At 70.5% G+C, this 55,877-nt stretch carries 60 protein-coding genes (1 of these 60 running past the window's edge); 34 read left to right on the forward strand and 26 right to left on the reverse strand.

The features are described 5' to 3' along the window. Positions 1-124: 124 nt before the first annotated feature. Entirely contained in the window at positions 125-1,000 is an 876-nt protein-coding gene (locus tag BI06_RS18640; RefSeq protein WP_043469224.1) for a helix-turn-helix transcriptional regulator, read from the reverse strand. Between the two features lie 621 nt (positions 1,001-1,621). Here BI06_RS18640 and BI06_RS18645 point away from each other — a divergent pair. The 20 genes from BI06_RS18645 to BI06_RS18745 all read left to right on the forward strand — a co-directional run bounded on the left by BI06_RS18645 (position 1,622) and on the right by BI06_RS18745 (position 18,895). Beyond that, entirely contained in the window at positions 1,622-1,822 is a 201-nt protein-coding gene (locus BI06_RS18645) for a hypothetical protein (RefSeq protein ID WP_043469226.1), read from the forward strand. Positions 1,823-1,922: 100 nt separating this feature from the next. Next, complete coding sequence (locus tag BI06_RS18650) at positions 1,923-2,510, forward strand: WhiB family transcriptional regulator (protein WP_043469228.1); 588 nt, start codon at positions 1,923-1,925, stop codon at positions 2,508-2,510. A gap of 58 nt (positions 2,511-2,568) precedes the next feature. Further along, complete coding sequence (locus BI06_RS18655; protein ID WP_149030398.1) at positions 2,569-2,931, forward strand: hypothetical protein; 363 nt, start codon at positions 2,569-2,571, stop codon at positions 2,929-2,931. 560 nt (positions 2,932-3,491) lie between these two features. Next, positions 3,492-3,788, forward strand: coding sequence for a hypothetical protein (locus BI06_RS18660; RefSeq protein WP_043469232.1), 297 nt, complete (start codon positions 3,492-3,494; stop codon positions 3,786-3,788). A gap of 2 nt (positions 3,789-3,790) precedes the next feature. Then, positions 3,791-4,516 (forward strand): ATP-binding protein, encoded by a 726-nt coding sequence (locus tag BI06_RS18665; protein ID WP_043469234.1) that lies wholly within the window; start codon positions 3,791-3,793, stop codon positions 4,514-4,516. Positions 4,517-4,578: 62 nt separating this feature from the next. Further along, entirely contained in the window at positions 4,579-5,289 is a 711-nt protein-coding gene (locus tag BI06_RS53645) for a DUF6195 family protein (RefSeq protein ID WP_233290185.1), read from the forward strand. Continuing rightward, positions 5,289-6,512: a DUF2637 domain-containing protein gene (locus tag BI06_RS49530; protein ID WP_043469236.1), complete on the forward strand. Its 1,224-nt coding sequence runs from the start codon at positions 5,289-5,291 to the stop codon at positions 6,510-6,512. The genes BI06_RS53645 and BI06_RS49530 overlap by 1 nt, the downstream gene beginning before the upstream one ends. Before the next feature lie 82 nt (positions 6,513-6,594). Next, positions 6,595-7,140: a hypothetical protein gene (locus tag BI06_RS18685; RefSeq protein ID WP_043469238.1), complete on the forward strand. Its 546-nt coding sequence runs from the start codon at positions 6,595-6,597 to the stop codon at positions 7,138-7,140. Positions 7,141-7,617: 477 nt separating this feature from the next. Further along, the gene (locus BI06_RS18690) at positions 7,618-8,220 is read left to right on the forward strand and encodes a hypothetical protein (RefSeq protein ID WP_233290186.1); all 603 of its coding nucleotides are present in this window, start codon (positions 7,618-7,620) and stop codon (positions 8,218-8,220) included. 10 nt (positions 8,221-8,230) lie between these two features. Continuing rightward, the gene (locus BI06_RS18695) at positions 8,231-9,208 is read left to right on the forward strand and encodes a bifunctional lytic transglycosylase/C40 family peptidase (protein ID WP_043469240.1); all 978 of its coding nucleotides are present in this window, start codon (positions 8,231-8,233) and stop codon (positions 9,206-9,208) included. Positions 9,209-9,257: 49 nt separating this feature from the next. Next, the gene (locus BI06_RS18700) at positions 9,258-9,596 is read left to right on the forward strand and encodes a hypothetical protein (protein ID WP_051741238.1); all 339 of its coding nucleotides are present in this window, start codon (positions 9,258-9,260) and stop codon (positions 9,594-9,596) included. A 120-nt stretch (positions 9,597-9,716) separates the two neighbouring features. Then, positions 9,717-10,910: a hypothetical protein gene (locus BI06_RS18705; protein ID WP_233290187.1), complete on the forward strand. Its 1,194-nt coding sequence runs from the start codon at positions 9,717-9,719 to the stop codon at positions 10,908-10,910. After that, positions 10,891-12,924 (forward strand): hypothetical protein, encoded by a 2,034-nt coding sequence (locus BI06_RS18710; RefSeq protein WP_199523304.1) that lies wholly within the window; start codon positions 10,891-10,893, stop codon positions 12,922-12,924. The genes BI06_RS18705 and BI06_RS18710 overlap by 20 nt, the downstream gene beginning before the upstream one ends. Positions 12,925-12,927: 3 nt before the next feature. Next, positions 12,928-14,454: an SCO6880 family protein gene (locus BI06_RS18715; RefSeq protein WP_043469242.1), complete on the forward strand. Its 1,527-nt coding sequence runs from the start codon at positions 12,928-12,930 to the stop codon at positions 14,452-14,454. After that, positions 14,451-15,887, forward strand: coding sequence for an ATP/GTP-binding protein (locus BI06_RS18720; protein WP_043469244.1), 1,437 nt, complete (start codon positions 14,451-14,453; stop codon positions 15,885-15,887). Before BI06_RS18715 ends, BI06_RS18720 begins: the two co-directional genes overlap by 4 nt. A 62-nt stretch (positions 15,888-15,949) precedes the next feature. Then, complete coding sequence (locus BI06_RS18725; RefSeq protein ID WP_233290188.1) at positions 15,950-16,270, forward strand: DUF6238 family protein; 321 nt, start codon at positions 15,950-15,952, stop codon at positions 16,268-16,270. 8 nt (positions 16,271-16,278) lie between these two features. Then, positions 16,279-16,530 (forward strand): hypothetical protein, encoded by a 252-nt coding sequence (locus BI06_RS18730; protein WP_149030399.1) that lies wholly within the window; start codon positions 16,279-16,281, stop codon positions 16,528-16,530. Between the two features lie 30 nt (positions 16,531-16,560). After that, positions 16,561-18,003, forward strand: coding sequence for a type IV secretory system conjugative DNA transfer family protein (locus tag BI06_RS18735; RefSeq protein ID WP_043469250.1), 1,443 nt, complete (start codon positions 16,561-16,563; stop codon positions 18,001-18,003). Further along, positions 18,000-18,473, forward strand: coding sequence for a hypothetical protein (locus tag BI06_RS18740; protein WP_043469252.1), 474 nt, complete (start codon positions 18,000-18,002; stop codon positions 18,471-18,473). The genes BI06_RS18735 and BI06_RS18740 overlap by 4 nt, the downstream gene beginning before the upstream one ends. Beyond that, the gene (locus BI06_RS18745) at positions 18,467-18,895 is read left to right on the forward strand and encodes a hypothetical protein (RefSeq protein WP_051741239.1); all 429 of its coding nucleotides are present in this window, start codon (positions 18,467-18,469) and stop codon (positions 18,893-18,895) included. The genes BI06_RS18740 and BI06_RS18745 overlap by 7 nt, the downstream gene beginning before the upstream one ends. Positions 18,896-19,474: 579 nt before the next feature. Here BI06_RS18745 and BI06_RS18750 read toward each other — a convergent pair. Beyond that, positions 19,475-20,440, reverse strand: a complete 966-nt coding sequence (locus BI06_RS18750; RefSeq protein WP_255360233.1) for a beta-lactamase family protein — start codon at positions 20,438-20,440, stop codon at positions 19,475-19,477. Here BI06_RS18750 and BI06_RS18755 point away from each other — a divergent pair. Further along, the gene (locus BI06_RS18755) at positions 20,398-20,904 is read left to right on the forward strand and encodes a hypothetical protein (RefSeq protein WP_043469256.1); all 507 of its coding nucleotides are present in this window, start codon (positions 20,398-20,400) and stop codon (positions 20,902-20,904) included. The two genes, BI06_RS18750 and BI06_RS18755, sit on opposite strands and share 43 nt — an antisense overlap. On the opposite strand, the gene BI06_RS18760 is transcribed toward BI06_RS18755, so the two are convergent. The 11 genes from BI06_RS18760 to BI06_RS18805 all read right to left on the reverse strand — a co-directional run bounded on the left by BI06_RS18760 (position 20,870) and on the right by BI06_RS18805 (position 29,495). Then, entirely contained in the window at positions 20,870-21,652 is a 783-nt protein-coding gene (locus tag BI06_RS18760; RefSeq protein ID WP_043469258.1) for an IS5 family transposase, read from the reverse strand. The two genes, BI06_RS18755 and BI06_RS18760, sit on opposite strands and share 35 nt — an antisense overlap. A gap of 209 nt (positions 21,653-21,861) precedes the next feature. Further along, positions 21,862-22,425, reverse strand: coding sequence for a serine hydrolase (locus BI06_RS50895; protein ID WP_043469260.1), 564 nt, complete (start codon positions 22,423-22,425; stop codon positions 21,862-21,864). Beyond that, positions 22,422-23,330: an HEXXH motif domain-containing protein gene (locus BI06_RS50900; protein WP_051741240.1), complete on the reverse strand. Its 909-nt coding sequence runs from the start codon at positions 23,328-23,330 to the stop codon at positions 22,422-22,424. The genes BI06_RS50895 and BI06_RS50900 overlap by 4 nt, the downstream gene beginning before the upstream one ends. 113 nt (positions 23,331-23,443) lie before the next feature. Further along, on the reverse strand, positions 23,444-23,575 hold the full coding sequence (locus BI06_RS54730) for a hypothetical protein (protein WP_255360227.1): 132 nt from the start codon (positions 23,573-23,575) through the stop codon (positions 23,444-23,446). Positions 23,576-23,680: 105 nt separating this feature from the next. After that, positions 23,681-24,547, reverse strand: a complete 867-nt coding sequence (locus tag BI06_RS18775; protein WP_043469262.1) for a protein kinase — start codon at positions 24,545-24,547, stop codon at positions 23,681-23,683. After that, the gene (locus tag BI06_RS18780; protein WP_043469264.1) at positions 24,544-25,188 is read right to left on the reverse strand and encodes an AAA family ATPase; all 645 of its coding nucleotides are present in this window, start codon (positions 25,186-25,188) and stop codon (positions 24,544-24,546) included. The genes BI06_RS18775 and BI06_RS18780 overlap by 4 nt, the downstream gene beginning before the upstream one ends. 5 nt (positions 25,189-25,193) lie before the next feature. Continuing rightward, positions 25,194-25,922 carry a hypothetical protein gene (locus tag BI06_RS18785; RefSeq protein WP_043469266.1) on the reverse strand — a complete coding sequence of 243 codons (729 nt, stop codon included), beginning with the start codon at positions 25,920-25,922 and terminating at the stop codon, positions 25,194-25,196. Next, positions 25,919-26,155 carry a hypothetical protein gene (locus BI06_RS50905; RefSeq protein ID WP_158516440.1) on the reverse strand — a complete coding sequence of 79 codons (237 nt, stop codon included), beginning with the start codon at positions 26,153-26,155 and terminating at the stop codon, positions 25,919-25,921. Before BI06_RS50905 ends, BI06_RS18785 begins: the two co-directional genes overlap by 4 nt. A gap of 389 nt (positions 26,156-26,544) precedes the next feature. Next, a complete protein-coding gene (locus tag BI06_RS18795) occupies positions 26,545-28,419 on the reverse strand; it encodes a radical SAM protein (protein WP_063794987.1) in 1,875 nt (624 codons plus the stop codon). Between the two features lie 32 nt (positions 28,420-28,451). Continuing rightward, positions 28,452-28,886: an NUDIX domain-containing protein gene (locus tag BI06_RS18800; RefSeq protein WP_043469270.1), complete on the reverse strand. Its 435-nt coding sequence runs from the start codon at positions 28,884-28,886 to the stop codon at positions 28,452-28,454. Positions 28,887-29,072: 186 nt separating this feature from the next. Continuing rightward, positions 29,073-29,495 carry an ATP-binding protein gene (locus tag BI06_RS18805; protein WP_051741242.1) on the reverse strand — a complete coding sequence of 141 codons (423 nt, stop codon included), beginning with the start codon at positions 29,493-29,495 and terminating at the stop codon, positions 29,073-29,075. Positions 29,496-29,716: 221 nt separating this feature from the next. On the opposite strand from BI06_RS18805, the gene BI06_RS18810 reads away from it, so the two are divergent. The 13 genes from BI06_RS18810 to BI06_RS18865 all read left to right on the forward strand — a co-directional run bounded on the left by BI06_RS18810 (position 29,717) and on the right by BI06_RS18865 (position 42,114). Continuing rightward, complete coding sequence (locus tag BI06_RS18810) at positions 29,717-30,577, forward strand: helix-turn-helix transcriptional regulator (protein ID WP_043469272.1); 861 nt, start codon at positions 29,717-29,719, stop codon at positions 30,575-30,577. Further along, entirely contained in the window at positions 30,574-31,101 is a 528-nt protein-coding gene (locus tag BI06_RS18815) for a DUF397 domain-containing protein (RefSeq protein ID WP_043469274.1), read from the forward strand. Before BI06_RS18810 ends, BI06_RS18815 begins: the two co-directional genes overlap by 4 nt. Before the next feature lie 143 nt (positions 31,102-31,244). Beyond that, a complete protein-coding gene (locus BI06_RS18820) occupies positions 31,245-32,447 on the forward strand; it encodes a helix-turn-helix domain-containing protein (protein ID WP_043469276.1) in 1,203 nt (400 codons plus the stop codon). A 33-nt stretch (positions 32,448-32,480) separates the two neighbouring features. After that, the gene (locus BI06_RS18825; RefSeq protein ID WP_233290189.1) at positions 32,481-33,119 is read left to right on the forward strand and encodes an HAD-IA family hydrolase; all 639 of its coding nucleotides are present in this window, start codon (positions 32,481-32,483) and stop codon (positions 33,117-33,119) included. A 203-nt stretch (positions 33,120-33,322) separates the two neighbouring features. Next, positions 33,323-33,706, forward strand: coding sequence for a hypothetical protein (locus BI06_RS18830; protein ID WP_043469280.1), 384 nt, complete (start codon positions 33,323-33,325; stop codon positions 33,704-33,706). Positions 33,707-33,766: 60 nt separating this feature from the next. Continuing rightward, positions 33,767-34,159, forward strand: coding sequence for a hypothetical protein (locus BI06_RS18835; RefSeq protein WP_043469282.1), 393 nt, complete (start codon positions 33,767-33,769; stop codon positions 34,157-34,159). A 141-nt stretch (positions 34,160-34,300) separates the two neighbouring features. Then, positions 34,301-34,504, forward strand: coding sequence for a DUF5999 family protein (locus BI06_RS53650; protein WP_082558539.1), 204 nt, complete (start codon positions 34,301-34,303; stop codon positions 34,502-34,504). Between the two features lie 197 nt (positions 34,505-34,701). Beyond that, a complete protein-coding gene (gene fxlM / locus BI06_RS18840) occupies positions 34,702-35,916 on the forward strand; it encodes a methyltransferase, FxLD system (protein ID WP_043469284.1) in 1,215 nt (404 codons plus the stop codon). A 76-nt stretch (positions 35,917-35,992) separates the two neighbouring features. Then, positions 35,993-36,184 (forward strand): FxLD family lanthipeptide, encoded by a 192-nt coding sequence (locus tag BI06_RS18845; RefSeq protein WP_043469286.1) that lies wholly within the window; start codon positions 35,993-35,995, stop codon positions 36,182-36,184. Between the two features lie 79 nt (positions 36,185-36,263). Next, on the forward strand, positions 36,264-39,296 hold the full coding sequence (locus BI06_RS18850; protein WP_043469288.1) for a lantibiotic dehydratase: 3,033 nt from the start codon (positions 36,264-36,266) through the stop codon (positions 39,294-39,296). Next, complete coding sequence (locus BI06_RS18855; protein ID WP_043469290.1) at positions 39,293-40,435, forward strand: lanthionine synthetase C family protein; 1,143 nt, start codon at positions 39,293-39,295, stop codon at positions 40,433-40,435. The genes BI06_RS18850 and BI06_RS18855 overlap by 4 nt, the downstream gene beginning before the upstream one ends. Before the next feature lie 11 nt (positions 40,436-40,446). After that, entirely contained in the window at positions 40,447-41,394 is a 948-nt protein-coding gene (locus BI06_RS18860; protein ID WP_043469292.1) for a thiopeptide-type bacteriocin biosynthesis protein, read from the forward strand. A 126-nt stretch (positions 41,395-41,520) separates the two neighbouring features. Beyond that, the gene (locus BI06_RS18865) at positions 41,521-42,114 is read left to right on the forward strand and encodes an ATP-binding protein (protein ID WP_051741243.1); all 594 of its coding nucleotides are present in this window, start codon (positions 41,521-41,523) and stop codon (positions 42,112-42,114) included. 637 nt (positions 42,115-42,751) lie between these two features. On the opposite strand, the gene mobF is transcribed toward BI06_RS18865, so the two are convergent. From mobF to BI06_RS18935, 13 genes are all read right to left on the reverse strand, one after another. Beyond that, complete coding sequence (gene mobF / locus BI06_RS18875; protein WP_233290190.1) at positions 42,752-47,209, reverse strand: MobF family relaxase; 4,458 nt, start codon at positions 47,207-47,209, stop codon at positions 42,752-42,754. Between the two features lie 303 nt (positions 47,210-47,512). Next, entirely contained in the window at positions 47,513-48,514 is a 1,002-nt protein-coding gene (locus BI06_RS18880) for a hypothetical protein (RefSeq protein WP_051741244.1), read from the reverse strand. Positions 48,515-48,848: 334 nt separating this feature from the next. Next, a complete protein-coding gene (locus BI06_RS18885) occupies positions 48,849-49,547 on the reverse strand; it encodes a hypothetical protein (RefSeq protein WP_043469296.1) in 699 nt (232 codons plus the stop codon). Continuing rightward, complete coding sequence (locus tag BI06_RS18890; protein ID WP_043469298.1) at positions 49,544-49,822, reverse strand: DUF6211 family protein; 279 nt, start codon at positions 49,820-49,822, stop codon at positions 49,544-49,546. Before BI06_RS18890 ends, BI06_RS18885 begins: the two co-directional genes overlap by 4 nt. 202 nt (positions 49,823-50,024) lie before the next feature. Then, positions 50,025-50,630, reverse strand: a complete 606-nt coding sequence (locus BI06_RS18895; RefSeq protein WP_043469300.1) for a DUF6349 family protein — start codon at positions 50,628-50,630, stop codon at positions 50,025-50,027. Next, positions 50,627-51,028, reverse strand: coding sequence for a DUF6181 family protein (locus BI06_RS18900; RefSeq protein ID WP_043469302.1), 402 nt, complete (start codon positions 51,026-51,028; stop codon positions 50,627-50,629). The genes BI06_RS18895 and BI06_RS18900 overlap by 4 nt, the downstream gene beginning before the upstream one ends. Before the next feature lie 42 nt (positions 51,029-51,070). Beyond that, complete coding sequence (locus BI06_RS18905) at positions 51,071-51,499, reverse strand: DUF6197 family protein (protein ID WP_043469304.1); 429 nt, start codon at positions 51,497-51,499, stop codon at positions 51,071-51,073. A 58-nt stretch (positions 51,500-51,557) separates the two neighbouring features. After that, on the reverse strand, positions 51,558-52,154 hold the full coding sequence (locus BI06_RS18910; protein WP_051741245.1) for a hypothetical protein: 597 nt from the start codon (positions 52,152-52,154) through the stop codon (positions 51,558-51,560). 72 nt (positions 52,155-52,226) lie between these two features. After that, the gene (locus tag BI06_RS18915; protein WP_082558541.1) at positions 52,227-53,240 is read right to left on the reverse strand and encodes a DUF3560 domain-containing protein; all 1,014 of its coding nucleotides are present in this window, start codon (positions 53,238-53,240) and stop codon (positions 52,227-52,229) included. A 329-nt stretch (positions 53,241-53,569) separates the two neighbouring features. Beyond that, entirely contained in the window at positions 53,570-53,971 is a 402-nt protein-coding gene (locus BI06_RS18920) for a DUF6409 family protein (RefSeq protein WP_043469306.1), read from the reverse strand. 123 nt (positions 53,972-54,094) lie between these two features. Further along, the gene (locus BI06_RS18925; RefSeq protein ID WP_043469308.1) at positions 54,095-54,955 is read right to left on the reverse strand and encodes a hypothetical protein; all 861 of its coding nucleotides are present in this window, start codon (positions 54,953-54,955) and stop codon (positions 54,095-54,097) included. Positions 54,956-55,078: 123 nt separating this feature from the next. Next, complete coding sequence (locus tag BI06_RS18930; RefSeq protein ID WP_043469310.1) at positions 55,079-55,438, reverse strand: hypothetical protein; 360 nt, start codon at positions 55,436-55,438, stop codon at positions 55,079-55,081. 68 nt (positions 55,439-55,506) lie between these two features. Then, positions 55,507-55,877, reverse strand: partial view of a hypothetical protein gene (locus tag BI06_RS18935; protein WP_043469312.1) — the 3' portion only. 274 nt of this gene lie beyond the right edge of the window; the window shows 371 of its 645 coding nt (coding positions 275-645); its start codon lies off the right edge, out of view; its stop codon occupies positions 55,507-55,509.

Consider the following 55,877-nt stretch of genomic DNA (forward strand, 5'->3'; position numbering starts at 1 on the left):
CCCTTCGCTGTTGTCGGCAAGGTCGTGACACGGCTCGTGCTGGCATGGTCCATGCGCTGTCGACGGTCCGCGTCAGACACGATCCTCGCGGATCGAGGCCGGCGAGGACCGCGTGCTGATGGCGTCAGTCCCCGTCCTGCACCTCTGGCAGCTTGTGCTTCAGCTCTCCGACAAGATCGTTGATCTTGGCCATCATCTCGGCGGACAGGCCCCCGCCGTTGCCGCGGGCAGCCAGCCCGAGAATCTGTCCCCGTTGAATCGAACCGAGGAAGCGGACGGCCTCCAGGAACTCGCGGGCCGCAGGGTCTACCTCGGCATCGTCCTGGAAGAGGGAGACGTCGACCTGGAGCGCCTCGGCCAGGCCGGCGCGCACCACCTCGGAAGCCTCGGTTGTGAGGCCCGCGCGAAGGGCGGCGATGTCCTCGACTGCAACGACTGGCTCGCCCGCGTGATCGTTCACGACCCGCGCGATTTCCTCGTCCGAGGGCGCCTCCTGGCCCACGTACCCGTGCTCCAGGAGATAGTTGATCTTCTCGCCGACCGTACGGGGTGCTGATGCCCGCTCGTCACCCGAGGTCCCGGGGCGAAGCCCGAACGAGCAGTCCTGGGCTTCCAGCAGGGCCTCTACGGTCACCCCGTACGCCGCCGCGAGCGTCGGCACGTAGTCGTCGCCGAGCCGGCGCCGACCGGACTCGGCGTTGGCCACCGGCACGCGGCTGGTCCCAAGGACCGCAGCGGCCTGCGCCACGCTGAGGCCGGCGTCGCATCGCAGGAGCTGTAGATCCGCGGGGCCGTCGTGGGGGAAGAGATCGTCCAAGGGCTCCCCGAGTGCTGCTGCAATCGCAGGCAGCTTCTCGCCCTTGGGGAAGTCCTGGCCGCTCTCCCATTTCGCCACGGCGGGGGCGGTGACGCCCACTGCGGCGGCCAGCTCACCCTGGTTGAGGTCTTTGCCCCGCCGGACAGCGCGTACACGCTTGCCGTCGAACTGACGTGGGGGCACATGAACTCCAGAGTTGCGATCGGGCAGGTCGGGGGCGGCGGCAGGGTACCCGCAGTCCAGGGTTGATACTTCTAGGAAAATAATGTAAGTTTAGGTATCGAACCTGATGGTCGGGCCTGCCCCCTCTATGGTGCCAGCCTCCCGGGACTCCTGTGCATGCTGCACTGCCGTGCTTGCCTGCGCAACAGTCCACTGGAGGAACTCGGTGCCGCAGAGAGCGAGCCCGGCAGAAATCAGGGCGACATGAGACCGGCGCCCTGGAGCTACCAACTCCTGGACGCCGGGCTGGCGCACCCGAAGGGGCGCCGGTTCACTACTTCGCGGGCAACGGAACTTCTTTGGCGAGAGGCCGCTGCGCGCGTTCCTAGCAACCATGGAGTATCGCATGCTTGCCATGCCGAAGGGAACCCCTCCCTCAGTAGCTGGCCCCAGCCAGCTGCGGCTCGCCGCTGACATCAGCGGCGTACGCCTCTTCTCCGCTCCGAACGGCAGCCAGGCCGCAGGCCGGCCAGCCGGGCCCGAGCGGGGAGGAGAAGCCGCGCCCTGCGCGTGCACGCCCCCTCTCTTGTGCGGGTCCTCGAACCCGGCCGTGTTCCTCCGGCCGGAAGCGTGAGGGCGGCCGTGGCCGACGCTGACGACCTCGACGCCTCCATTGACGCCTGGGTGAGCGCGCAGCTCGACGCCTCGCCGGACTGGGACCAGGAGAAGTGGGAGACGCTGGGGAAGATCCTCGACGTCGAGTTCTCGGTCCCCGGCGATTCGCGCGTCTACAACTTCGCGAAGCCTGTTACCGAAATCTCGGTCGACAGCGAAGCCGCGTAGTTCACGCCTCCCCATTCATGAGGGCTGCAACAGCTCTCAATTCACTTTCTCGCACCGGGCCGGATACGGCGCCCGTGTGCCGCTAGCACCATGAGGCGAAATGCGAACCACAATATCCGACCTCTCCGAGGCGGCTTTGCGGGGCGATTGGGGCCCCCTCATAAAGGAATCCAGGAAGGCGCGGGGGAAGCACTGGGCCGAGGATGCCCGGTGTTCCGGTCGGGATACCAGCATGTTCTTCCCTCTCGGGGACGGCCCGCAGGCTGAGCCGGTGGAGACAGTGGAACGACTGGGCCTTTCTCTGGTCAGGCCGCTGAATATGTGCGCTGCCTGCCCGCTGACGACAGCTGCCCGTTGCCTTATCGAGTCCTTGAGGGACGACGAGGAATTCGGGATTCGCGGGGGCCTGATCGCCTCGGAGCGATCCGCTCTGCGTGCCAGTTGGCAGCAGCGCATGGACAAGGGCGCTGTGGGGCGGGCCCTGCGGGGCTCTACCGCAGCGTTGAGCAAGGCTGAGCGCGCGGAGGTGATCGCCCGGTTCGCGGCGGACTCCACGATGGACGCCGCCGCCGTGGCGAGGGGGCTCGGGATCACACACGAGTACCTGTTGAAGCTGGCCCGGGTCCATCGGCAGAAGCAAAGGACCGAACTGGCCGCGCCGCCGGTTCGAACCGCTGACGCTGCCTGACGGCGGCGAGGAAACGATTCTTCCCGCAGGGAATTCCTTGCAGCCCTGGAGCCTCCTCATGCCTCAGAACGACCTTACAGCCCCGACGCGGACAAGCCTCGGAGATGCAATCGGTGAGATTGCGCCCACTGCGATTCTCGTCCGGATCTTCCCGCCGCGACGGGCCGCTACATACCTGTTCGAGCCGGATTTCTATCGCATATTCCTCGACCGCAAGGTGGAACAAGGCGTGGAACGGCTGGTCCGCCGGGCTTTCGACGGCGTCGCGGACTGGCGACTCGCCCACGATTTCTACCTTCCGACCGGGGAGCTTTATCTCACCCCGGAAGCGCACCAGAACGGGTACATCCCGGACGACGACCAGTCCTTCGGCCTCGTACCGGCGCGGCGCATAGCGATATTCGAAGGGAACGGCGCATGAGCGAGATAGCCACGGACCTGGTCTGGTCGGAGTCCGAGTCGCGCCGGGGGTCGCGGCTCGTCCTGCTCGCTCTCGCGCGGGAGGCGGACGATCAGTGCCGGGCAACCTTGACCCTGGAGGATATATCGCGGCTGACCGGGCTCACAGTCCGCTCGATCACGACGTGCCTCGGTGACCTCGCATCGCTCGGGGAAATCAGCCGGGAGCGCGGCGGCGGAGCGTTCAATCCCAGCAGCTACTCGATCCTCCTCGGCCAGGCCGACGGCGCTACGGCGCACTCAGGGACGGAACTTCCCACTTCGGGCCCCGGTGTGCCGCAATCAGGAGACAGGTTCCCGGAAGGAGATTCCCGGAAATCCCCTGCGACTCCCTCAAACCGGAAGTCTCTTCCCGGAGATCCGGAAGTTTCTTCCTCGCGTGCGCGTGGTGGTAATACTCCCTACGGGAGTATTACCACCACCAAAAAGCAAGCTAGCTTTCCTGATTCAAACCTCCGGGAAGTTCCAGCCGGACAGGACTCGGTCGAGGTCCCGGAGGGCTCCAAGGAGCTGGTGGCGGCGATGACCGGGGCCGGGATGGTCGTCGGCTGGCGGCTGACCGAAGCGGAGTGGGACCGGGTAACAGCTCTCTCGGCCCGCTGGGGGCACGAACGCCTGGTCGAGATGGTCGCCCGGCGCTGGAACGCCGACCGCCCGCCGCTGTCCGCCCGCTACCTGCTCCGCATCTGGGCGGATCTGCCGGACCAGGCCCCGGAACCGGCCGCACAGACCAACGTCGTCCCGCTGCGGCGGCAGCCCGGGAGCTGGGTTCCGTACCAGGACACCGCCCAGCCCAGCGCCTACCGGAACGGATTTTGATCATGGCCCACCCAGAGCGCGCGGGCAGCGCCGCATCCCTGCGGGCCATGGAACGGATACTCGCAGCGAGAGGGCTACCGGTCGTGCCGGAAGAGATCAACGACGACTCGTCAGAGGCGAACCCGGGTGACCGGCAGTGGCACCACCGGGCCCGCGCCGAGTACGCGCTGAGCCGCTGGAGCGCCGCGACACCGCCCCGGTATCGCGACGCGGAGGCCACCCTCCCGGCGGTCGCTGCCTGGGCCGATCGCGCGCTGGCCGACAACGCCGCCGCCGGTGCCCTGCTCCTGACCGGCCAGACCGGCACGGGCAAGACGCACGAGGCGTACGGGGCACTGCGGAGGGTCGCGGCCGGCGGCCCGGACCGGTTCGAGGTGCTCTGCGTGAACTCCGCCGACATGTACGGCAGGCTCCGGCCCTCCCAGGTCATGGGCGCTGCCGAGCGTGAGCTGCGACGGCTCAGCGAAGTGCAGTACCTGCTGCTGGACGACCTCGGCACGGCGAAGGTGTCGGAGTGGACCGAGGAGGTGACGTACCGGCTCATCAACTACCGGTACAACCATTGCCTCCCGACCGTCATCACGTCCAACCTGCCCGCCCGGGACGAGAGCGGGCCGGACCTGACCGACTTCGTCGGGGCCCGGGTGGCGAGCCGACTGGCCGAGATGGTGACCAGCCTCGTCCCGATGATCGGCGCGGACCGTCGGCGCGGCGGGAGGGCGGCCTGATGCCCGTTCGCCTGCGCGGAGCGGCCCCGGACGCCGCAGCCCTGTCCACAGCCTGTGCATACGTGGGGCCCCTCAGCCCGTACGCGAACCCGTTCACGGCCGGGGACCGCAGCCCTTCACCGGCCGGGACGCCGATGGACGCGGCGGAGGCGGTGGACCTGTTCGCCGCCACCCTCCGGGGCCCGGTGGGCCGCTTCTACGCCGACGAGTTCGCCCGCGAGCTCCGCGACCTCGACCTCATGTGCACCTGCCCCCTCGACGTGCCGTGCCACGCGGACGTCCTACTCCGTCTCGCCAACGCCCCCTGCGGCGGCAACACCATCTCCACCAGCAACTCCAAGGAAGGCCCTCCGATGCTCCACCCGATCATGGTCTGCGCGGCCAAACAGCTCACGGCCGGCGAGAAGCGGCGGACCGCCGCTCGGGAAGACGCCTTCCGCACCTGGGGCCCCCGGTCCGTCGAGGCTGCGGCCCGGTACGCCCACCGGCTCCTCGGCACTGAGGCGGCCACGCTGGAGTGGCAGACGCTGGGTCTCCTGTCCTTCGAAGAGCACCTCCAGGCGGTCACCTCGCTCGACACCGTCGGCGGCCAGCACCTGGAGCTGTACTTCTCCGACCAGGGCGGAACGGAGTCCATCACGCTGCGGGTGTCGTGCATGAGCTGCCCCAGCCAGCACGTGCACGAGGTGACCTCCCTCGAACAGCTCGGACGGCTGCTCTCCCAGACCCCCGTCTGGCCGCTCATCAACCCGAGCAACGGGGGCAACCTCTGATGTCCCACACCTACATAGACCCGGTGACCAGCAACTCCCAGTCCGCGGTCCCGCTGCGGAGCATGACGGCCTGGGACCGGACGGCGATCGTCCTGCTCGGCGCGGCCGGCTTCGCGTTCAGCTACGACGCGCTGCGGCAGATCGCGGTGGCGATCCACGCGCGGGAGGCGTTGAGCTACCTGTTCCCGCTGTTCGTTGACGGGTTCATTGCGTACGGGGTCAGGGCGATCATCCTCCTCCGCCACCAGCCGTTCCTGTCCCGCCTCTACACCTGGTTCCTGTTCCTCGCGGCCACGGCGGCGAGCCTGGGAGCGAACGCGCTGCACGCCATCACGCTGAACCGTGGTCCGCAGTCCGCGCAGTCCGCGCTGCACCTCACGGACGAAGTCGTCGCGGTGCTGTCGATGCTCGCGCCGTTGGCACTGGCGGGCTCGGTCCACCTGTACATCCTGATGATGCGGACCGCCGAGTTGTCCGTCCGGGACGGCGCGGACGGCGGTCCCGGACCGGTCCGCGAAGCCGTCCAGCCGCCTGCGAGCGTCACCGAGACGCCGGAGTCCCATCCTGCGGAGACCGGGCCGACGGCCCCGGTGACGGCCGTCCCGTCCGCGCCGTCCGCTGCTGTCCCCACGGTCGTTGACCTGCGGAAGTCCGGAAACGGCCACGGCCGCGCACCGGCTGCGGACGACCCGGGTGTGCGCCCGTCCGCAGCGGCGGACCCGGCGGACGAGGGTGAGGTCCTGGCGGACGAGCGGCCCGCCGGTGTCGCGGACGGCGAGGTGCTGGCCCCCGCTCCGGCTGCTGCTGAGGCTCCGGTCCCGGAGCCGGTCCGCGACCGCGCGGACGGCGGCGAGCCGTCCGTCCCGGACGACGCCGAACCCCCGCAGGACGGGGAGTCGCTGCCGTCCCCGGCTGCTGCTGAGGCCCCGGTTCCGGAGCCGGTCCGCGACCGCGCGGACGGCGAGGAGCCGTCCGTCCCGGACGACGCCGAACCCCCGCAGGACCGGGGGACCGACGACGACGAGTGGCTTGAGGACCTGCTGCCGGTGGCGATGGCCGCCTACCAGGAGAGCGGCAGGATCAGCCGTGACGCGATCAAGGAGGCCGTACGCGCACACCAGCCGATCAGCAACGATCGGATGGGGGTCCTCCTGGCCCGGTTGAAGGACCAGGTGGACCAGCGCACGGCCGCCCCCGCCGGTGCCTCCAGCGCTCTTTGGTGATCTCATCTCATTGGTGCCGCGCGGTCGCTACGGTCTCCGCCGAAGCGACCGCGCAGCCCCCGTTGACCAGGAAGGAAAGGCCATGTGGCGACGTCGGCAGAACCGCGCCGAGGAGGCCGTCCGCGCCGAAGGCGAGCAGGCGGCGTCCGCGCTCGCGGCCCATCTCCGGACCGGCGGCCGGCTGGTGCCGGTCGAGGCGGCGGGCGTACCGCTGGCCGTGGGCGAGACCGCCCTTGCGGACGTGTCGTGCTGGGCCGCCCGGTTCTACGGGACCGACGTCGTGTATCCGCGGTCGACCGGGGGGTACTACGAGAACCACCCGACGTTCGGCCAGCAGTGGGTGCCCAACCCGCTCGACGCCCGGCGGCAGCAGGAGGCCGAGGCCGCCGCCGAACAGCAGTGGCGTGACCACACCCCGGCCCGCCTCGTCCTGACCTCCGCCGGAGTGCGGCTCAGGCCGGTCGGCTCATCGACCTGGATGCCCTTCGACCACTGCCTCCTCACCGGCCTCACGGCAGGACCCGGGGAGCTCGTGCTCTCGTACAGCGTGTGCGCTCCGCTGCTGATCGGCGGGCCCGCCGCCCCCTGGCTCGGGGTGGCGATCGAGCACCTTCGCCAGGCCGGCTGAAACAGCCTCTCCACCACGAAGCCGGAACCTAATTCCTGGAATTAGGTTCCGGCTTTTTTGCTGATTCGAGTTGTCCGCAGACCTCTGTGAGGATTTAGGCACGGCCAACGCCACAAGGCGATTATCGGCCCGCCGGAGCCCGGCCAACGGGCTCCCCTTTTCCCGAGAGGGGCTGATGGCCTTGATATGAGCGACTGCTTTCGCGCACCCTCCCCTGAACTGTGCCACGGGTTGACGGGTACTGGAATCGGCATCTGACCTGGATGAAGGTCTGCCGACAAGGCCAGTTAGCACTCAGCGGACAGAGGACGGCACAGGACTGCCCCCTCGCCCGTGAATTCTACGGCGATGACCCGCCGATAAAGCCCGCAGAGGAAATCCCCCTCCCCTGCGAAGGGGTGTTGCGGCCCTCTCCCCCTGGGGCCGCAACACCCAATCTCTCGAAATCCCCCCTTGTACCGAGATTGCGGATTCCCCATGCCCCGATCCACCCGTTTCATACGCATATCCGCCGCCATGGGCATCGTCGGCACGCTGGTGGCGCTGTCGACCGGCTGCTCCAGCGGGCCCGACGCTTCCCGCCCCTCGGCCGCGCAGCCGAACACCGTCTCGGCGGGCTCCGCGGTGGCGACCTCGGTCCGGGCCGCAGAAGACCCTGCGGCACCGTCGAGCGCCGCCTTGCCGGCGGACGTCGACCAGGCCGCGCGGGCGTTCACCACCGCCTACGCCGAGCACGACGCCCGCGACGGCAAGGACAGCTCGTTCGCCGACGCCGGGGCCCGCGCCTCTCAGATCGCATCCGGCGACCTGGTGGCCATCCTCAGCCAGAAGCGCCCCGGCCAGGAAGCGGCCTGGGCCGCGCTCCGCGCCGAGCAGGCCCGGCAGACCGTCGAGATCACCTCGACCAAGGTTCCCGACGGCGCACCGGCGCCGACCCGAGCCGTCGCCCTGGTCCGGGTGAACTACACCCTCACCACCGCCCCGGCCTCCGGGCCCGCGCGGCGGAGCGGTGAACAGCTCGCCCTGCGCCTTGAGCACGTCTCCCAGGGCTGGCGGGTCACCGCCCTGCCCTGGGCGTGACGGGGCCGCGATGAACACGGGCTCGAAGTTCGGCCTGGGCCTCGCCTCCGCCATGGTGGTCACCGGCATCGCCCTGCTGACCACGTTCGGCGGGGCCGACAGTGCCTCCGCCAAGGAGGCCGGCCCGGGCGGCGGCATCTCGACGGACGCACCCGTCCCCGGCTGGGTCCGGGACCTCATCAACAAGCACGCGGGGCTGTGCCCGCAGGTGACGGCCAGCCTGCTGGCGGCCCAGCTCTACACCGAGTCGAACTTCAACCCCGACGCCGTGTCTCCGGTCGGCGCCGTCGGGATCGCGCAGTTCATGCCCGGCACCTGGGCCGAGCACGGCCAGGACGGCGACGGCGACGGGATCAAGGACATCCGCAACCCCGCCGATGCCATCGCGGCGCAGGCCAAGTACGACTGCACCCTGGCCAAGGAAGTCAAGGACGTGCCGGGGGACTCCACGGAGAACATGCTCGCGGCCTACAACGCGGGCGGCGGGGCCGTGATCAAGTACGGCGGCATCCCGCCGTACGAGGAAACCCGGAACTACGTCCGCAGCATCCGCGACCTGGCGGCCAAGTGGGCGGACGCCGTCCAGCCGAACCTCCCGGCCGGCGAGGGAGCCGCCCGCGCGATCTCCGCCGCGAAGACGGCGCTGGGGACTTGGTACCTGTGGGGCGGCCCCTGCGAGTCGCCGTACACCGGCGGGAGCGGCTGCGACTGCTCGTCGCTCACCAAGATGGCCTGGGCCTCGGCAGGAGTGAATTTGCCGAGGGTGACCTACGACCAGGTCAGGGCCGGTACGGCCGTCGCCAGCGTCTCCCAACTGGCCCCGGGCGACTTGCTGTTCAGCGTCCCCGGGGACTCCGGCCCCGAGCACGTCGGCATGTACATCGGCAACAACGAGGTGATCGACGCCCCGCACACGGGCGCTCAGGTCCGCATCCAGCCGCTCAGTGTCTGGACGCCTCAGATCATCGCCATGCGGCACGTCGGCTAATCGTCACAAACACCCTCATTTCATCCCATACTCACCAAAGGGCCTGAACATGTACAACCTCCTGTCTGCCGCTGCCGATCCCTCCCTGCACACCACCCTCGCCGCAGGTGCCGACGTCGTCTCCGGCGTCACCCCGGACTGGGGCCCCTTCGGGAAGCTGGGCGGCACGGCGAAGGTCATCCTCGGCGTCATCGCCGCCGTCACCCTCGTCATCGGCGCAGGCGCGTTCCTCGCCGGCGTCGGCAAGTCGAAGGGGTGGTTCGGCGAAGGCCACAGCACCATGGAGAGCAGCCGCGGCAAGGGGCTGATGGTCGGCGGCCTGACCGTGGTCTTCCTGGTGGCCTCGTTCGGCACGATCTTCGGCATCACCTACGGCATGGGCGTGTGACCCATGACCTCTCGACTCCGTAGGAGAAACGATTCTTCACGGTCGGCCGGACCACCCCGGCCTGCCGCCAAGCTCTCCGGCATCGCCGCAGGCGGGGTCGCGGTCGTCACGCTGGCCGGAGTGATCGTCAGCTTCGCCACCGGCTCGCCGTCCACGCCCGCCCCCTCGGCGCCCTCGCCCGCACACGCGGCCCCGCAGGTGAACGTGGAGCGCGCCCGGGCGGTCGACGGCGTCCCCGTCGGCTACCCGCACACGCAGGACGGCGCGAAGGCAGCGGCGGCCAACTACACCGTGGTCAGCGGCAGCACCGCCTTCCTCACCAACAGCGAGCGTCGGCACCGCGCAGTGGCGGCCATGTCCGCCCGGGACGCCGCCGACGCAACCGGCAAGAAGGCCGACCTGGCCGCCGCCGAGTCGGTCGCCTCCCTCCGGGGCGACAACCCGGAGGTCTCCGCCGATCAGGCCATCTCCCGTACCGGCGTCCTCTCCGCCCGCGTCCTGGGCTACGACGACCAGGGGGCCATGATCCGGCTGTGGACCACCACGGTCCGCGGCAGCGCGGCCGGGCACGCGACCCCGGTGGCGGGGTACCGGTCGGTGACGGTCACCCTGGTCTGGGAGGCCAACGACTGGAAGCTCAAGGACAGTTCGAGCACCGCCGGGCTCGTCGCGCCGATCGACGCACGGCAGGCGTCCAACGTCGCCGTCGACTTCTCCGGCTACGTGCCGGCCGCTGCGGACGATCCGGTCGCGACCGGTGCGGCCCGGCCGGACGGCCTCCCCGCACCCTACGAGCAGAACGAGCAGGGGGCCCGTGCCGCTGCGGTCAGCGCCGTCATGCTCTACGGCGACACGCGGTTCTTCACCGATGAGCAGTGGCGGCACCGGATGCTGGCCGCCACCGCAGCACCGAGCGTGCTCAAGTCGGTCACGTCCGACTCGGACGCGACGGCCCGCCTCGTCACGGAGAACCGCGGGGTCGGCACCAACGGCAAGTCGGCGGACGGCAGCGAGCTGATCACCCGGACGGCCGCCCTGGCGACCCGCACCATCTCCTCCTCCGGCCAGGCCGCGAGCATCGAGCTCTGGACCGCGTCGGCGGGCGGGATCGCGGGCGCGGAGGAGACCCGCCGCCCGCAGGTCGCCTTCCTGCGGATGACCGTGGACCTCACCTGGGCCGACGGCACGTGGAAGACGACCTCGGTCACTCCGTCCGCGCCGCTCGTGCCGTCGCCGCCCGCGATGCAGCAGGCGGACTCGGCCGACAGCTTCTCCGAGGTGGGGGGTGTCGGCAATGCGCCTGCGACTGCGTGATGACGCCCCCGGCCTGCTGCGCGTCGAACGGACCGCGCCGAGCCGCTGGGGGCGCAGGCTCCGGACCATCGCCGTGGTCAACGTCGTCCTCGGGTTCCTCTTCATCCCGTCCGCGGTGGCGAACCCGTTCTGCTACATCCCGATGGTGTGCGAGGCCAAGGCCGCGATCGACTTCGTCAAGGACCCGCTCGGCTTCCTGCTGCAGAAGCTGACGGAGGCCAACATCTGGTTCCTGCGCAAGATGCTGGAGCTGATCCAGGCCACCACCAAGATCGACCTCACGTCGCCCGGCTTCCTGAAGCAGTACGCGATCATCTTCGCGGCCAGCTGCCTGCTCACCGTGGCGCTGTGGTTCGTCGCCGTGGCCAAGCGGGCGGTCCGCGGGGTCAGCATCACCACCGCCGTGTCCGAGGCGATCGGCTTCCTTCTCCTCCAGTTCACCGTCAACGCGCTGACGCCGGGGGCCCTCGCGCTGCTGCTCAAGGCCATCGACGAGGTCACGGCGGTCTTCGAGCCCTACGCGACGGAGAACTTCAAACCGTTCCTGGAGAACATCCTCACGGTGATGGCGGCCAACCCGAGCGAGGGCGTGGGGCAGCTGCTGGTGGTCAACCTGATCATGATGGCCGGCGCGCTGCTGATGTGGATCGAGCTGCTGATCCGCAGCGCCGCGATCTACGTGGCAGTTGCCCTCGGGCCCATCGTGAACGCCGGTCTGGTCGATCGTGACCTGTGGGGCAAGAGCAAGAAGTGGTTCGGTGCGATCTTCGCTGTCGGCTTGTCCAAGCCGGTCCTCTTCGCCCTGCTGGGCCTGGGCGGCGCGGTCCTGAGCGACACCACGGGTTCCATGGCCGACGCGGTCTCCAAGACGCTGGTCGGCGCGCTGATCCTCCTGCTCGCGGTGTTCGCGTCGGCCACGCTGTACAAGTGGCTGCCGGAGTTCGGCGACCACATGGCACAGCTCCACCACGACCGGAAGGCGGCCCAGTCCTCCGGCCCGGCCGCCGCGATCGACGGCCCCGGGCAGCACGCGAACCGGGCGATCAACTCCCGGGTGCAGGACTCCCTGGTGGGCGGCGGCGGGAAGTCCGCTGGTGCCAAGGCGGCCGGGGCCAAGATGGGCGGCGGAACCGCCGCTGCGGGCGGGCCCGTCGCCGTCGGGGCGGCCGTGGCCAAGGCCGGACTCGACATGGCCAAGAACAAGGCCGCCAGTTCCCCTGGCGCGCAGGGTGCGGACGCCGCCAACGGCGGCCTCGGCTCCGACCAGGCCCAGGGCCACTCCGAGACGAGCGGCCACACCGGAGCCCCGAGCGCCCCGGCAGGCACCTCCTCCGGTCCGGTCGTCGGCTCGGCCCCGGACTGGTCCGCGGCCAGCAGCCACGCCGCTTCCGACGCTCCGGCCATCGCCAGCCCGGAGGGCCCGACGTCCGGTCCGGTCGTCGGCTCGACCCCGGACTGGTCCGCGGCCAGCAACCATGCAGCTTCCGGCGATCCGGCCGCTGCCCGTCCGGCGGGGGCAACCTCCAGCCCGGCCCCGGCCTCGCCTGGTGGCAACGCAGCCTCCGGGGCACCGGCCACCGCCGGCTCGCAGGGCACGAGTTCCGGACCGGTCGTCGGACCGGCCGCTGCCTCGCCCGGCGGCGACGCGGCCTCCGGAGCTCCGGCCAGCGCCCGCCCGCAGGGCACGAGTTCCGGTCCCGTCGTCGGACCGGCCCCCGCCCAGCCTTCGGCGCCGCAGTCCCGGATGGCGCTCAACTGGGACGGCTTCGCCGGAGCCTCCTCTGCTCCGGTCACCGCACGGCCGCTCCCGCCGCAGGCTCCGTCCCCGGCGGCACCTGCCCCGGCACCCGTGCCCCCGACGGCACTGACGCCCCGCCCGGCAGCACCGCACTCCTCTCCTTCCCCCGTTCCAGGAACCACCCCGGCCCCCGGGCCCTCCGTCCCGACCGCGCCGCCTTCGCGGCCGACTGGCGGACAGGCACCCGGCCGGCCGGACCCCAGCAAGGACCGATGACCCATGTCGACTCGTACGTACCAGTTCGGAAAGCACCGCCCCACGGGCCTGGTAGGCCGCCGCGACCTCGGCGAGCAGGTCGTTCTCGGCAGCGGCGCCGTGACCGGCCTCCTGCTCGGCTTCGCGCTCAGCGGCGCTACCGCCCTCGCGGCGACGGGCCTCGTGGTGCCGATCCTGATCGCCCTGGTGATCGTCTACGCCCCGTACCGGCCGAAGGGCACCTCACAGCGGCGATCCCTCTACCGCTGGTGGCGGATCAACCGCTACCACCGCAAGGCGCTCCGCCGTACCGGCGGTGTCTGGGTGTCGCCTGCCGTCGAGGCGGGCGTGCGCCGTGACGGCACGCCTCCGGACGCCGCGTTGACGGAGCCCGAAGGTATCGCGGGCATGACCTGGGTGCCGGTGACGGTCCGCGGGCAGCAGGCCGTCGTCGTCCTCCAGCCGGAGGCTGGCTGCGTCACCGCCACGCTGGAGGTCAGCTCTCCCGGCCTGGGCGGCAAGGACGTCGGGGAGCAGGTCGTCGCGCTGGAGCGCTGGGGGGAGCTGCTCGATGCGTTCGGCAACGTCGAGGAACACCCGGTGAAGCGGATTCAGGTCCTCGCCCGGCAGATGAAGTCCGACCCGTACGCCCACCAGCGGTTCATCGCGCAGCGCGACCAATCCGCGGCGACGGCCAACGCCCCGCAGTGGCTCAAGGACTCGTACAACGAGCTGGCCAACGCGGTGTCGACCAGCGCCGAGGAACACCGGTACTACATCACCCTCCACGCGAAGTTCACCCGGGACCTGGCGGCCGAGGGCTCCGCCCGGGGAGCCGGTGACGACGGGATCGCCGCTGCGATGGCCATCTACCTGGACGAGCTGTGGTCCCGCGCCGAGGACGCCGACCTCTCGGTGGTCGCCCCGCTGGACGAGGGCCGGATGACGGCCTTGATCCGCAACAGCTTCGACCCTGACCACGCCATCTGGGACACCGACCTCCCCCGGGCTCACGCCTTCCCGCGCAACGTCGACGTCCGCCAGGGCAGCCACGTGGCCACCCGCGCGGCGGGAAGCACCGAGAGCTGGTTCCACGCCACGGCCTACGTCGCCAGCTGGCCCACCACGCCCGTCGGCCCCGGCTTCCTGTCTCCCCTGCTGATCGGGATGCCCGACGTGATCCGCACCTTCTCCATCACGCAGCAGCTGGAGCCGAACGACAAGGCGGTGGAACGCATGTTGGCGGAGGACACGAACAACCAGGCGGAGATGCACCGCGACCGCCAGCGGGGCAGGAACATCGACCCCCGCGACCAGATCGCCGCGAGCGCCACCGGCTCCCGGGGCATGGCCCTGGCCGCCTCCGGCGCGGCCGGCTCCGCAGTCGTCGGCTACATCACCATCTCCGCCCGCAGCATCGAGGAGCTGGAGCGCACCAAGCGCACGACCGCGAGCCGTGCCCGTAACTCGAACCTGCGGATCGAGTGGCTCGACCTCGAACACGCCCGTGCCTTCGCGAACACCCTGCCCCTCGCCGGAGGCATCAAGTGAGTGACCTGCTGACCCTCGCCCCGCTGTCGCCGATGCACCAGACCGTGCGCCGCCCGCTCTACACCGAGACGACCACCAGCCAGGCCCTGTACCTGCCGGTGGCCCCGCCGACCCTGGGCAGTGCAGGCGCGATCATCGGCCGCGAATTGTATTCCGGAAAGGCATTCATCTACTGCCCTTTCGTGGCCTTCGGTGACGGATTGCCTGGCGGCAACATGATCGTCATGGGCGATACAGGGCGTGGAAAGAGTGCCCTCACCAAGACCTATGCTGCGCGGCAAATTCGCCTCGGCAGGAAGGTCGTGGTCCTGGATACTAAGGAGCAGAAGGAAAGGGAAGAGGGCGAATGGGCGGCACTCGGCCGTTCGCTCACCGGAAAGGCCCCGGTGAAGTTCGCCCCGGGCGGCGGGCCCGGTGCCTCCTGCATCAACCCGATGGACCCCGCTATCTCGGGCAAGAGGCAGACCGAGTTGGTCAGGACGATTGTTGAACTCGGCCTGGGCAAGACCCTGGACGAGTTCGCCGGCTCCGCCTTGCGGATCGCGATCCGCCGGGCCCACCAGCGGGCGGAGGCCCTCGGGCGCACGCCGCTGCTGGCGGACGTCGCCGCCGCGCTTCGGGCACCCGAGGAGTCCGACGCCGTCGCCAAGCAGCGGACCCGGGACGAACTCCTCGCCGACGGACTCGAAGCGTCCTACGTCCTCGACCGGCTGTGCGGAAGCGAGCAGGACTCGACAGGGGACCTCGTCGGCATGCTCGACGGGCCGACCAGCCTCGGGGTGGGCCTCGACAGCGACATGGTCGTCTTCGACCTCACCAAGGTCCCGTCCGGCGGCGTCGCCATGACGATCCTGGTCGCCGTCATCAGCGTGTTCCTCGAAGAGGTCTGGCTGCGACCGCTGTGCGAGTGCGGGGCGGAGCCGAGCCAGCACGAGCGCGTCGTGGTCGACTCGGACTCCGGCGCTTGGGAGGTGGGTCCGAACCCGGCGACGGGCTGCCGCCGCTACACCCAGCGCAAGCGCATTCTTATTGCTGAGGAAGCGTGGCACATTCTCGGCACCCCTCAGCTGGCCGCCCTGCTCGAAAAGTTCCTGAAATTTGCACGCGGCTTGGGATTGTCGTGCATTTTCATCGTCCACCACCTGTCAGATATTGATGACTCCCCGGAGACGCAGGCGGCGTTGAAAATGGCCGATACCGTGGTCATTTACTCGATGAAAAAGGCCGAAGCGGAAGCCACCGTGGCCAGACTGGGGCTTCCCTCCTGGACGGCGGACCACATCGTGCGTCTGCGTCGAGGAATCGCGCTGTGGGTGGTGGGAGAGGTGATCTATCCCGCCGTTCAGCACCTGCTGGTGGTGGCGGAGCAGCACCTGTGCTTCTCCTCCGGCTCGATGACCGACGTCTCCACCAGTTACCCGGAGGCGGCGTGAACGGCTCCCGTCACCTCCTCGCGGTCGGCCCCGTCCAGGCAGATCCGGAACGGACGCGCTCCATGACCATCACCACCGCCGGGACCGCGCTCCCGGGCGACCACCACGCGGTGCGCGGGGAGATCGACCAGCTGCACGCCGACGCCCTCGAACTCGCCCAGCGCACGAAGGCACTGGCCACCGTCCTCGACCACGGGGACTACTCCGCGGCCGGAGGTCGCGTCCGGGCCGCCGTCACCCACCTCTGGCGCGCGGCCGAGGACCTCCACGGCGCGTTCCACACGGCTCCTCCGCGGTGTGCCGGGCCTGATGCGGTGGTCTCCCAGCTCTGCGGCCGGCGTATGCGCTACCTCGCCGCCCGGGCCGGACAGAGGGCCGCGTAGTGGACGTCATGCCCAGTGGGATGTCCGTGGCGCTGTACGCCGTCGCCGCCGTGTGCGCGGTGGCCATGGCCACCGTGTGGCTGTTGATGAAGCGGGGAGCCCGCAACGCCGGGTTCGCGGACAAGGGCCTGCTCAAGCGGCAGCTGTCGGCCGCAGCGGTCCTCAAGGCCACGGAGATCCGGCCCTCCCTCACCAGCGGTGACGCCCGTCAGCGCCGCACGGCGGTGCCCCTGGTGAAGAAACGATCCGCCTCCCGCTGACCCACCTCCCCCACTCGTTCGGAGCACGCCATGCAACACCCCCTCACCCCCTCCGACTTCGGCTACTCGCTGGGGACCTCCCAGCGCCCGAAGGGCGTGGATCTCTGGTCCCGCGCCGACAAGGCGTGCCGGGTCATCGGCCCCATGGGCTCGGGGAAGACCCTGCGCTTCTTCGCCCCGACCATCCGCCGGTGGCCCGGGCCGGTCCTCGCCACCTCCACGAAGGCAGACCTGGTCGAACTGACCCTCGACGCCCGGCGCACCGACGGCCGTCCGGTCCTGGTCTTCGACCCGCAGGACATCGCTCCCTCCTTGCCGAAGTTCCGGTGGACGCCGATCACGGGCGCCGCCGAGACAGAGACCGCGATGATGAGGGCCAAGGCGTTCGTCGCCGGCTCGCGCACCCCGGGGGCCGCCGCGCAGTCCAGCGAGGGTGCGGCCTTCTACAAGGGCCAGGCGGCCAAGATCCTCGCGGCGTACTTCCACGCCGCCGCCCTGGACGGGGCGGGCCTGGAGTGGGTGTTGAAGTGGGCGCGCAAGCTGACCGATCCCGCGCCGGTCGGCATCCTGGACGCCCACCCCGGCGCCGGGCCCGGCTGGGCGGACATGCTCCGAACGGCCACCACCGGCGACAGCCGGACCGTCGGCAACACCGCCTCGACCCTGGACGCGGCCCTCGCACCCCTCATGCACGAGTCGGTCCTCCGGGCCCTGCTGGGGGACGGTGAGGACCCCACGGACTTCACCGAGCTCCTCGACGCGGGCGGCACCGTCTACCTGCTCGGCAAAGACAGCGAAGTGAACAGCGTTGCCCCGCTGACCACCGCGATCACGGAAGACCTGCTCGACATCGCCGAAGCTCACGCCATCGCCTCGCCCGCCGGCCGACTCGACCCGCCCCTCCTCGGCGCGCTGGACGAAGCGCCGAACATCGCTCCCATCCCCAGCCTGCGGCAGCGCGTCGCCGACGGCCGTGGTCGCGGGCTCACCGTGATCATCGGCCTCCAGGGCTGGGCATCGGCCCGCGCCCGGTTCGGCGAGGACACCGCGAACGAGCTGGCGAGCTTCACCAACAACGTCGTCGTCTTCGGCGGGGCGAAGGACCCCGGCTTCCTCAAGGACTTGTCCGACCTGTGCGGCCAGGTCGAACGCGAGCGCACCACGAAGACCAGCAGCGGCGGCGACCGCGGCAGCCACTCGACCGCCACCCACATGGCGCTGGAGCCGGTCCTGCGGAGCGACGAGATCAGGTCCCTGCCGGAAGGCCACGCGCTCGTACTCGCCGACAACCTGCCTCCCGTGATCACGCGCCTCGACGGAATGTGGACCTGGGACTCCTGGCCGGAGATCGAAGCTCACGTCCACCAGCTGCGCGAAGCGAACTCGACGGAGCGTCGGCGGCGGTCCGCGGCGAAGAAGAAGCAGGCCACGGCTCACGCCGCCGCCTGGGCCGCACGGGGAGCCGCCGCGTGACGAATCCACTCGCGCAGTTCAAGCCCTTCCCCGAGCCGCCCGCGCTGATCCTGGAGTACATCGCGGAGCGAAGCACGGAGGAGTCCGTGGTCGACGGCCCCCCGCCGTGGGACCTCGGCGCGCTGTCGGCCGAGCTGATCGAGCCGATGCCCATGTGGCTGGACGCGGTGTGCCGGTGGCTGAACGAGGCGTACGCCTGGCAGCCGCAGGACGTGATCCCGCCCTGCTGGAAGAAGCACGAGGGGCTGGGGTACGAGATCGCCGCCCTGGCCTTCGCCCGGGACGACGCCTACGCCGATGCCGGCTCCACCGTCGTCTGGCACGAGCAGTACGACCGGTTCCTCAGCCGCATGAACAAGGCCCTCGGCAAGAGCGGCGTCGAGTGCCGCCTTGGACGGCACGAGGACCGACCCGCACGATTCCAGCTCGCCGCCTGGACCGATGAGACCACTGGAGGTGCCGCATGGTGATCTTGAACCCCAACGTCGTGTTCGACGCCGACCCGAAGCACGGGCTACTCGCGCGAAGCGGCTGGGAGCAGTTGGAGGCCCGCGCCGTGCTCCGCGATCTCGGATGGAAGTGGCAGGAAGAACTGCACGCCCTTGTCCCGCCCACCGACACCCCGGATGTCGATGCCGGGGTCCAAGCGGTGGAACAACTCCACTTGCACGGGTACCGGACGGGGTTCTCGGTGGGGCGCTTCGGCGCAATCCGGCTGACCCTGGACCGCGCCGAACAGGTGCTCACGACCGTCACCGCCCAGGGAGCCGCAGAACCGCGGGCAGAGACGACGCCCACCTCCGGACCGGCAAAGCGCCCGTACTCGGCCTACGGTGAAGCCGCGCCCGCTGAACCAATCAGGCCAGAAACCCCAAGCGCACCGACGGTCTAGGTGCACGTCAGCCCGGCGGGCAGCACTCACACGAGTCCTGCCCGCCGGGCCTGTTGCTCCGCGAACTCCTCTGGCGGGAGCCAGCCACTGCCATCTGCACTTCAGACCCGGCCGCCGGGTTCAGGAGCCGTGATGCCCGGCGAAGAAGCCTAGGGCGACGGTGCCGGCCCCGAGGTAGCTGATCAGCTCTCGGGGAGAGTTCAAGTTCGTCACTGGCCTGACCAACATCGGTGATGGGCTCCGCGGGTTCATCGCCGAGAAGGACCGACGTCCAGACTCGCGCTTGAAGCTCGGTGATACACGGGCCGCAGGCGAACATGGGAACTTGCACTTCCCCGACGGTCGCGGGACCGATCCACAGAACGCGGGTCCACTGCTGGCCGCAGTACAGCCAGCAGAATCCCTCGGCCCAAGGGCCGCCAACATCTGTTCGTGTGGGCGCGGGGACGTCGCCCTGGGCGAACGCGGCGATGCCAGGGACTACGAGCACGTCTAGGTCGAGCACTGGGTGTTCTCCAGTCGGCGACCACGCAGGATGGTCGGGTTATCGGGCACGGCGGCCGAATTCGCCTGCGGCCGTCAGGTTGGCCGCAGGCGGACGTAGGGCAAGCCGGGCGCCCGGTCAAGGTCCAGGGTGAAGCCATCCACCTCGACCGTGTCGCGGGGCAGCGTGAGGGTGTAGCCGTTGCCCGCCCAGGTGACGGGACCGGCCGGGACGAGGTGGTCCGGGCTGCCGCGGCGCCACAGATGGAGCGTGTCGCCGGTGCGGGTGAGCCGCAGAATTCCCGGGACCTGGTCACAGGTGAAGCGGCCGAGCTCGCGGTGAGGCTGGCCCTCACTGTCTTCGTGGCCTTCTTCGGCGGCCTTGGTCAGACGGCGCGCGGACTCAGCGACGGCCAGAGGCAGCAGTTCTTCCAGGCCCTGTCCGGGGCGCTCGTCCAGTTTGCGGAGCACAGCGGCTGCGGCGTGGTCGGCGGCCAGGTCGGTGGTGTTGGCCAGGCAGACGACCCGCTGTCCGTCGCGGGTGAGGTGGGTCGCTGCGGAGAAGCCGTGTTCGTGGCCGTAGTGGAAGGCAGCAGTTTGTCCGGGGCGGAGGTTGGCGTACAGACCGGGACCGTAGAGGTACGGCTCGTGGTCTGCGGCCCGGTAGGCGAGTTCGTTCCCGTACGGCAGGGAGCTTTTGGCCTGCTGCCACTGTTCGTGGAGGTGGCCGAGCCAGCGGTCGAGGTCGTCGGCGGTAGTGAACAGGGTGCCGGGGCCGGGCAGGGCGACAGGGGGCTGTGTGTGTTGCCACCGGTCACCTGCGGGCCGGTAGGCGGCTGCGGCATGGGGGACGACGTCGCGGGGGTCGGGCTGGTATCGGGTGGCGCTCATGCCGAGCGGGTCTAAGAAGCCGTTGTCTTTCCGAGAGTGATGGGTGCGTTTCCGCTGGTCAGGCGTAGGCTCGACGCTTCGGCGGCAGGGATGACGTGTCGTGTCGTCTGCTCGGTGGAGGTGCCGGGATGCCGTCGGTGATGGGGTTGCTGGAGGAGCGCGAACGCACAGCTCGGCAACGGGTGGAGGCCCTTCAGGCCGAGCTGCGCGAGGCGGAGGCCGTGTGGGAGCGGTTCGTGATCGCCCGTGAGACGGTGGGCGAGGTCCTGGCTGGGCCGTGGGAACCCGGCGTGGTTGAGGCGGCCCCGGCCGCTCCGCCTGCCGTGGCGGGGCCGGAGGCGGGCGGGGCCAGGGCGGTGCCCGGTTCGGTGGTGCCGGTGCGGCGTGATGGGGTCAAGGTGACGGCTCTGGCGCCGGACTACCAGCGGATCATGAAGGTCCTGGCCGACCGGGAGCGGTCGGACGCCGGGCCGATGGACTGCCGGCAGATCGCCGGAGCACTGGGGTTGGAGGTGGTTCCCGCGAAGGTCGAGGGGGTCCGCTCGAAGGCGAAGCGTCTGGTGGCGCGGGGCTGGCTGGCCGAGGACGCGCCCGGCATGTTCAGGGTCGCCGACGGGCGAGGCGGCGGCTCATGACCATGGTCATCGACCACCACAGCATCGCCTCGGCGGTGTCCGTGCGGGCCTCGTAGTCACGGGCCAGGCGGCGCGAGCGCATCAGCCAGGCGAACGTGCGCTCCACCAGCCACCTCTTCGGCAGCACGGTGAATCCGGCGGTGTCGTCGGTCCGTTTGATGACCGTGAGCGCGACGTGCAGCACCTTCGCCGCGAAGTCGACCAGGTGCCCGGTGTAGCCGCCGTCGGCCCACACGAGTGTGATGCGCCAGTACCGCTCGCGCAGGCGGGCCAGCAGGTGCTGCCCGGCCTGGCGGTCGGTGATGTTCGCGGCGGTGACCGCCACGGCCAGCAGCAGTCCCAGGGTGTCGACCACGATGTGGCGCTTGCGGCCCGGCACCTTCTTCCCGCCGTCGTAGCCGGAGGTGGCGGCCGGCACCGACGCCGCGGCCCGCACCGACTGCGAGTCGATGATTCCCGCAGTCGGCTCCTCGTCCCGTCCCGCGGATTCGCGAACCTTCCCGCGAAGCCGGTCGTGCAACTCCTTGACCAGGCCCTTGTCGCGCCATCGCCGAAAGAAGGCGTAGACGCGGTCCCACGCGGGGAAATCGGCGGGCATCGCCCGCCAGGTGATGCCGCCCGCGACCAGGTAGCGAACAGCATCGATCATCTGCCGGTGGCAATAGCCCTCCGGCTGCCCGCCCCGACCCTCCAGCCACCCCGGTACCGGCAGCGCGACACGGACCTGGGCCCACTCCGCGTCGCTCATGTCCGACGGATACCGTCGCGCACGTTCACCATGATCGGCCGCGTTCCCGTACACGTGCGCGAGGCAATCACACGACGACACGCGGGAGTTGGACTCCGCGGGCCGCACCGCGTACAACTGCGACAACAGGGCCTCCTGCCGTAGCTCTTTGGATTCGCACCCACGAGCTGTTCAGGAGGCCCTGCCGTCATGCGCCGACCGGTCCGCGATCACCCGATCGAGACTCCCGTTCGATCGCCGCGCTCCTTCGCCGGTACGACAACGGCTTCTAAGATCCGGCGGCGGGCGAGGTCGGGCAGCGCGGTGCCGTGGACGTTTTCGAGGAGTTCGGCGAGCAGGAGGTAGTTCGTGTTGCTGTACAGGAACTGGCCTTCCCGTACCGCACGTTCACGCTGGCGGTAGGCGAGGGTTCGCAGGTCGGCTGCGGTGTAGTGGTCGAGGTCGCGCATCCCTGCGAGGGAGAGCAGGGATTCAGCGTCGCGCAGGCCGGACGTGTGGGTGATCAGGTCGGCGATCGTGACGCCTGTGAGCTGGAGACGCGGAAGCAGGTCAGCGGCCGGCTGGTGGAGGTAGATCAGGCTTTCGCGGGCCGCGAGCAGGACCAGGTGGGCGGTGATCTGCTTGGCAACGGAGCCTGCGTTGAAGGCGGTGGCCGGGCCGATCGGGACGTGGTGTTCGACGTTAGCCAGGCCCATGTGCCAGCGGACGGGGTTCTCGCCGGGGCGGTGGACCAGCAGGGTCAGGCCCGGGGCATCCGGGCGGTCGGTGCTCACAGGGTGAGCGCCTGCTGGTGGACGGTGGCCAGCCGTTCGCGAAGGTCCTCGTCGCTGACAAGTTCGAGGGCGCGCGGGTGGTCGGCGGCGGTGGCGGCGAGCTGGGCGCGCTGCTGGTCGAGGTAGGCAGCCAGGAAGCGCCGCACGTCGCCTTCGGTGTGCTCCAGGGCACGGGCGGTGTAGATCATGGTGAGGGGGAAGGCCCAGCAAGCGTGGAGGAAGCCGAAGGCGGGCCGCATGCTCTGCTTCCACGGGGAGTGGAACTCGACCTGGTCGCCGAACTTGCTGCCGGTGGCGGCGATGGCGTCGTTGAGCCAGTTGTGTCCGGCTTCATGGATGAGGTCACGGCCCAGAACGGCGGGGTCGGCGACGTGGTCGAGGAAAACGGTGCCTGGCAGGCGGGTGATGGTCCAGCTGTCCAGGGTCTGGCCGAGCTGCTTGGTCCGGAGCAGGACCACCACGACGGCGTGGGCAGCGAGCAGTGCGCCGAAGCCGGTGGCGTCGGCGGTGGCGAACGCGTCGGCCGCCAGGGTGCGCAGGGAGACCGGCGCGGGTGCGGCGCCGGGGCCGAGCACGTAGTAGGGGGTCTCGGAGATCGGGGAGCGGGGCAGGGCGGTGAGGTCGGGGGTGACGATGACGCGCGGGCCGAGGACGGTCGGGGTGAAGCTGGTGGCGGCGCCGACGTGGGGGTTGGCGGTGTACCAGTCGAAAGTGTCCCGCTCGCCGGAGCGGGCGGCGCTCTCGGCGCCTTCGAGGGTGTGGTGGGCCAGGCTGTAGTCTGCGGCGGCGCCGAGGCCCGAGGGCTGGAGCGGGGCGCCGGGGTTGAGGATTGTGTGGATCTTGCGGGTGCGGTCCTGGTGCAGCCGGGTGATCGGCGGGAAGCCGAAGAGGGCGTCGTGGTCCACGTGCGGGCTCCTGTTCGGGTGCTGGAGTAGGGCCGGGGCCGGGCCCGCCGCGGTCGGGTCCGGCCCCGGGTTGTTCACCGTCGGCGTTCAACGCGACGGGTGGTCAGGGGTGTTCAGGCGGCGTCGCCCTCGGCGGCCGGCCAGCCCTCGGCGGAGACGCTGGAGGTGTGGGCGGTGGTGCGGACGTCCTCGTCCTCGCCACGCAGGTCCTCGACGGCGTCGAGGAACTCGGTGATGCGGTCCATGTCTTGCTCCCTCTGGTTGTCGGGGTGGTGCTGCTGGATGCCTGTCGCGTCGGTGCTCGGACACCGGGCGGTGATCTCGCCCTGGGCACGGTGGCCTCCCCGGGTTCAGTGCCGGACGGTGCGGGCGGCGGTGCGGAGCGCGGTGGCGAGGTCGCCCATGGCGGGGCGGTCGCCCGGCTGGTCAGCCAGCGCGGCGACGACCAGTGTTCGCAGGACGGCGGGAATGAGGGCGAGGTTGGCGTGGCCGCCGAGGCGGGGGATGTCCGCGCACAGGTAGCGGTAGATCAGGACGGCAAGGCTGAACACGTCGGCGGCAGCGGTGGCCTGGTGGTAGCCGGTGATGTACTCCGGCGGCCAGTGGACTTCGGGGCCGCGGTGCTCGGGGCCGCGTTCGGCAGACAGTCGGCGGGCGGCACCGAGGTCAGTGATCAGTCCACGGCCCTGGTGGATGAGGATGTTCTCCTGGTAGACGTCCCGGTGGACGATGCCGCGCTGGTGCAGGCTGGTCAGGCCCTCGGCGACGTCGGCGAGGATGTCCAGACCTTCTTCGGTGTCCTTGTAGGAGGCCATGAAGGTGCGGAAGTTCCCGCCGTCGCACAGCGGCATGGTGTACCAGTCGAACTGCTCGCCGCTTCCCTGGTCAAGGAGGGGAACGACGTGCTCGGCATCGGCGGCGGCACGGGTGAGGTCGGCCTCGTGGCGGAAGTCCTCCCGGGCCAGGGCGCGTTCGGGGTCGGACAGCTGCGCGTACCAGTAGAAGCCGTACGCGGCGGGCCGCTGCTCGGCGGGGAGTTCGGCCAGGACGTGGTTGCTGCCGAATCCCGCCTTCACCACGACGGGCTGCTGACCGGGGAGGCGGGCGGTGGCCAGGGTGCTGGCGCGGGTGAACGCGAGCAGGTCGATCACCTGCCAGCCGTCCATGCGGAGCTGGTCCAGGACCCCGGCGGCGGGGTGGAGGGGGTTGAGGTTCATCGGCTCGCTTCCGTGATCGAGGTCGAGGGGGTGCCGTCGAGGTGGGTGAGGCAGGCGGCGGCCAGCTGGTCGAGGTCGGCCTTGGTGGTGCAGGGCCGCTGCCAGACCTCAAGGCCGGTGCAGCGGTTCCAGGCGGAGGCCGCTTGCCGGTAGAGGTCGGCGAGGCGTGCGGTGGTGTCGGGGCGGTCGGTGAAGCGGAGGGCGGTTTCCCGGCCGGCGAGCCGGGCTTGGCACAAGTCGGGCTCGGTGGTCAGCAAGACGGTCAGCTGCGGCCGGGCGCGGTGCTGCTGTGCGAGGCGCTCGACGTACTCGGCGACCGGGCGTTGGTGGACCAGGGCGAGCAGGCAGGCGGTGGAGAGGCTGAGCCGGTCGGCGATCACCGGGCCGCGTACGAGGGCGGGGGCGAGGTTGAAGCGGGCGTGGAGTGCGAGGTCCCGGCAAGCCGCTTCGGTGGCTTCTTCGGGGGCGTCGGCGCTCTGTCCTGCCCGTAGCCGCACGAGGGTGCGGGTGGCGGTGAGGGAGAGCCAGGAGAACTGGCCGGTGTGGTCGAGGGGGATGCCTTGGGTTCGGGCGTCGGCGAGGAGTCGGTCTCGCAGGGTGCTCTTTCCGGCGCCGGGTAAGCCTTCCAGGGCCAGGAGCACGGGCGTCAGCTCCCCGGTCCGTCAGCGGCGAGCCAGCTGATGAACTTCGCGCACCGCCCGGCGGTGACCGGCAGGGTGCCGTGGGCGAGCTGGGAGCCGTACAGCAGCGCGGTGCCTGGGGCGGGGGCCACGGACCAGCGGGTGCGGGGCATCTGCCGGAACCAGGCAGCGGAGTTGTCCGCGCCGTCGTGGGCCAGCCACATGCCCTCCGCGTAGCCGTTGGCCGCCGGGTCGGGGGCCTGGCGGTACCAGAGGCGGTCATCGGAGGCGGTCTCCACGTAGAAGTCACCTCCGGCGTCGGGCTGGGTGATGACGACGCTGATCCCGGCGATCTGGCGGGGCCAGGCGAGCGGGTCGGGGGCGATACCGTCGAGGTGGCTGGTGATGTGCTGCCCCGGGCCGTACTCGACGTACGTCCACGGGCGGCACACGGTGATGGAGGGCATGACGCGGTCCAGAGCCGGGCGGGCGCGGTCGAAGGCGGCCTGGAGGATCTTCTCGGCGGCGTCCGGGATGCCGGGGATCTCGACGCGGCCGGCGGGCTCGTAGACGGCCATCGCCTGTTCGTGGCTGTGGCCGGGGATCTCGTGGATGGAGGTACGGCGCTCGTCTCCGAAGCGTGCGCCGTCGTCGGTGACGACGCCGTGCATCAGGGTGGCGAGGTGGAGCCGCTCGGCGGGGTCGAGGAAGCTTTCGATGCTGCCGACGCCGACGGTCTCGGCTATGTGGATCACGGGATGGGCCTCCTTGCTTCGAGGACGCGATGGACGTCATCCAGGTCGGTGCAGTGGTTGAGCCAGCTGACGACCGGGCTGCCGCCGGCGGACAGGGGGTCGCGCCACAGGGCGAGGAGTTCGCCGGTCAGCGGAAGCTCGTCCGGGCCGGGCAGCAGCCAGGCACCGGCTGTCTCGGCCGGGGTCTGGGCCGGGCAGGGTGCGCGGTGCTGCCGGACGAAGATCCGGGTCATCCGGGTAGCGGCTGCGTCCCGGCACGCGGCGCGGGTCCGTTCTTGCGGTCCCGGCCGGTGGTAGGCGCGGTGCTCGGTGACCAGCCACGCTTCGGCGATGGCGGCGGCCGAGGAGGCGACGCGGCACGTCGCGCAACAACTCGGGCCGTGTGACGGGCACCGAGCGGCGTGTTCGCCGAGTCCGGCGGCGACCTCATCGAGAACCGCCCACGCGCTGTCGGCCAGCAGCCCGCCCACCTCCCGCCGTCCACCTGCCGGTGGCGAGCGGTGGTTGCAGCACGGCGGCCCGGCGGCAGCAGCGGACGGCGCGAGGGCCGATTCGATGAACAGGGCGTGGAAGTAGGTAACGCGTCCCAGGAGTTGGTGGACGGTCACCTCGTCCTCGGGCCTCACGCGGTCACCGCCGGGTACACGTCAGCGGCATGGTCGGGGAGCGGGCAGGAGCACGCGGCGCCCGTCGGTTGCTCGGTCCTCAGCGTGTCGGTGAGAGCGCGGGCGGCGGCGTCCAGGTGCGCGAAGTAGGTGTCCCAGTCATGCCCGCCGGGGTGGAGGCTGAGGTCGAGGACCGGAACGGTGCTGAGCGAGGTCTCGCAGGTCAGCTCAGAGCGGGCGACACGCACCTTGATACCGCCGGGCAGTGCGGTCGCCGTCGCCGCGCGGCACAGGGCCGCCGCGGTGCGGGCGTACTCGGCGCGGTCACGGGGCAGCAGGCCGACCCGGAGTTCGGTGGGTTCCAGGTCGAGGCCGTCGTATCGGTGGCCCTGGCAGCTGTCGTAGGTGATCAGGCCCCAGCGGGCGGTGAGGACGTCGGCCAGCGGCCAGACCCGGGGCTCGATCGCCTCGCGCCACTTCGGGTGGGCGGGGTCGAGATCGTCGGCCTCGTGGACGCCAGGCAGGCCGACGGTGTTGATGTTGCCGTGCGCGCTGGCGTGCAGCTTCACCTCCGCGCGGGCGGCGGCGGGGTCATCCCAGCGGGCGGTGAAGGCGTTCACGTCGCGCATGCTGTTCGGAATGCGGGGGTGCCAGCGCAGCGTCCGGCACCAGCTGCCCTCGGGATTTGCGGGTTGGGCGAGCAGGGCGGCGACGCCGTCGACCATGCGCATCCGGTGGTCGCAGTAGGCGTCACCGGCTGCGGCCGGGTCCTGGCGCCACCGGGTGGCGACACAGCCTCCGCCGCAGGTGTCGCGGTAGTCGCAGGTCGTGCACTTGGCCATCAGCGCCTTGCCCTGGTCCAGCAGCAGCGATCCCTGCTGGAGGCCGGCCAGTTCGTGCTCGCTGGTGACCTCGTCCAGGCTGGTCAGGCGGGCCTGGGGCCACGGCAGCTCGTCGCAGCTGCCGAACCGGTTGTCCGGGTAGAGGGTGAAGACGTGGTCGCACTTGAGGTCGGAGAAGTGACAGAAGCCGGTGCCCAGGCCGCGCAGCCGCCGGATCGTGGAGACGGCCGGTTCCAGCTTGAGGCGGGTGAAGTACCCGGAGCTGATCCAGTGCGCGGTAGCGGCCAGCACGAACTCCGCGTACTCGTCCGGGTGGATCGCCCAGGCCGGTGCGCCGTCGCCCTTGAGGGCGGCCTGCTGGAGCAGGCGGCTTGCCGGGATGCGCCGGGCCCGCACCGTCGTGGGGCGGCGGATGGCACTGTCGAAGCACGGCACGAAGCTGACCGCGTTGACTGCCTCGAACCCAGCAAGGTGGTCGAGGACCGCCGCCGCCCGGCCCAGCACCGCAGGGGTCACCGCCGCGATGACGCCGACCTTCCGGCCCCGCCGTCCCAGCAGTTCCAGGGCCGCCGCAACGCGCGGGTAGACGGGCTCGCCGTCGTAACCCACGCGCCAGGTGTTGCCCTGGGCGTCGCCGTCGAGGGAGAGGCCGATCTGTAACTGCGGGTAGATGGCGTCGAACAGGTCCAGCCACTGCCCGTCGAGCTGGACACCGTTGGTCTGCATCGACACCCGTACGACCTGCGGGAGGCCGGCGAGTTCGCGCAGGATCTCGGCGACGACCTCCCGACCGGCGGTCAGCGGCTCCCCGCCGTGGAGTTCGACGGCGAGCGGGCGGTTCCGGAAGAGTCGGGCCAGCTGTCCGATCTGGTCGGCGCCGATCCGGGCTCCACCGGGCGCGGCCTTGCGCTTCTCGTAGCAGTAGAGGCAGTCGATGTCGCAGGTCTCCCCGCGCAGCTTCACGATCACCGACACCGCCTTACTGGTGTCCTCGGGCTCCAGGCTCCGGTAGAGCCGGTCGATCGGGTGGTGCTGTTCGGTGCGGTACATCGGCTGCCTCCCTTACTGCGGTGACCGGACGGTTAGTCGGACAGGCGTCCCAGCAGAGCGCCCTGGCCGGACTGGAGGATGTGCGCAGCCTCCAGCGGAATCCAGAAGCACTCGAAGTGCGTGGGTTCGCCCTGGCCGTCGTGGTCCTCCTGGCTCATCCACCGCTCCGGGGTCGGCTCGGTGAGCTCCAGGTGGAAGACATGCCGGTGCTGGATCTCGAACCGGTACGGGCTGATGTCGTACTCGGTCTCGCCGAGCTTGCTAACGATCTTGAAATCGGCCAGGCCCGTCTCCTCGCGGGCCTCCCGCAGCGCGGCGGCCTCCGGGGTCTCCCCCGGGCGGATGCTGCCGGCCGGAACCTGAATGCCGACCTCTTCGTAGCTGTAGTCGGTGTGCCGGAACACCAGCAGCCGCCCGTCGCGCACAACGTAGACGAGCACCTTCTCCTTGGTGACCTTCTCGGGCATCGGAACAACCTCCACGTGATCGGGAATGATCGGCAGGAACGCCCGGGTCTGCGGCGCCCCTCCGGCGTGTCCGGCCTCCGGGCCGGAGGCGGGCAGCCTAGGAGTCTAATTCCGCTGATACGCCATCAACTGCCTGGCCTCCGAAGGCAACCGGCCATTCAGTCAGGCGTTCGAAAGTGGCGCCTCCTACTCGTCGGCGCCTGCCAGGCCGCCCTTAGCCCGGAGGTCGAACCAGACCTCCTTGCCCTGCGGAAGGACCCGGGTCCCCACCTCGTCCACGAGGTCGGTGAGCAGTTGCAGCCCCCATCCACCCGTGGCCTCCCGCATCGGCCTGCCGGCCACCGGCAGCCGCTCGTCAAAATCGGTGACTCCGACGCGGATGCCGTCCACCGTCTCGCTCACCAGAAGTTCACTTCCGCCGGGGGCGTGACGGAGGACGTTGGTCAGCAGTTCGGTGACCCCCAGTTCGGCCACGTCGCTGAACTGGCTCTTTCGCCACATTCGCAGCTGGGCGCGCATGATCTCGCGCACGCAGCCCATCAACTCGGGCCGAACCGCAGGAATGACCAGACGGTACTCACCAAGACCTTCGACAGGCGCGACAGGCATGGACCCTCCCAGCTGGCCGTGGACGCATCTCCGGCCGTTGCGCTCCGTACCGGATGAGGCACTCTGCGCTTGGTCGAGCTTCGATGATGACCCCACCATGGCAGAAGGGCAAGGTCCCCAAAGAGGAAAACCTTTCCTTTTGGCGATCTGTCATATGCACGTCCTGGCCCGGGTACTACGCTTTCCCAGGGGCAACAGCCGCCCCGGAGCAAGGAGGTGCCATGCCCGTACAGCCGACCCCGCGCCGCAGGCGCCTCGGAACAGAGATCCGCCGGGCCCGCGAAGCACTGGGCTGGAGCCTGGAGGAGGCAGCCCAACGACTCGGATACAAGGCGCTGTCCACCGTCAGCAAGATCGAGAACGGGACACAGGGAGTCAAGCTCCAAGCTCTCGCGCATTTCTTCGAGGTCCTACAGATCCAGAACGAGGCCCAGCGCGAGCAGTGGCGCGAGCTGGTCCGCCGGGCAGGCGAGCCCGACTGGCACCAGCGCTACGAGGGGGTCGTTGACGACCCACTCAGCGACTACCTGACCGAGATCGAAGAAGCCCTCGAACTCTTCCACTGGAACTCAGGCTCCCTGCACGGCCTGCTCCAGACCTCGGACCACGAGCGAGCCGTCATCGAGGGCAGCCGGGCCTGGACCACAGCCGAGGACATCGAACGCTTCATCGCCATGCGCGCTGAGCACCGACGGGCTATGGCCAACCGGCAGCCGCCGCTGAAGATATGGTCCGTGATCCCCGAAGGACTCCTCCGCCAGGAAATCGGCGGACGGGCCACAGCCAGGGCACAGGTCGAGCACCTGATCGAGCTGCTGAAAAGCGACCCGAACGTCACGATCCAGGTCCTGCCACTGAGCGCCGGCGCACACGCGGGCATGGACGGACCGTTCATGCTGATGTCGTTCGCCACCGGCGGTGACACCGTCACGATCGAGGCGACCCGCGCACGGCTGCACCTCACCGACCACGAGTCGGTGGAGGTCTACCGCACCACCAGCCACCACCTGAAGTCGGACGCCTTCGGCCAGAAGGAATCCCTGTCCCTGCTCAAGACGATCGCCAAGGACCTCGCAGCATGAACACGACCGACCTCGACGCCGCCCGGCTCGCAGACCAGCTTGCCGGAGCCGAGTGGCAGACCGCCAGCAGCGGCGGCACCAACTGTGTAGAGGTCACCTTCCTGGACAGTGGACTGGTCGCGTTCCGCGACTCACTCAACCCTGAGCAGCAGCCGTTGCTTAGCACTGACGAGGGGTTCCAGAGCCTCACGGCAAGCGTTCTCGGCGGCCTGCTCCAGAGGCCGAAGCAGCTTGGCGCCGACCCGATCACCGCGACCACCAAGAACGAGCTCGCTCCCGATTGGCTGGCGGTGCAACTCGCCAAAGCCGTATGGCAGTACCCAGGACCAGAGAGCATCGGCGTGGCGTTCCTACCTCGCGCAATCACGGTGTTCTGCGGACCGGACAACGCCCGCGGGCAGCATGTCCTGGTCTTCGCCGACTCGGAGATCAACGACTTCTCCGAGGGCATCCGGGTCGGGAAGTTCCGCCGCAGGGAAGCCGTGACGCCCACCCCTCCGGCCCCGCTGGCGCTTGTTCACTGAGCGGCTTCTCAGGTAACCGACGCATTCCAGCCGTGATCGTTATGTCACATCGCTCTACAACGGACCCGCTCCCGCGGAAACGCCGTCCAGCGGACTGACCGTGCGGGTACCGTCCAGGAACGCAGTAGCGGAGGGGGAGACCAGTGAGTCAGTGGCAAGACTTCACCACAGGCGAGCGGATCAAGATGCTCAGGGGGAAGGAGACCCAGACTGACCTGGCTGAACGGTCCGGGCTGTCGAAGCACACGATCCAGAAGGCCGAGCAGGACAAGAGCGTGTCGTTGCCGACGCTCCTTCGCCTCGCGGAGGCCCTGCACTCTGACGTGTCGGTGATCCTCGGGCAGCAGGCGCCACGGCGGGGGATGGGGCGCGACGATCGCTCCATGCTCCGGGAGCTTTCACGGACGGTCCACGACACCGCGGCCGGTGTACTGGCCGATCCCGCCGAAGGAGCGGCTCCCGGTCAGGCGGATCTCGCTGAGGCCGCCGAGCGGATGTGGCGGGTCTACTGGCGCGGCGCGTACGCCGAGGCCGGCTCGCTGGTTGCGCCGTTCCTGCGGTCGGTGGCGCTGTTCAGTCAGGCAGCACCGACCGGACAGGAGGCTGTTGCCAACGGCTTACTGTCGGACGCCTTTCGCGCGGCGGGCTTGATCGCCAACTTCCTCGGTGCGAGGGACTTGGCGTACGCCTCGGTCGGCCATGCTCTCCGACACGCAGAGCTGGCGGCCGATCCAGTGCGGGTGTCGATGCTGGGCTCCGCGCGAGCGCGGGTACTGCTGCGGGACGCGCGAGTCGAGCAGGCGTTGCGAGAGGCCGAGGCTGCTGCTGCTCGCGCCGAGCCGAGGTTCTCCGAGCAGGGCACCGGGCTGCTGGCCGCGTACGGGAAGAACATCATCTTCGCGGCAGTCGCTGCTTCCCGACTCGGGGACAGCGAACGGTCGGCGGACCTGCTTTCACAGGCGCATGCAGTGGCGGCGCGACTGGGGCGCGACGTCTTCGGGAACGGGATGCAGTTCGGACCGTCCTACGCGGGGGCCCAAGCCGTGGGCATCAACGTCACCCTCGGGAACACTGGCAAGGCACTCGACATCTCCCAGCGGTTCGATCCTTCGGGGCTGACCCCGGCGGCGCACAGCCGGATGCAGTTGGACATCGCGCTCGCGCAGGCCGACTCGCGCCAGTGGGAGACATCGCTGGACACGCTGCTGGAGGTCTGCGCAGCTCACCCGGAGTGGGCCAAACACCAGGCCATCCCCAACGTGATCATCCAGAGGGCCGGTCGCGCCGGGAACGCCCGGATTCGTAAGCTGTCTGAGATCCTGGGGACCTCGCCGACCATCCGGTGAGCGCTGGTCCGAATCTCAGTCTGGGAGAACCCGTTGTCCTACCGCGGCCTGATACTCGACTTCGCGGGAGTGATGACCACTCCGATCGGGCAGTCCTCGCGGGCGTGGTGTGCCAGCGAGGGCCTGCCGGCCGACACCTGGCGGCGCACTCTCGAAGACGACCCCGCAGGCCGCGAACTGTACGTTGAGCTGGAACTGGGCCGTATGGAGCAGGCCGAGTGGAATCGCCGGACGGCGGCGCTCATGGGTGTTTCCAGCGACAACCTGATGGGGCGGGCTCACGGCGATGTGCGGGCTGTAGCGGAGATGGTGGAGTTGACGCAGCGGGCCCGCTCCGCCGGGATCATCGTCGCCCTGCTGTCCAACTCCTACGGCTTCGCCCCGTACAACCCGTACGAGAAGACGGGAGTCTGGGACCTGTTCGACGTGCGGGTCATCAGCGGGGTCGAGGGCGTGGCGAAGCCTGCCCCAGAGATCTACCGGCGGACGCTGGAGAGGATGGGGCTAGTCGGCTCCGAGTGCGTGTTCGTGGACGACCACCGGCCGAACCTGGCGCCTGCCGAGGCTCTGGGTATCACGGCGGTGTTCGCCGACGGGCCCAGCACTGCCCCCCGGGTGGCCCGGCTGTTGGACCTAGACCCGGTCGAGCCGAACGCGGCGGCTTGCCTCTGACGTCGCAATCAGGCTGGCGTGCGTGAACTCGTACGGGCCATACGACTTCGCTCTCCAGCGATCTTCCGAAGTCGTACGGGCCGCAGGTTCACTCAGGGCGACACTGCTGTGACAGTGGGGACATGCCATCGGACGTACCTCGATCGCCGGGCCGTGTCCCCGTTGCGATCTACATTGCCTCACCGGGTGGAGACCCGGACGCCGTGCTGGAGACCCACTGCCGGCAGTTTGCAGAGTCCCGCGAGTGGGTGGTGTCCGCCGTCTTCACCGACAGGGGGCAGGTGCCGTTGGAAGACCGGGCGGGCTGGCTGGCCCTGCGCGATGCCCTCGCGGAGGGCATCGCGCAGGGCGTAGTGACGTGGACTCGTTCGATGGTGGCCGATAGCACCGAGGGGTGGGAGCGCCTTGCGGTGGGCGTCGGTGAGCTGGGCTGGTTTCTGGTAGCCGGAGCGCTCGACACTCCCGGCCAGTCCCTCTACGGACGGCCCGGGACGGAACAGCTGCCCAACGGTCGCCGCCCGGGGACGCGGAGCGCAACGAGCACGGTCGCCCCGCGCCCGAAATCCGGATGCGACCCCGGCCCGTGACCGATGAATCGGCGTCCAGTCGTTCGTTCCCCCACTCCGCTATCCGGCCAAGGAGCAATCATGCAGCCCCATCCGCAGCCGTCCTTCCTCAGCGATCTGGTCACCGAAACCGCCGGCGCCGTGGCGGCCATTCATGTCAGCCCTGAGGGCTTCGTTGCGGGTACCTCGCCCGGGATCGCCCGTGACGAAGCGGACAAGTGGGCGGCCCTTATGGCGGCGTTGGGTTCCGTGAGCGGCAGGAGCCTCGACATCGCCGGGGACCTCACCTCCGGGGGATACCCGTGGGGGCACAGCGTGATTGAGGACCGACACGGCCAGACGCTCATCCTGGTCGGTGCTCCCGATCAGTCGATGCTCGCCGTGGTCGGCGCGAAGGACGCGGACCTGGGCGAGATCGTGGCTCGGATGATCGAAATCGCGGACCAGGGCCTGCCCACGCCGGTCTCGGTCTGACTGTCACGCAGCCCCAGCGCGGCCCGACCCGCGCTGCTCGGACAGCGAAACCGAGCCGCAGTCATCGCCGACCGTTCCTCCCACGGCCACGTAGCAGCCCGAGGTGGCCACTTTCCGAACTGCACCTGAGAGGACAGGACCATGTGCCGGCACACCCCGCCGTGTCCGACGGCCGAAGCCCCCGACAGGGACGCCGCGCTGCCGGTCGCACACCACCCTGAGCAGGGCTGGACCCTCTTGTGCAACCAGGTGCTGATCTTCGATGACACCGGTGAACTGCTGCCGGACGGAACCGTCATCGCGCCGCGCCGGCCGCTTGCGACCCCAGCAGGAAGTGGCACATGACCTACGCCGAGATCGTTGCACTGGGCTACCTGACGCGCGCCCTATAGACGACCGCCCGGCGGCCCGGATGTTACCGGCCGAGCCGTCGGGCGGTTAATCACCCCGGCGCGGACGGTCGCCTCGTCCTCGCGGTCCGTGCCGGTCCACCAACCCGCTCGACCATGCCCGGCGCAAACTCGCCGAAGAGGAGAACCAGCATGAACGACGTCCCCCCCACGGAACAGCAGCTGCGCGACACCATGGTTCAGAGGCTGATCGAGGTCGGGGCCGCCCGTGACCCTCGGGTCGTCGCCGCGTTCCGTGCCGTCCCCCGACACCTGGCCACCCCGGAGGTGGAAGTCGCCAAGACGTACGAGGTCGAGACGGCCACCATCACCAAGACCGACGAGAACGGCGTGGACATCAGCTCCGTGTCGGCGCCCCGGATTCAGGCGATGCAGATCGAGCAGGCCGACATCAAGCTGGGCATGACGGTGCTGGAGGTCGGGTCCAACGGCCCCAACGCCGCCTACCTCGCGGAGATGACCGGTCCAGGCGGTCAGGTGATCACCATGGACATCGACGCCGATGCCACCGCTCGCGCAGAGCGGTTCATCAAGAGCACGGGCTACCGGAACGTCACCGTGATCACCGGCGACGGTGAGCACGGGGCACCCGAGCATGGTCCCTTCGACCGCATCGTGGTCACCGTGCAGTCCGCGGACATCCCGGCCGCCTGGACCGAGCAGCTCAAGGACGGCGGCCGGCTCGTCGTGCCGCTGCGGATGCGCGGCATGACGCGCACGGTCGCGTTCGTCCGTGACGGCGCGCGGCTCGTCAGCGACGGGTTCGAGCAGTGCGGCTTCGTCCCGATCCGCGGCGTCGGCGAGAACCGGATGCGCCTCGCCATCCTCAACGACGAGGAAGGCGCCGAGGTCGCTCTCCGTCTCGACGGCCACCCCGAGCCCGACACCGAGGCGCTTCGTGCGGCTCTGCGGTCTCCGCGGATGGAAGCCTGGTCCGGCGTCACCGTCGGCGGCGAGGAGTCGATGGAGCACCTCGACCTCTGGCTGACGACTGCCCTCGACAACCTGCCCCTCATGGCCGCCAAGATCGGGGCCAGGCAGCGCGGCGTCGTGGCCGTCGCGTCTCCGGTCGGAACGCCGACGCTCGTGGACGGCGACAGCTTCGCCTACCGCCGCGCGCGGCCCACCGACCAGGAGGACCGCTACGAGCTGGGCGCCATCGGGCACGGACCCAACGGCCTGAAGGTCGCGGAGCGCCTGGTCGAGGAGATCCAGGCGTGGCACGCCGGCCACCGCGGCGACCGCGCGCACATCGAGGTCTTCCCGGCGGGCACGCCCGACGAGCAGCTTCCCGCGGGCCGGGTCATCGACCGGCCGCACACGCGGGTCACCATCTCCTGGCCGTGACCCTCCGTCGTAGCCAGGTGGTTCCACCAGCACGTCCGCACAGTCCACCGATCCCTCTCCACCGAGGAGACTCACCATGGCTCAGCAGAACACCAGGACCCTCCCGCAGACCGCGACGCCGTTCACGGCAGAGTCCGGGTCCGACTTCGATCTGAACATCGAGACCGTCGCGGCCCTGCCCGTGAACGGCGCGCTGCTGAACGACACCGGCGACGGCTGCGGGGCCACCTGCCAGTCCGCGTGCTCCAACAGCACCTGCATCGGCTGACCCAGTCCCAACGAGGTGCGGGCGGGCCGTCTCACGGCCCGCCCGCACCTGGCACCGCACAGGCGAAGGAGGAACGGCCATGTACCGAGTCGTTGACGCGAGCATGATTAGAGCATCGGCGTTTGCGCTGTCCGCTTCGCCGCCTGCCTGTCCTGCGGCCGTTGCCGATCCCGTCGTGGACGCGGACAACTGCCGCCGGTGGATCGAGCTGGTCTGGAGCGACGCACTGCGCGCCGGCGCCGTCGAGCTCGCCGCGCCGGTGCTGGCCGCCACCATCCGCAGGACCCTTCGCGGCGAGGAACGGACTTCTCGCATCCGCCGAGCCGCGCTCTCGCTCAACCGGTACCTCCTGCGGATGCAGTTCCGCGCGACTCCGTTCGGCACCTTCGCGGGCACCTCCACCGTGCGCTTCGCAGGGTCCAGCACCGTGCGCTGGGGCACGGACCAAACCACGTTCGCCAGGGCCGACGCGACGTGGCTCCACACCGTGATCACCTCCCTGGAGCAGGACCTGGACGTGCTGCGACACCTCCACGTCGTCGCCGATCCGACCTACACCGCTCGCGGTCGGCACATCGCGGTTCCCCACCAGCCCGGTGCGAAGGGGCCGACCGAAACCACCCTTCGCCGCACCCGGGCCGCAGAACTGGCGCTCTCGTCGGCGCAGTCGCCCGCACCCGTCGGCGAAGTCGTGGCCAAGCTCCACACCGACTACCCCGACACCCCCGTGCACGTGATCGAGGACATGGTGCGCAGCCTGGTCGGCCACCGGGTCCTCCTCACCAACCTTCACGCCCCGATGACCGTTGACGACGCCCTCGGTCATCTGGTGGCCCAGTTGGACGCGGCCCAGCGCGCCGGGGCCTCGGGCCCCGTGATTCAGGTGAAAGCGGAGGAGCTGCGCAGCGTCCACCGCATGCTCCACCAGCACGACCGTGCATACCCTGATGAGCAGCCCGGCCTCCGAGAAGAGGCGGTGACCGCGATGAACCGCGTCACCAGGGTCGGGAACGGGAACCTCGCGGTGAACCTGCGACCGGACTGCGACATCGTCCTGCCACATCAGATCGCCGAGGAGGCGACCCGGGCCCTGGACGTCGTCGCCCGCATCACGCCCTATCCGAACGGCTCCCCGGCCTGGCGTGACTACCTCACCCGGTTTCTGGAGCGATACAGCATGGGCACGGTCGTCCCGGTACGGGAACTCACCGACCCCGACACCGGCCTCGGCTTCCCCGTGAGCTACCGCGGCACCGTCCTGCCCCGGCCCGTCCTGGCGACGACCCCGCGCGACGAGCATCTCCTGGCTATGGCCCAGAACGCTGCTCTGACCTCTCGTCGAGAGATCGTCCTCACCGAGGAGGACATCGAGGCGCTTTCAGTCGGAACGCCGACTCAAGTTCCCGCACACGCTGAGTTCGTCTTCACCGTGCTGGCGGAGTCCCAGCAGGCCCTGGACGAAGGCCGCTTCACGCTCTCGACCGTCGGGCTGTCCCTCGCGGCCGGCATCACGACCGGGCGGTTCCTGCCCACGCTCGAACGAGCGGACCTCGATCGGGTGGCCGCCGTGCACGCCGCGCTGCCCACGCTGACCGAAGGTGCCGTCCGCGGGCAGGTCTCCGGCCCGCCGCTCAAGGTCCCGGTCAACAACGTGAGCCGCTCGCCCGTCGTCGCGCCCGAGCTGGTGGCGGTGGGCGAGCACAACCCCGCTGCGACCCTGGACCTCGATGACCTAGGCGTCGTCGCGGACTCGAACCGCTTCTACCTCCTGTCGATGTCCACTGGGCGCGTCATCGAGCCGACGGTGATGAACGCCGTCGAGCTGTCGAGCGGCACCCACCCGATGATCCGGTTCGTCTGCGAGCTGGCCCGCTCGCACACCGCCGTCCTGATCCCGTTCTTCTGGGGTGCGGCTGGCCAACTGCCATTCCTGCCCGAGGTCCGCGTGGGCCGCACCGTCCTCTCCGAGGCCCAGTGGCGCTTGCGGCTGCGCGACCTCGGCGACGGACACGATTGGCTGGAGCGCTTCATCAACTGGCGTTGCGCCTACGGCGTACCGCGTACGGTCTTCGTCGGTGCCACGGACCAGCGACTGCGGCTTGACCTTGACAAGTCGGTCCACCAAGAACTCCTGCGCGCCGAACTCCGGCGGCAGGACACGGCCGTCCTGCGCGAAGCTCCCGAAGAACGGGCCTACGGCTGGATCGGACGCGCTCACGAGGTTGCCGTAACGCTCGCCTCCGACCAGCAGCCCACCCCCGCACCTGTCGTCCGCTCCTCCTCCGGCGAAGCCTCGGCCCGGGTGCCTGGAGCCTCGCACTGGGCTTACGTGAAGCTCTACGGCAGCGCGGCTCGTCTGCCCGAGGTGCTGACGGCACACCTGTCCCGCCTCTTGGATGAGGGATGGGACTCTCCCCCTGCGGCCTGGTTCAGCCGCTATGCCGACCCTGACGCGCACCTCCGCCTGCGGCTGCGCCTCCCGGGCCCCGGAGCGTTCGGCCCCGCGGCGGATGCCGTCGCTCGCTGGGCGGCCGACCTCCGGCGAGAAGGTCTGATCCAGCGGGTGCAGTGGGACACCGATCGCCCCGAGACCGGCCGCTACGGCACCGGCCTGGCGCTGGAAGCGGCTGAGGAGTACTTCGTCGCCGACTCAGCGGCAGCCGTCAGGCAGCTGGCCTTGGCGGTCCCGGCCGGAGTCCAGCCCGCCGTCACCGCCGCGTCCTTTATGAACATCGCCTCCACCTTCCTCGGCTCCCGCAAGGCCGGCTGCACCTGGCTGCTCCAGCACCTTCTGCGCCGCGACGGAACGGCCGTCCCGCACGACCTGCAAGCCCTCGCGCTGCGGCTTTCGGACCCGGCCGGACGGAACGGCCTCGCCTCCCTGAACGGCGGGGACGCAGTGGTCACCGCATGGGAAGCACGCGGCGAAGCCCTGAACCGCTACCGCCAGATGCTGGCGGGCAGCTGCCCGGAGAGCGTGTTGCCCTCTCTCCTCCACATGCACCACAACCGCGTCGCCGGAATCGACAGCGCCGCAGAGGCAACCTGTCGCCGGATGGCCAGAGCCGCAGCCCTGGCCTGGACCCACCGCCCGGAAGGAGCTGTGGCATGACGACAACGCTGCCAGCCGCCGACACCTTCCCCCGCCAGTCCCTCGCCCACGGTTCACTCGGAACCGCCTTGCTCCAGATCGAGCGGGCCCGGCGGGGCACTGGGGAATGGCGAGACGTCCACCGCACCCTCGCCGGGATCGGCCCCCTGGCCGACGGCCCGGAGGCGAACCTGTTCCTCGGCGCCCCCGCGATGGCCTTCGTCTTGCACCTCGCCGCCGACGGCACCGACCGGTACGCGGGCGCGCTGCACACCCTCGACGGCATCGTGGCCGAGCACACCCGCCAGCGGCTGTCGGCCGCACACGCCCGGATCGACGCCGGTCGTCGCCCCTCCTTCGCGGAGTACGACCTTTTCCGCGGTCTGACCGGTATCGGGGCCCTGCTGCTGCGGCGACAGCCCCACGGCCCTGAGATAAGGGGCGTCCTGGAGTACCTGGTCCGCCTGAGCGAGCCTGTCGCCGATTCGGCGGGCGGGCCCCTCCCCGGCTGGTGGGTCGGCCACGCGCCTGCCAGCGACAAGACCGCCACACCGGGCGGCCATGCGAACGCCGGACTCGCGCACGGCATCACCGGACCGCTCGCCCTCCTCTCCCTGGCCCTGCGCGCGGGTGTCACAGTGGACGGACACGAAGCAGCCATCCGACGCATCTGCCAGTGGCTCGACCAAGTCCGCCAGACCCACGCTCACGGACTTCGCTGGCCCCGGTGGATCAGCCGCCTCGGTGCCGCCCCCGGACATGCAGCAGCCCCCGGCTGGTGCTACGGCACGCCCGGGATCGCTCGTGCGCAGCAACTCGCGGCCATTGTGCTTGAGGACGCGGACCGTAAGCGCATGGCCGAGCGTGCCCTGATGTACTGCCTCGCCGACTCTCACCAGATCGACCTGATCGCCGACCGTGGGCTCTGCCACGGCTTCGGCGGCGTCCTGCGAGCGGTCCAACGCGTTGCGGAAGACGCCGATACCCCGGCCGACTACCGCCACCGGTTCAACTTCCTTATCGGGAGGTTCACGCTGGCTCCGGCCTCCGATGAAAGCGGCCTCCTGGTCGGCAAGGCGGGAGCCGCCCTCGCCTTCCAGGGCGCCGAAGTCGACACCACCCCCCAAGGGCAGTGGGACGCCTGCCTGTTGCTGACGTGAGGAGTCCGGCCGTGCACCGCACAGACCGTCTGGAGGACGCGGTCCTGGCTGTTCTCGGCGGGGTCTCCGTCGAAGACGCAGCCCGCACCGCCGACACGGAACCCGCGCTACTGTCCGAGGTCATCGAGCGGTACCAGGACGCCGGTCGGGCGGCGCTCGAAGCCGAGCCGTCCGGCTGGCACCAAGCAAACATCCGCTTCACCGACTACCCGACAGGCCACCGGATCTTCCGCGCCTACCTCCAGCCGGCCCTTCGCACCGGGCCAGTGGGTAGCTGGTGGTTCGTCCGCAAGCACCCGCACTGGCGGTTGCGCTACTACCCCGCACCGGGCTCCACCGCCGAGGACGCCGTCCGCCACGTCGCCGAGGCGCTCGACAGCTCCGTCTCCTGGAACGTGACCGCGGAGTGGAGCGCCGCTCAGTACGAACCGGAGGTGACCGCCTTCGGCGGCCCGGACGGAATGGCCCTCGCGCACGAGCTGTTCCACGCCGACAGCGTCGGCGTGATCGAGTACCAGGCTGCGGAGACCCACCGGCAAGCAGGATTGGACGCCAAGGCGGTTTCTCTCCTGGCCATGTCGATGATGATGCGCTCTGCGGGCCTGGAGTTCGGCGAGCAGGGCGATGTGTGGGGGTTGGTCGAAGTACGGCGTCCGCTCACAGACGACGTCACCTCCGATCAGGTCAGCACCATGGTTGAGCCCATGCGCAGACTCCTCTTGGCAGACGCTCAATCCCTTCTCGAATCCGAAGCGCTCGCGCACGTTCAGCCATGGATCAGTGGCCTGGAGACCGGCGGACGGGCGCTCGAACAGGCGGCGGCGGCTGGAAAGCTCAGCCTTGGAATGCGCGGAATCCTCGCGCGGCACGTCATCTTCCACTGGAACCGGATGGGCTTCACCCTCCGCCAGCAATCCATCTGGTCCCGCGCAGCCCGAGAAGCGGTTCTCGGACGCTGAGCTGAGGGCGCTTCCCCAACTGCCCCCCACGGCGCGCTTCTCCTCGTCGCCACCAAGTAGGAACTCCCCCAACCAGCGCGATGGCCCGGACACTCGGGCCACCGCCCCCGCCGGGAGGCGTCCACAATGCAGCAAGTCCCCACTGTGCCCCACAGTCACCTGAAACTGGCCGACACCCCCAATGCGGCCGGCTGGGCCAGGCTCCACGCCCGTGATGTGCTGGGCCGCTGGCAGGTGCCTCCCGACCTGATCGACTCCATCCTGTTAGTGCTCTCGGAACTCGTCACCAACGCGATCCAGCACCCAAACGACGTGAAGCAGCCCGAACGGCTGACCTCTGCGGTGCTGTCCAAGGTGCAGCTGATCGGCCTGGACCTCCAGCTGCGCGGCCCGACCGTCCTGGTACAGGTCACGGACAACGACACACGCCCCCCAGCGCCGAAGACTGTCAGCACCGATGCTGAGCGCGGACGCGGACTCTTCCTGGTCGAGCACATGAGTAGCCGATGGGGGTACTACCACCCGCCGAACGGTGGCAAGACCGTCTGGGCTGAGGTCCGCCCCGGCACCACGGCACCGAGACCTCGGACAGCAACCGCCAGAGAACCGTCGAACCGGGCAGGACGGCCACGGCCGTACGAGCCCATCACCGACGAACACCTTCCCGTCGACGACCCGCACCTCATGGGCCGCGTCCTGGTAGCACTCCGCCAAATCTGATGCCGCTGCCCCGCAGCGGACTGACCCGCGACGACCATCCGTGCTCCAGCCCTTTTGCTATTGCCCCGTCCACATCCTTCACGAGGAGCTTCACCATGCAGCCCGCCGGTTCGGACCTGCCCGCCGATTCCGCGTTGCGCGACCAGATCGACGCCGCGACTGCCGAGAGCGATGCCTTCCTGACCGCCAGAGGGGCCTCTGTCCCGGTGTTCATGGGCCGGCCAGCCTGGCAGCGCTTAGCCCTGGAAGCCCTCATGGCCGCAGTCTGGTCCGGGACGGCGCGGCTGTGCGTGCACATCAGGCCGGACCGGCTCGTCTCGACGCCGACCGTGGTCTGGGTCGAGGCGCCGGAGACGGTCTGCTGCCCACCGTGCGATTTGGCGCGCAGGCTGGAGGAGGCGCGTACTTGCCAGGGGTGCGGGACCCGGGGCTCGCTTACCGGCGGTACCGAGTGCGCGGCGCCGGCCGGGCCGATGTCCGTCACCGCGCTCTGGTGCCAAGCATGCCCGCCGCCGACAGCTCCGTCGGACGCAGGCCGCCGTGGCCGTACCCGTAAGAAGCGTTCTCGCAGGCGTGGTCGTTGAAGGCTGCCGTGACGCTGGGCGTTCGCCACCGACACTGCTCAGACCGGATCGGACTACACGGGCAGTGCGTCCTGCACGTTGTCCGGCGGGATGCTGTTGTGCGGGTAATCCGTCGTGGTCCGGTGGCCGTACGGGGATTCGGGCTGCGGCGGGGTCGGTGCTGCTGCTTCCGCGGGCTCTGCGCTCTGCCGGTTGCGGTCGGCCCGCACGGTCAGTTCCTCCCGGAGGCCGGACGCCCGGCCGTCGGCGTTGCGCGCGGTGCGGCGTGCCTTGGTCGCCTCGGTGCGGAGGGCCTTGGCCGCCTCGGCGTCCTTGTCCTTGGCTCGTCGCAGCAGGGCGGCCTTCGTTGCCTGCGGCAGATCGGCTTCGGTGAGCACGGCTTCATGCTCACCGGCGGGCCCGGCCTGGGGGGCGACTTCGCGGAGCCGTTCCTTCGCGCTCTCCAGCTCCTGTTCGGTCGTGTGGCGCGTCCGGACGAGGTCTTCGCGCTCTGCCTCGGCGGCGGTCCGCTGGTCACCGCGCAGGACGGGACGACCGAACCGTCCGGTGGCGGCCAGCTGCTGCTCGATCCCGCCGATGCGGGCCTGGGTGCCGTGCAGCCGGGCGGTGTGTTCGGCGATGACCTCTTCCAGGGCGCGCATGTCGCGGATCGCCTCGGCGCGTCCGGCGACTTCTTGATGCCGACGGCTGAGCGCGAGCACGTTGGGGCCCGTCCCGGCGGTCGCGCTCTGCTCGGCGCGGCCCGCGGCGTCCTCTGCCTTCTCGGCGGCCGTCCTGGTGGCACGTGCTGCTGCGGCGGCCTTGCGCGCGGCGTCGCGCAGGGCCTCGCTGGTGAGGTGGGCGTAGGGACGGGCGGCGGCCGGCTGCCGGGGCTCGGGGGCTGCGGGCGGCGTCGCGGCTCGGTTGGCGGCGCCGGTGGTACGGCGGGGTCCAGGCTGCGGAGCGGTCTCCTCGATGTCGTCCTGCTCGGCGGTGTCGCCGGTGCCGGGGGCGCGCGGGATCGGCAGGTCGGGGACGATGTGCCGGACGTGGGCGGGGACGGCGGCCGTCGGGAGTTCGGTGAGGATCATTCGTTCCTCGGTGCCGGTCTCGATCTCGCGGATGAGGCCCGCGACCGCCCGGTCAAGCTGTTCCTGGTCGGTGAGCGCTTCGCCTGCGCGGGCACGGTCGGCGTCGGTCTCGTAGACGGACAGCGGCAGGAAGAGGTGCGTCTCCTTCTTGTCGCGGCTCATCATCGTGTAGAGCGCGTTGGCCTGCGCGCCGGGACCGTAGACCAGGGCTTCCTGCACGCTGAGGCCCTGGCTCTTGTGGCCGGTGATGGCATACCCGAGGCTGAGGCCACCGTGGGCGATGTAGTCGGCGTCCACCCATTCGGCGACGTCGCGGTGACCGTCCTCGGTCTTCGCCCTCCACTCGACCAGGACACGGCGGTCCTCGTCCACCGCGACCACCAGTCCGCGGAGCCCGTTCAGGACGTCCTCGTGCGCTCCCCGGCTCCGCTTGCTCCGGTAGTCGTTGGACCGCAGGAGGACCTGGTCACCGACGGACAGGGCGAGTTCACCGCCGCCGGCCAGGGCGAAGAGGTATTCCGGGCCGGTGAGAGCGCCGCTGGCCTTCCGCAGCGCCCGGGCCCCGACGTTGAGTTCCTCCACGATCTCGTTGGTGGCCGCGAGCATGAGCAGCTGCTGCACGGCGGTGTGGTCGTCGGTGTGCGCGGCGCGCTTGTCGGCCCAGACCGTGAGCATCGCAGCGAGCGCCTCGTCCTTGTCGGCGAGGGCGTGCACGCGGCCGGTTCCGGCGAACGTGCGGAGCGCGTCCGTGCGGTTGTCGTCGCGCCACAGGGCGAGCGCCCGGCGCTCGATCGTGTCCCGTTGCCGGAAGTTCTCCGTGAGGCTGAGCCCGCCCACGATGCTGTGGATGGCGGCGAAGGACCCGCCGATGCCCGGCGAGTGCAGCTGCTTGGGGTCGCCAACGGTCACGATCTTCGTGCCGGTCGTGGCGGCGTGGGCCAGCAGTTCGGCGATGTCGCGGTCATCGCACATCGCGGCCTCGTCCACGACCAGCACGTCAACGCCGGTGAGGCCGGGGCCGCCGGTGCGGATGCCGGTGAGCCAGGAGGCGAGGGTGCGGGAGGTGATGCCAGCTTCCGCCTTGAGGTTCGCGGCGGCGACGGCGGCGGTGCTCGCGCCGGCGATGACGAGTCCGTTGGCTTCCCACGCGGCCCTCGCGGTGTTCATGATCGTGGTCTTGCCCGCGCCTGCGATGCCTTCGACCGCGTCGATGCCGTGGCCTGCGGTCAGCAGCCGTTCGAGGACGGCGCGCTGTTCGGCGGAGAACTCGAACTCGCCGCCGTGCTGGGCTTCGACGGCGGACAGGGTCATGGCGACGGTGTCGCCGGTGACGACGGCTGCCTGCTCGTTGAGGCGGTTGGTGGCCTCGGTGACGATGAGTGCTTCGGCAGCGACCACGTCGGCCGTGGTGTAGCGGTCGGCGTGGGTGAAGTGCTGGGCGCCCTTCGGGTTCAGCTTGACTGCGTACCCGGCGTGCCGCAGGACGGAGTTGGTGAGCTGCTCGGCTTCGTCCGCGTCGGCGACGCCGTACGGGAGGGCGTCCAGGACGGCGGCGATGGCGGCGGCGTGGGTGAAGTCCTTGCTGTGGCTGGTCAGGCCGGTCTTGGGGTCGAAGACCTGGGCGCACAGCTGGTCCAGGTCCGGGTTCTGGCCCGTCCGGTCCTGTTCGATGGCGCTGGCCGTGATGGCGTCGGGGTCGTCACCGGCGGCGCGGCCCTCGGCCTGCCAGTAGGCGCGCAGGACGTCGTCCTCGACTCCGGCGGCTTCGCCGTTCTTCGCGGCTTTGGACGCGGCGGAGGCGGCGGTGCGCTCGCGGGTGGTGGCGCTGTCGTAGTCGATGCCCAACTTGCTGAGCAGGTCCCGCACCTGGCTGTCGCGCTTGCTGAACAGGCGGATGGTGGCTTCGGGGATCGCCGCGATCTCCCACGCGCCGGTCCGCTCCTCCCGGCGGAAGCTGATGCCGAAGGTGTCGGTCAGCTCGCGGCGGATGCGGGCGTTCATGAGGGACTGCGTCGCGCGGGCGTGCCGGTGCAGGTCCCGCCCTCCGCCGGCCACGGTGGACCACTGGCCGTCCTCGGTGCTCTTGACCATGTTGGCCAGGGTGAAGTGCAGGTGGAAGTGGGGGTCGCCGAACGGGGCGCCGTCTACGGGCCGGGCGGCGCGGTGCACCATCATCCAGCCGGAGAAGCCGCTGGTGGGCACGGTCTCGGCCTCGGCGCCGTCACCGTGCCGTCCGCGCATCGCGTAGGCGGTCCATCGTTCCAGCGCGCTGATGGACTCGCGGCCGGCTGCGGTGTAGATGCCCTCGACCTGGGCGGCGATCTCCTCGGGCGCGTAGGCGAGGAACGCGGACTTGGACTTGGCGAGGTCGAGGGTGACGTCCGCGCCGAACCGGCCGACCTGCACCCGCCCTTCGAGCAGGGCGGCCCTGATCTCCTCGGCGTCCCACACCTCTTCGGGTGCGAGCCCGGCGGCCTTGGCCATGGCGACGGCTTCGCGGACGTCCATGGGCAGGTCGCGGAGGCGGCGGCGGCCTTCGCCTGCGGTCTGGGTGTACCGGCGCTGCATGGAGGCGGCGGTGAACAGGTCGGCGGGCTGCTGCCCGGTCTCGGCGGCGCGGGCCTGGACGGCGCGCAGGAGCGGGCGGGCGTCCAGGCGGCCACCGGCTTCGGCGGCCATGGCCTTCTGCAGAGCGTCTTCGCCGTAGAGGTCGACGGCGTCGACTCCGACCGCACCGGCGAGCTTGAGCAGGGTGGAGGCCGGGACGCGGTGGGATTCGCCGAACCGCTGGAGCTGGTTCTCCATCCTGCGGAAGGCGTCCTTCTTCCGCTCGGAGTCCAGCAGGCTGGCGGGGGTGACGCCGCGTTCGGCGGCGGTGCGGCGGATGGCGCGGACCAGCGGGGCGGCGGGCAGCTTCGCGGCGGGGGCGATGGCGAGCTTGGGTTCCACGAGGGTCTTGCCGGTGTTCGGGTCCTCGCCGTGCATGAGCCTGCGGGCGGCGTTGAAGTCCTCGGGGGCGAGGATGCTGCCGGGGGTGATGCCGAATTCGTTGAGGCCGCCGCCGATCCACACAAGGGGGCGTTCGCTGGCGTCGAGGTGGTAGTCCACCTGTCCGTCGGCGGCCGGGCGCGGGAGGTCCTGGTCGTCGTACAGGTCGCGGGCGTTGAGGCCGGCTGCGGCGGCGAGCTCGACGGCGTCGAACCCGGTGAACCTCGGGTTCTGCGCGTTCCGGAGTTGGGTGCGGGCCCGGAAGAACGCCTTCTTGGCCTCGGTGGTGCCGAGCAGTGCGGCGACGGTGGTCCCGGTTGCCTCGGCCCTGGCCTCGATGGCGGCGATGAGCGGCTCGGCGTCGACCAGGACCGGCTTCCCGCAGCCGTGGCCGCCGGTGAGGCGGTATTCAATCTGCTCGTCGGAGGGGCCGATCATGGTCACCCACGCCATCGGCCCACTCACCCCCCGTGCTCTTCCGGTCAGATCCGGTCGTCTTTGAGGATTGTATCGTCACGAAGTGACGATACCTTGGTCCTCAAAATTCAAGATCATGATCAACCTGGGGAAGGTCGGGCACTCGTGGGGGCCTGGTCGCTGCTGCGGATCGGGCTCGTTCGAGGCCGGGGGTGCTGTCGGACTGTTACCTCGGTCGGTCGGGTGTCGAGGTAGGGGTGGGCCTGGGCGTCACGGTCGGTGTGCGGTCCTGGCCTGCTGCTGTGCCTGGTGTTCGGGCGGGGGTGCCGCTGGGTCGGATCAGGCGGCCGGCGGACATGCAGTGGCCTCGGACTGCCGGACGGTCGGCTGCGGCGGTTGCGAGCAGGCTTCCTCCTCGTGCCATGCCGCACCGAGGGCCTGCACGGCCGTCTCCAAGCGGGCAACTGCCTGGCTCCACGCGCTGTCACCGGAGTCGGACCTGTCCCACTTGGCGGCAGCTCCCACCAGGGCCCGCACTTCGTGCTCGACCTGGTCGCACCACGGCCCCAGAGCCCTCGACACCACGCGCACCGCGCCCAGCTCGGCGACGAGGTCGGTGGCCACCGGCTCGGTGGCTTCCTTCGCCGCGCGCAGGGTCGACCGCAGCGCAGACTCGCACTCCTCGGTGTCGCGGCGCGGCGGCTCCACCTGTGCCTCGTCGGGTGTGAGCCGGTCCCCGGTGTCCGGGGCGAAGAACGGGCCGAGGCGCTGGGCCCACCGAGCTCTCATCGCCTGCCAGGCGGCAGCCGCATCCGCCGCCGACCGGCGCTGCTGGCGACTGGTCTCCACCAGTCGGCTGGCGCACCGGGCCACATGTGCCACTGCGGCGGCTGCCGCCGTGGCGGTGGCCTCCTGCTGCGGGCCGAACGACCGCTCGACTGCCTCCGCGGCCTGGTCGTCGGTGATCGGCCACGCCCGCTGGATCGTGTCGTATTCGCGGAGCTGTTCGCGCTTCCACTCCCGGAGCAGGTCGGCGGGGTAGTGCGCGGGGGTCTCGTCGACTTCGGCAGCGTGTTCGAGACACAGGGGCAGGAGGTTCCCGGCGCTGCGGTTGTCGGCTTCGGGCATCTGCTGGTCCCATCGCGGGCCGCCCTGGCGCCGCGCGTGGATGTGGGCGATGCGGCTGTTGAGGATCGTCTCCCCGGTCTCGTTGTTCATCCGGTAGAGCGGCCTCGGGCATTCGGGCTTGCCGCACCGGAAAGCCGTGGCGTAGAGCTGTTTTACGGTCGCTTCGGTCGGCGGTCGGTACTCGGGCTGGGCCGGTCGCGTGTGCCCGGTCATCGGAGGTCCGCCTTCTGCGTCGGCCTGATGGGGTCCGCGTGTCCAACGACGACGGATGCCTGCGGATACGGGGTGGCTGTCGAAGCAAAGGTCCCCCGCTCCATCGGCTGGAGCGGGGGACCTTCCGGTGCCACCGGGTGGGCTTGGGGCCGGCCGAACTAGGCCAGCGGCCACTCGCCGGGCGGCACGGGTGCCTGACGCTGGGCTTCGCGCACAGCCTCGTCAGTGCCGCACGTGGTGCAGATCGGGACGTCCCGGCCGGTGGTCACCCGGGAGCGGGCGGGCCGTTCGCCGAGTGGGCCGCCGCAGCGCGGACAGCGGGGGTCGGTCAAGGTCAGTCCTCCTCGGGGTGGGCGCGGGCCGACTTGAGGATGTTGTTCCAGGTCGGCCGGGAGTAGGGCTTCTCCGTGAGTTCCAGGAGCTGCGGGATCAGCTCGGCGTTCGTGGCCTTGGGGTTGGCGGCGAGGGCCTGCCGGGCGAGGGTGAGTCGTTCGTCCCCCTGGTACGGGTAGGCCACCCGGGAGCCGGTGCCGGTGGGGCGTCCGCCGGCGTGGCCGCGGCCCTTGCGGTCGGCGAGGTACTGCCACAGCCGCCAGCGCTTCCACTTCGGGCGGCGGCGGGTGGGCAGCTCGTCCCAGTCGTCGGGGTCGGGCCAGCCCTCCGGCGGGGTCTTGACGTAGTGGGAGACGGTGGTGGAGTCGGCGAAGCCGCAGATCTTCGCGGCCTCGGCCGGGCCCACCATCTCCTCCGGGTCGCCGTCCAGCTTCGGCGCGTTGGTGGTGTTCGCGGCGGCGCGGCTGCGCTGCAGCTCGTGGTGCCACGTCGCCCACTCGACGCTGTCCCAGTGCATGACGCCGTCGATGATCTCGGCGGCCGGGTGCCCGTTGCTCTCCCTGTTCACCCAGAGGTTCTGGAGGGTGGATTCGCTCAGGCCGTGGACCCTGCGCAGGTCCGTGCGTGAGTAGCGCGTGCGGCCGGTCTTGGCGGGCACGGTCGTCTCCTGTTGGTGGTCGTGGTCGTTCGGGGTGGTCACTGGGTCTCGTCCGGCTCGGGGACGGGCGTCCAGGTGCGGCTGCCGGTGGGTTCGAGCCGGGTGAGGGTGGCTATCTCTGCCAGGGGGACGGCGGCAGCCCAGTCGTCGTGGGCGGGGTGGCCCACGGGGAGGTTGAGCACGAGGTGCCGGCCGGTGCGGGGGAAGTCCTCAACGAGGACGTAGCTGTCGGTGGCCTTGGCGCCGATGCTGTTACCGCCCCTGAGCTGGACGGTGTCCCCGGGCTGGGGACAGTCGGCGTGCCGATCGCATAGCATGGTGCTGTTCTTTCTGGTGAGAGAACACCCGGACGGCCAGCGCCATGTTGCCAAACTCGCGCTGGCCGTCCTTTGTTGTCCTGGTGGTGCGGGTGCCGGTTCGGCACCCGCCGGGGCGAAGGTTGCCCACTCCGCAGACGGCGGAGTAATTGAACCATCTTTGAGTCGGGCGGCGGTGCTCTGGCCCGGGGTGCGGCGGTCATCAGAACAGGGCTTCCTGGTCGGTGGGGCCGGGGCCCGGGGCGGCGGGCGGCCGGGGAACGCGGAGTTCGTAGCGGGGGCGCCCGTTGTGCGGGGGCGCGTGCTCCTCACGGTGGTGACGGCTCCACGCCACCAGCGGGGCACCCTGGTCCAGCCACCCGGGCGGGTAGCGGGAGGTCAGCTGTGCCCACCGTGCCCGGTCGCGCGGGAGTGCCCACCGGTCCGTAATGGTGGTGAGGGGCGGCAGCTCGCGCCACCCGGGGAAGGCGTGGTCGTGCGCCTCCTCCACGGCCGGGTTGTCGCCGTCGCCGTACCCGTCGCCCTGGTGGACGGGGCCCTCCCATCCGCAGGCCAGACACCCGCCCCGGAACTCCTCCGTCTCCCGGCGCCCGGTCCGGCGGCTGCGGGTGAGCAGGGTCGGGGTGTGGTGCTCGGGCGGGTCGAGTTCGTGTCCGAGGTCGCTGTACTCGCCGCCGGGGTGGCCGTGGCGGATGTGCCACGTCCGCGGGGCGCTGTCCGTGGGTTCCCGTGTCCGCCCGTTGCGCACCCGCCAGTAGTGCGTCTGCCGCGCGCGGGCCCCGGCCGGCTCGGTGACGGTCGTGGTCACGGCCGACCGTCCGGGGTGGCGGCGAGCACTTCGCGCAGGGGGTCGGCGAGCACGGCCTGTTCTGCTGGGGAACCCTGGAAGCGCGGGCCGTAGGCACGGCGGATCGCGCGGCGGGCGTCCTGGTGGCGGCTTCGGCCGGGGTCGTACGGCGACCGGTCGAGTACCTCGTAGCCGTACTGGGTGAGCACGTCGGCAACGAGCGCGCGGACCTGTACGGGGTCGAGGGTGTGGAGGTCGGTCTCCGCCGGTGCCGCGAGGAGTACGCGGATCAGGTCGGTCGCGCTGAGCCGGGGTTGGAGGGGTATCCCGATTCGGTGGACGCCGTCCTTGCTCGGGGTGGCGGCTCCTCGTCGACCGGGGGCCCCGGTGGTGCTGCGGAGTGTGGTCGTCTGGTCCATCGTGCTGGCTCTCGGAGAGTCGGGGTGGCGGGGCAGGCCCGGTCAGAACAGGGTGTGGTCGGCGCGGACGGCGGCTTCGCGGAAGGCGCGGGCGGCGTCGGCGGCGGTGCGGCCGGGCTCGGCGCTCCACCGGTCGATGACGTCCCGGTGCTGGTCCTTCGCGGCGGCGGGGTCGGCGGCTTCCGCGGGGCGGCCGGTGAGGGTTTCGGCGAGCAGGGCGAATGCCTCGTCCCGGGCCCCGTGGATGCGGGCCCAGTCGTAGGTGCGGCCGGCGGCTCCACGTCCTTCTCCGGCTGCGACTTCGAGGGCGCCGCGCGGCCAGCACGGAAGGAGGGCGGTACGGCCGGGGCCGGCGAACAGGCGCGGGCCCTGGTGGATGCCGACGTGCTCGATGTGGTGGGCGGCCCACTCCAGGATGGCGGCCGGGTTGTCGGCGATGACGATGCTCTCGGGGGTGTAGCGGATCAGCATGGGGGTGTCCATCTCGGTGGTGCCCGGGGGCGGCGGCGCCGCCCCCGGGTTGGTCGGTCTACTGCTGGTAGGCGGGGATCAGTTCGCGGACGCGGTCCGGGCCGACGCATCCGCCCTCGTGGCGGTGAAGGCTCGGCAAGTCGCCGTTCCTCCCGCGCAGGTGCGACCAGAACTTCGGGCCGATCCACCCGCACAGCTCGCAGAGCAGGACCCAGTGGTTGTCACTGCCGGGGAACCCGGTGAGGACCGCCCGCCACCGGAGGTTCGCGAGTCCGGCGAACGCGGTCTCGGCGCTCTTGGTGTTGCGGTCGTTGACGGGCATCCGCGGGTGCAGCAGCGGTACGGGGCCGGTCAGCGGCTGGGGTTCTTCGGCGCGGATCTGGCCCAGGGGGACGGCGGTGATCCGACCGGCGGCGTACTCCTGCGTGAGGCGGACGGCCGCCTTCTCGATGCCGGGGACGCCGACCTTGGGGCGGCCGATGTTGCGCTCCCCCGCGCTGGTCACGACCCACCAGTCCCGGTGCCACCGGTAGGCGCGGCCGATGACCAGGTCCGGCCCGATGATCACGGGGTACCGGGATTCGAGGTCGGGGGTGCCGATGCGGAAGGGCATGGCGGTGAGGACGACGGTTCGTTCGAGGTTCTGGGTGGTCATGGTGGGGCCCTGTTCTGGTGAGAGAGGGGGCCCGCCCCGGGGCGCTCGGCCGCCGGGGCGGGCGCGGCGGTCCTACGCGGCCTGGGCCGGTGCGGCGGGCTGCATCTCGTCGGCGCTCTTGCGGCCCGCGACGTCGTCGTAGGGGGCGGTGGAGGTCCAGCCGTCGTATCCGTCGTCGGTGGCGCGGACAATGGTCTTGCCGGTGCCGTTGAAGATGTGCGGGATGGTGAGCGACTTCGGGTTGACGCGCAGGACCTCGTACCAGGTGCCTCGGTGGAGCGCGAAGTCACCGCGCTTGAAGTCGGCCTTCGTCCAGACCTTGAAGCCCTTGGCCTCGGCGTCCTTGATGACCTGCTCCCACAGCTCGATCTCCTCGGTCAGCTCCTCGTGCCGGATGGTCAGCTCCGGGTCGTCGGGGTTGCGGGAGTACCCCTTCGCCGACTCGCCGCGCGCCCACTTCTCGACCGCGCGCAGGTCGGCCCGCAGCTTGTCCAGGCGCCGGAGGGTGCGGCCGGGGTCCTTGCGGAACCGCTCGTAGTTGGCGGCGGCCTTCTGCCGGTCGGCCCAGTGCTGGGCGCGGTCGCCTTCGCTGATGCTCTTGCGCATCGAGGTGTCCATGCGCTCGCGGTCGCGGCGCGCGCGGCCCTCCGAGTGGTGGCCGACAAGGATCGGCTGGCCGAACTCGAACCGCTCCGATATCGCGTGGGCGGACTTCCACGCGGCCGTGGAGTTCCGGGCGGCGTTGTCGGCGTACCCGCCGAAGCGGTCGGCGCGGTCGGCGGCTCGCTCCTCCCGGTCCTGCTCGGCCTCGGCGAAGCTGCGGCGGTCGGCGTTGTCGACGGTCAGGGTGGCGTCGAGGCCGGCGTCCCGCAGCCGCTGGGCGAGGAGTTCGAGGTTGGGGGTGTAAGCGGCGTGGTCACGGCTGTGCGGGAGGTACCAGCAGTCGAGGTTCCTGCTCCAGCGGAAGCCCTGGCGCAGGGTGCGGCCGTACTCGCGGAGTTTCAGGATCTCGGCCGATCCGTCGCCCCGGGCGCTGCCGGTGATGAGAGTGCCTTCGCGGCGGGTGTGGGTGATCTCGATGGTCATTGAACTGGTGGTTTCTGGTGAGAGTTTTTGGCCGCCCGGAGGGCGGACGGGGTGCTGGAAGCGGTGAGCACCACCGGGGGCGGGCCGTGAGGGACGAGCGGTCCGCCGCCGTCGCGCCCCGCGCGACGGCAGGGGCTGCCGCGCCCCCGCGGGGCGCGTCCTTCGCGGTCCGGTGCCCGCCGTCGGTCGGCGGAGCCGCTAGGCGGAGTCGGCCGGCGGCGGTGAACGCACCGGACCGTGCCTGCTGCCGCCCCGAAGGGGTGTCCGCTCGGGTGTGGGGGCCCGCCGGTCCGGAGGTGTTGCCCTCCCCCGGACCGGCGGGGCCTTCGTCAGCTGCGGCGGGTGGCCGGGGCGGCTTCGATCCGCTCGCGGACGGCGCGGTTCACGGCGTCGATGAGGTCACGCCCGTCGTCGTAGGCGAACCGGCCGAGCGTCAGGCTGGCGGCGATGTCGCAGAACGTGCCCTGGTCCATGGTGGTCAGCGTGTCGTCAAGCGGGGTCAGCTCGTGGGGGAACATCGCCTGGACGCTCAGGCCCGGCACCGGGATGCCCATGGTGTAGTACCAGACGACGACCATTCGGGCCTCGTCGGCGAAGTCCGCCCCGCCCCAGGGGCCGACGACGAGGGCCGGGCGGGGGTCGAGCTGGTGGCCACTGGCCCAGGGTCCGGCGGTCACGAGGGTGGCGGTGGGGAAGTCCTTGACGGTGGGGGTCTGGGTCTCGGTGGTCATCGTCCGTGCTGCCTTCTGGTGAGAGGTTCCGCCGGGGCCGGTCGGCCCCGGCGGGGGTGTCGGTCGGGGGTGTTGCCCTCCCCCTTCCGACATCATTAATTAAACCATGTTTTCAGATCTGGGTCAACCGGCTGCGGCAAGTTCGCGGCGGCGCTCGGCGGCAGCGGTGACGGCCTGCGCGATGGCGCGGCCGGTCTCGACGGCGCGGACGGCGGACTCGTGCACGGGGGGCTTCTTGTCCTGGGTGATGATGCCCGCGAGCGGGGGCATGACGGCCGGGCCGGGGGTGATCTTGAGGATCAGGGCGGCGACGTGGGCGGCTGAGGCGACCTCGGCGAGATGCTGGCCGGGGAGCGGGGCGTCCGCTTCGGTGATGCGCCGCCATGCGTGGCCGTACAGCAGGATGCGGGCGGCGGCGTCGGGGGTCTCGCGGGCGAAGTCGAACCCTCCGGCCTGCTCGGGGTCCTCGTGGTACCAGTCGCGGTACTGGGTGAGCAGGATGTCCCGGACCGCCTCGGCCGCGAGCACGGCGGCGGCGGGCTCCTCGTAGGCGTCGCCGTCGGTCTGGCTGATGTCGAACACCGGCCCGGCCTTGAAACCGGAGACCTTGCGCCCCTCCCCCTCGGTGGCGGCGACGGCTTCCCGAGGCCCGGCCTCGGGGGCGGCCTGGGCATCGTCGGTCCGCCGACGGATCGGGGTCCAGATGCGGAGGGAGGTGGAGCCCTTGGCCGGGAACCGCCCGGCCTTGCGCCAGTCGCCGGAGCTGAGGACGCGGGTCGCGTTGGGGTGCTGGGCGGCGATGGCGATGCAGTTGACGGGGCTGCGGTCGCCCAGGGTCGCGGCGGTGCGCATGACGGCGGCCCAGAATCCTTCGTCAGTGACCATCGCGCCGTACGCGCGGTCCATCACGCCTTCGAGCTCACCGCGCATCTGGGCACTGTAGGCGCGGCGCTCATCGTCGGTCATCTTCGGCTTGCTGGGCATTTCCTGGTCTCCCTGGTGAGAAATTTCGGCCCCCGGCCGGCTGGCCGGTGGTGTCGGTCGGGGTGTCGCCCTCCCCTTCCGACATCACTAATTAAACCATGTTCTGGGGTGTTCGGCAAGCCCTCACATCCAGTACAGCCCCTCTTTGTGGCACGCGGCCCGGTATGCCGCTATGACCTCGTCCTCAATTTCTGTCCAGTGTTCGAGGATGTCCGGGGCGACTTTCTGCGGGCTGGCCTCGCGCTTGGCCCTGCGCCATTCGATGGCGATTTTGAGCGTGCGGAGCTGGGAGCGGTCGAGGTACCACGGTCCGGAATCGGGGAGTTCTCCGCCGTAGGCCAGCGCTCCAGCATTGTTGATGTGCTCGGTGCCGGACCACACCCTTTGTTCGGGCTGGGCGGCAAGGGCCCTTCTCAGGGTGCACCGAAGGTGCGGGGCCTGGACGGTCCATTGCGGGCGGATGGCGAACAGGTCTGCGCTCATTGCGGCCCCTCCGGGGCGGGGATGGGGCGGCGCGCTCCGGGAGCGCGCCGCCGGAATTCCTAAGGGGATCAGAGGTCGAATTCTTCGGCGTTCTGGCCGCGCTCATCCTCGGGCGTCTGGATGTCGGGCAGGAATCGGCTGACCGCGAATACGACGGCCTCGGCGATGATCAGGGGCGCATCCTGGAGAACGATGTTCACCGCGCCCGATTCCAGTCCGATTCGGACTTCTCCGGGCTCAAGGCTCATGTGGATATAGGCGCTCGTCCCGTCGATCCGGGTTCGGGCCCCGGGGAGCCGGGCGGCGATTTCGCGGGCGGCGTCCTCGGTCTGGCGGCGCATCGCGGCCTGTTCGCGGTTGTGGTCCTTCACGCGCTGGTGAACGGTGCGGTGCGCGGGGATGAGGCGCTCCGAGATCAGGGCCGCGATCCGCGCGGGGT

It is taken from the genome of Kitasatospora sp. MBT66, assembly GCF_000710405.2.
GTDB classification, from domain to species: Bacteria; Actinomycetota; Actinomycetes; order Streptomycetales; family Streptomycetaceae; genus Kitasatospora; species Kitasatospora purpeofusca.

What these genes read in the sequence shown, in the direction of transcription:
- BI06_RS18690 (WP_233290186.1), top strand. Translation starts at nt 7,618, where the DNA reads ATGCCCCGATCCACCCGTTTCATACGCATATCCGCCGCCATGGGCATC.
- BI06_RS18730 (WP_149030399.1), top strand. Translation starts at nt 16,279, where the DNA reads ATGCCCAGTGGGATGTCCGTGGCGCTGTACGCCGTCGCCGCCGTGTGC.
- mobF (WP_233290190.1), bottom strand. Translation starts at nt 47,209, where the DNA reads ATGGCGTGGGTGACCATGATCGGCCCCTCCGACGAGCAGATTGAATAC.
- BI06_RS18735 (WP_043469250.1), top strand. Translation starts at nt 16,561, where the DNA reads ATGCAACACCCCCTCACCCCCTCCGACTTCGGCTACTCGCTGGGGACC.
- BI06_RS18905 (WP_043469304.1), bottom strand. Translation starts at nt 51,499, where the DNA reads ATGCTGATCCGCTACACCCCCGAGAGCATCGTCATCGCCGACAACCCG.
- BI06_RS18930 (WP_043469310.1), bottom strand. Translation starts at nt 55,438, where the DNA reads ATGAGCGCAGACCTGTTCGCCATCCGCCCGCAATGGACCGTCCAGGCC.
- BI06_RS18755 (WP_043469256.1), top strand. Translation starts at nt 20,398, where the DNA reads ATGCCGTCGGTGATGGGGTTGCTGGAGGAGCGCGAACGCACAGCTCGG.
- BI06_RS18660 (WP_043469232.1), top strand. Translation starts at nt 3,492, where the DNA reads ATGACCGGGGCCGGGATGGTCGTCGGCTGGCGGCTGACCGAAGCGGAG.
- BI06_RS18695 (WP_043469240.1), top strand. Translation starts at nt 8,231, where the DNA reads ATGAACACGGGCTCGAAGTTCGGCCTGGGCCTCGCCTCCGCCATGGTG.
- BI06_RS18915 (WP_082558541.1), bottom strand. Translation starts at nt 53,240, where the DNA reads ATGACCATCGAGATCACCCACACCCGCCGCGAAGGCACTCTCATCACC.
- BI06_RS18900 (WP_043469302.1), bottom strand. Translation starts at nt 51,028, where the DNA reads ATGGACCAGACGACCACACTCCGCAGCACCACCGGGGCCCCCGGTCGA.
- BI06_RS18775 (WP_043469262.1), bottom strand. Translation starts at nt 24,547, where the DNA reads ATGAACCTCAACCCCCTCCACCCCGCCGCCGGGGTCCTGGACCAGCTC.
- BI06_RS18805 (WP_051741242.1), bottom strand. Translation starts at nt 29,495, where the DNA reads ATGCCTGTCGCGCCTGTCGAAGGTCTTGGTGAGTACCGTCTGGTCATT.
- BI06_RS18850 (WP_043469288.1), top strand. Translation starts at nt 36,264, where the DNA reads ATGTACCGAGTCGTTGACGCGAGCATGATTAGAGCATCGGCGTTTGCG.
- BI06_RS18845 (WP_043469286.1), top strand. Translation starts at nt 35,993, where the DNA reads ATGGCTCAGCAGAACACCAGGACCCTCCCGCAGACCGCGACGCCGTTC.
- BI06_RS18910 (WP_051741245.1), bottom strand. Translation starts at nt 52,154, where the DNA reads ATGACCACCCAGAACCTCGAACGAACCGTCGTCCTCACCGCCATGCCC.
- BI06_RS18800 (WP_043469270.1), bottom strand. Translation starts at nt 28,886, where the DNA reads ATGCCCGAGAAGGTCACCAAGGAGAAGGTGCTCGTCTACGTTGTGCGC.
- BI06_RS18835 (WP_043469282.1), top strand. Translation starts at nt 33,767, where the DNA reads ATGCAGCCCCATCCGCAGCCGTCCTTCCTCAGCGATCTGGTCACCGAA.
- BI06_RS18795 (WP_063794987.1), bottom strand. Translation starts at nt 28,419, where the DNA reads ATGTACCGCACCGAACAGCACCACCCGATCGACCGGCTCTACCGGAGC.
- BI06_RS18650 (WP_043469228.1), top strand. Translation starts at nt 1,923, where the DNA reads ATGCGAACCACAATATCCGACCTCTCCGAGGCGGCTTTGCGGGGCGAT.
- BI06_RS18925 (WP_043469308.1), bottom strand. Translation starts at nt 54,955, where the DNA reads ATGCCCAGCAAGCCGAAGATGACCGACGATGAGCGCCGCGCCTACAGT.
- BI06_RS49530 (WP_043469236.1), top strand. Translation starts at nt 5,289, where the DNA reads ATGTCCCACACCTACATAGACCCGGTGACCAGCAACTCCCAGTCCGCG.
- BI06_RS18745 (WP_051741239.1), top strand. Translation starts at nt 18,467, where the DNA reads ATGGTGATCTTGAACCCCAACGTCGTGTTCGACGCCGACCCGAAGCAC.
- BI06_RS18655 (WP_149030398.1), top strand. Translation starts at nt 2,569, where the DNA reads ATGCCTCAGAACGACCTTACAGCCCCGACGCGGACAAGCCTCGGAGAT.
- BI06_RS18715 (WP_043469242.1), top strand. Translation starts at nt 12,928, where the DNA reads ATGTCGACTCGTACGTACCAGTTCGGAAAGCACCGCCCCACGGGCCTG.
- fxlM (WP_043469284.1), top strand. Translation starts at nt 34,702, where the DNA reads ATGAACGACGTCCCCCCCACGGAACAGCAGCTGCGCGACACCATGGTT.
- BI06_RS18665 (WP_043469234.1), top strand. Translation starts at nt 3,791, where the DNA reads ATGGCCCACCCAGAGCGCGCGGGCAGCGCCGCATCCCTGCGGGCCATG.
- BI06_RS18760 (WP_043469258.1), bottom strand. Translation starts at nt 21,652, where the DNA reads ATGAGCGACGCGGAGTGGGCCCAGGTCCGTGTCGCGCTGCCGGTACCG.
- BI06_RS18725 (WP_233290188.1), top strand. Translation starts at nt 15,950, where the DNA reads ATGACCATCACCACCGCCGGGACCGCGCTCCCGGGCGACCACCACGCG.
- BI06_RS54730 (WP_255360227.1), bottom strand. Translation starts at nt 23,575, where the DNA reads ATGGACCGCATCACCGAGTTCCTCGACGCCGTCGAGGACCTGCGTGGC.
- BI06_RS18710 (WP_199523304.1), top strand. Translation starts at nt 10,891, where the DNA reads ATGCGCCTGCGACTGCGTGATGACGCCCCCGGCCTGCTGCGCGTCGAA.
- BI06_RS18700 (WP_051741238.1), top strand. Translation starts at nt 9,258, where the DNA reads ATGTACAACCTCCTGTCTGCCGCTGCCGATCCCTCCCTGCACACCACC.
- BI06_RS18865 (WP_051741243.1), top strand. Translation starts at nt 41,521, where the DNA reads ATGCAGCAAGTCCCCACTGTGCCCCACAGTCACCTGAAACTGGCCGAC.
- BI06_RS50905 (WP_158516440.1), bottom strand. Translation starts at nt 26,155, where the DNA reads ATGACCCGGATCTTCGTCCGGCAGCACCGCGCACCCTGCCCGGCCCAG.
- BI06_RS18815 (WP_043469274.1), top strand. Translation starts at nt 30,574, where the DNA reads ATGAACACGACCGACCTCGACGCCGCCCGGCTCGCAGACCAGCTTGCC.
- BI06_RS18855 (WP_043469290.1), top strand. Translation starts at nt 39,293, where the DNA reads ATGACGACAACGCTGCCAGCCGCCGACACCTTCCCCCGCCAGTCCCTC.
- BI06_RS18880 (WP_051741244.1), bottom strand. Translation starts at nt 48,514, where the DNA reads ATGACCGGGCACACGCGACCGGCCCAGCCCGAGTACCGACCGCCGACC.
- BI06_RS18890 (WP_043469298.1), bottom strand. Translation starts at nt 49,822, where the DNA reads ATGCTATGCGATCGGCACGCCGACTGTCCCCAGCCCGGGGACACCGTC.
- BI06_RS18810 (WP_043469272.1), top strand. Translation starts at nt 29,717, where the DNA reads ATGCCCGTACAGCCGACCCCGCGCCGCAGGCGCCTCGGAACAGAGATC.
- BI06_RS18685 (WP_043469238.1), top strand. Translation starts at nt 6,595, where the DNA reads ATGTGGCGACGTCGGCAGAACCGCGCCGAGGAGGCCGTCCGCGCCGAA.
- BI06_RS53650 (WP_082558539.1), top strand. Translation starts at nt 34,301, where the DNA reads ATGTGCCGGCACACCCCGCCGTGTCCGACGGCCGAAGCCCCCGACAGG.
- BI06_RS18920 (WP_043469306.1), bottom strand. Translation starts at nt 53,971, where the DNA reads ATGACCACCGAGACCCAGACCCCCACCGTCAAGGACTTCCCCACCGCC.